Below are 56,974 nucleotides of genomic sequence, written 5' to 3' on the forward strand. Positions count from 1 at the left end.
TTTGAACCCCTCTGCCCCGGTCCTCGCCCTTGCCTGCTCCTTCCACTTTTTCGTTCCTCGCCTCTGGGCCTTCTGGTCCCGCCGCCCCAGGCCTGCTCGCGCGGGTGGGCGCCGCGGAGGCCGCCCGGTCGCGCTGGGCGTCGCTCGAGATGCTCAGCATGCTGAGTACCGCCATGCTGGGTCCCATGCAGACCACCAGCACGGCCGCCGCAGCCCCTGTGACGTCCCGGGACCGGGTCCGCCAGGTCACCGTCCTGGTCGGTGCCGCCGTCGCCATCGCGGGCGCCGCCCTCGGCTCCGGCGCGTTCGGCGGGCAGCCGATCGCCGAGGCCGCGGGCGGGGCGCTCTCCGCGACGGCGACGCCGCTCGCGCCAGACACCCCGGCGTTCTCCATCTGGTCGGTCATCTACACCGGCCTCGCGCTCTTCGCGGTCGTCCAGGCGCTCCCCCGCCAGGCCGCCGACCCCCGCCTGCGCGCCGTCTCGTGGTGGGTCCTCGCGTCGATGCTGCTCAACGCGCTGTGGATCGGCGTGGTGCAGGCCGGGTCGGTCCTGGCCAGCGTCGTCGTCATCCTGACGCTGCTCGCGGTGCTCGCCGTCATCCTCGTGCGGCTCGTCCGGATCCCGCACACGGGGACCGCGACGTCCTGGGTCACGGACGTCACCGCCGGGCTCTACCTCGGCTGGGTCAGCGTCGCGTCGCTCGCGAACATCGCCGCGATCCTCGCCGACGCCGGGGTCGGGGAGCTCGGCCTCGGTGCGACGGCGTGGTCCGTGGTGGTGCTCGCCGCCGCGGCGGCGCTCGCGGTCGCGTACGCGGTCGTCGGACGCACCCGCCCGAGCGTCGTGGTCCCGGCCGGGCTCGCCATGGCCTGGGGCCTGGCGTGGATCGGGCTCGGCCGCACGAACGGCCCGGTGGTCGACGAGACCGTCGCGACGGCGGCGTTCGTCGCCTCGGCGGTCGCGCTGCTCGCGCCCGTGGTCACGACCCTCGCGGCCCGCCGCCAGGCGTGACGCTCGCCGGCGGGGTCCGGTCCGCACCCGCGACACGCACCGGGACGGTGCGGGATGCTCGCACGATGGAGCTCGAGTTCAGCGGCGAGATCATCTACTGGCGCGGCCCCGCGCCGTACCACTACGTCCCCGTGCCCGGCTCGGAGAGCGCCGCCATCGGGGCCGTGGCGTCCCAGGTCACGTACGGGTGGGGCGTCATCCCGGTGCTCGCGCGGGTCGGCGGCACCGCGTGGGAGACGTCGCTGTTCCCGCGCGACGGCCGCTACCTCGTCCCCGTCAAGGTGGCGGTCCGCCGGGCGGAAGGGCTCGAGCTGGGTGACACGGTCACGGTGCGGCTCGTCGTGGGGCCCGCCCGCTGACCGTCCCGGTCGGCGAGGTCCCGCCCGGCGCCCCGTGCCGTCGCACGCTGCCCGGCTTGGCCACCCCCAGCCCGGCAACCCGCCGGCCCGCGAACCCCGCGTCCACACGGGCGGCCCGCCGCTCCCCCGCGTGGCTATCGTCGGTCCATGCCCCTCGCGCAGCCCACCACGTTCCCCGCCGAGCCTGGCGCCTGGCCGGCCTACCTCGCGAGCACCGTCGACGCGTCGCTCGACGACGCGCGCGCACTGCTCGCCCGCCTCAAGGACGGCACCGCGCGCACCGCCGTCGAGGTCCTCGACCTGTGGAACGACGCCGACGTCGCGATCGCGACCGCGTCGTCCGCCGCGCACCTGCTCGCCGAGGTGCACCCCGATCCCGACCTGCGCGCCGCCGCCGAGGAGCGTGCGCAGGCCGCGGAGGACCTCGTCACCCGGCGCGGGCTCGACCACGAGCTGTGGCAGGTCCTCGCCGCGACCGACCCCGAGGGTCTCGACGCGGGGGCCGCCCGGGTGCGCGAGCACGTGCTGCGCGACTTCCGCCGCGCGGGCGTCGACCGCTCGCCCGAGGACCGCGAGCGCCTGCGCGCGCTCGCCCAGAGGTGCACCGAGCTCGGCCTGGAGTTCGCGCGCAACATCCGGGACGACGTCCGCACCGTGCGCGTGCGCCCCGAGCAGCTCGCGGGACTGCCCGAGGACTTCCTCGCCGAGCACCCGGCCGACGACGAGGGCCTCGTGACGCTCACCACCGAGTACCCCGACCTGCTGCCGGTCCGCACCTACGCGTCCGACCCCGAGGTCCGCCTGGCGCTGACCCGCGAGCACCAGCGCATCGGCTGGCCGGCGAACGAGGCGGTCCTGGCCGAGCTGCTGCGGCTCCGCGCCGAGCGTGCCGTGCTGCTCGGCTACCCGGACTGGCCGACGTACGACGCCGAGGTCAAGATGATCGGCTCCGGGCAGGCGATCGCCGACCTCGTCGAGCGGCTCGACGCCCTCACGGCGACGGCGGCGGCGCACGACGTCGACGTCATGCTCGCCCGGTACCGGCAGGACGTCCCCGGCGCGACGGCGCTGACCCCGGCGGACAACCTGTTCTACGAGCAGGTCGTCAAGAACGAGCAGTACGACGTCGACGCCCGCGCCGTGCGCGAGTACTTCCGGTACGAGGCCGTGAAGCCGGGCGTGCTCGGCGTGATGGAGCGCCTGTTCGGCATCGCCCTCGAGCGCGTGGACGCCCCGACGTGGCACGAGGACGTCGAGGTCTACGACGTGACCGACGGCGGCCGTCCGGTCGGCCGCGTCTACCTCGACATGCACCCGCGCGCCGGCAAGTTCAACCACGCCGCGCAGTTCCCGCTGCGGCCCGGCATCGCCGGCCGGTCGCTGCCCGAGGGCGCGCTCGTGTGCAACTTCCCGACGGGACTGCTGGAGCACGACGACGTCCTGACGTTCTTCCACGAGCTCGGGCACCTGGTCCACGAGGTCCTCGGCGGGCACCAGCCGTGGGCCATGTTCTCCGGGGTCGCGACCGAGTGGGACTTCGTCGAGGCGCCGAGCCAGCTGCTCGAGGAGTGGGGCTGGGACGCCGGCGTGCTCGCGTCGTTCGCGACGGACGCCGCCGGTGAGCCCATCCCCGCGGCGCTCGTCGAGCGCATGCGGCGGGCGGACGCCTTCGCCCGTGGGGCGTGGACCCGACGGCAGCTCAACTTCACGGCGCTCTCCTACGGCCTGCACGCCGACCCGCCCGCGGACCTCGCGGCGTTCACCGCGGACGTCGACGCGCGGTTCGGCCCGTACACCCCGGTCGCCGACAGCCACCAGTACGCGGGGTTCGGGCACCTCGACGAGTACGGCTCCGCCTACTACACGTACCTCTGGAGCCTGGTCATCGCGAAGGACCTGCGCACGGCGTTCACGGACGGGCTCATGGACCCCGTGGTCGGCCGCCGCTACCGCGAGGCGATCCTCGCGCCCGGCGGGTCGGCGGACGCCGCGGAGCTCGTCGAGCGGTTCCTCGGGCGGCCGTCGTCGTTCGTGGCGTTCGAGGCGTGGCTCGCGGAGGGCACGGGGGTCTGACGGGCGGGGTGTCACAGCCGGGCTGCGGCCGGTGTCTTCATGTCGACGGAGTTCCCGCCCGACGACCCAGGAGCAGCCATGACCACCCAGACGCGCATCCCCCCGACCGAGGTCACCGGCGCCTACGGGACGCTCGTGAAGCTCGCAGCCCGCAGGATGCTCGGCCGGGTGCCCGACTCCGTGGGTGTGCTGTGGCACCACCCGACGGTCATGAAGGACGCGATGGGCCTCGGCCGCAAGGTCGAGCGCTGGGACGCTCTCGACCCGGACCTCGCGTCGTACGCGGCGATGGCGGCGGCCGCGACGGTCGGCTGCGGCTTCTGCCTCGACCTGCAGTACTTCGTGGCCCACAACCACGGGCTCGACGAGGCGAAGGTCCGCGAGGTGCCGCGCTGGCGGGACTCGACGGTCTTCAGCCTGCGTGAGCGCCGGGTCATGGAGTACGCGGAGGCCGCGAGCCAGACCCCGCCGGCCGTCACCGACGCCCTGTCGGACGCGCTCCTGGCCGACCTCGGGCCGGCGGCGCTCGTCGAGCTCGCCGCGAGGGTCGCGTTCATGAACATGTCGGCGCGGATGAACCTCGCGCTCGGGATCCGCTCCGAGCACCTGGCCGACTCGTGCGGGCTCCCGCCGCTCGCAGCGGCGGCCGGCCGGGCGGGCGCGGCCGGGGGGATCGCGTCGGCCCGCGTGCCCGGCTCGACGAGCGTGACCGGCGTCGTCAGCTCGACGGGCGCGACCGGCGTGACCGGCCCGACCGGCTCGACGGACGCAGCCGACGTGCTCGGCCCGGCGGGCCCGGCCGGCGTGCTCGGCCCGGCGGGCCCGGCCGGCGTGCTCGGCCCGGCGGGCCCGGCCGGCGTGCTCGGCACGACCCGTGCTGCGGACGGCCGGTAGGGGCGGACCGGTGACCCACGTCGCACCCTCGCAGGACGACCCGTTCGTCGCGCATCGCCGGCTGCTGTTCACCGTCGCGTACGAGATGCTCGGCTCGGCCGGCGACGCGGAGGACGTGCTGCAGGAGTCGTGGCTCCGGTGGGCGTCCGTCGACCGCTCGGAGGTCCGGGACCCGCGCGCCTACCTGGTCCGGGTCGTCACGCGGCAGGCGCTCAACCACCTGCGGACCGTGTCGCGGCGCCGGGAGGAGTACGTCGGCGAGTGGCTGCCGGAGCCGCTGCTCACCGGACCCGACGTGGCGGACGACGTCGAGCTCGCGGAGAGCGTCTCCCTCGCGATGCTCACCGTGCTCGAGACGCTCGGGCCCGCCGAGCGCGTCGTGTTCGTCCTGCGGCAGGTGTTCGACGTGCCGTACGACGAGATCGCCGCGGCCGTCGGGAAGACCCCCGCAGCGGTGCGGCAGATCGCGCACCGGGCGCAGGCCCACGTCGCCGCACGGCGCCCGCGGGTCCGGGTCGTCGCCGCCGAGCACGAGCAGGTCGTGACCCGGCTCGTCGCGGCGCTCGACACCGGCGACCTCGACGCGCTCCTCGCCGTCCTCGCGCCCGACGTCGTCGCGGTGGCCGACGGCGGCGGGAGGGTCCGCGGCGCGGCACGGCGGCCGATCGTCGGGGCCGAGCGGCTGGCGCGCTACCTCGTCGGCGGCATGGCGAAGGCCGAGGGGACCCTGGTCGCCACGGTGGCCCGGGTCAACGGCGAGGCGGGACTGCGGATGGAGCTCGACGGGCACCTCGTCGCGGTCGTGGCGTTCACCGTCGCCGACGGGCGCGTGACGCACGTGTGGTCGGTCGCGAACCCCGACAAGCTCGGGTGGCTCGGGGAGGAGGTGGATCTGAGCCGGTGACCCGGGCGGCCGGGCGCGCGCGGCCGGCCGGCCGCGCCGTTGACAGGCTTGAGAGAATCGGCTCGGACCCCGACCGCACGAGGAGGCCACGTGGTGAACCCGGGCCGGCCTGGGAAGGAGCTGACCGTGTCGCGGCTGACGCTCGGCAACGTCGTCAAGGTGGCGGCCGTCCTCGTCTTCCTGCCCCTGCTCGCGTACCTGGTGCTCGTCATCGGCGCGGTGCGGAAGGACCTCAGGACGGCCCTGGAGGGCCTGCTCTACGCCGGGGCCTTCTCCGTGGCGGTGTTCGTGCTCGACCTCTGGGGACCGCCCGCCCTGCTCGCGGTCGCCGCCATGGGTGCCTCGGGCGTCCGCTCCTGGCACCTGCGAGACCTGTGGCTCCCGGCGCGTAACCGGTGGTGGAAGCGGGTCCCGGCCGCCGTGTCCACCGTCGTCGAGGCGGCCCGCACGCGGCGCGCCGCCGCCGGCGCGGGGTCGGAGCACCTGCCCGCGGCGGTCGCACGGGTCCGCGTGCACGCGGACCGGAACCGGAACCGCCTGCCGGGGAACGCTCACGGGACCGTCCTGCACATCTGCCAGGTGCTGGACGCCGTGATCGCAGCCGAGCAGCGTGAGCCCACCGGGGACGCGCGGTTCGAGTACGAGCTGGAGGCGGTGACCCGCGAGTACCTGCCCGCCGTCCTCACGAGCTACCTGGCGATCCCGCCGAGCAGGCGGCAGGAGCGCCAGCCCGACGGGCGCACCCCCGACGAGGAGCTCACCGAGCAGCTGCGGATCCTCGCCGGCCAGGCCGACGCGCTCGACGCGAGCCGCCGCCGTCGCCTGACGGCGGAGCTCAGCACCACCGGCAACTTCCTCCGGGACAAGTACGGTCGCCGGCAGCCCGACGCCTTCGACTTCCGCGTCCCGTGAGCTCCGCCCGGCCGACCCCGCCAGGCCCGCGGCCGGGCCCACGGCGGGGTGATCCCCTTCGACGGCGCGCCGCTCGCGCCGAGTCCGCTCGGCCCGTCGCGAGGCGCCGACCGGCGCGCCAGGCCCGCGGCCGGACATGACAGAACCCCCCGCGAGACGCCCGTCCGGGCCCTCGCGAGGGGTTCTGCCACTTCACGGGCCTGAACGCATCAGAACCCAGAGCGGTAGCGGTGGGATTTGAACCCACGGTGGACTTTCACCCACACACGCTTTCGAGGCGTGCTCCTTAGGCCGCTCGGACACGCTACCTCGCCGAGAAGGGTACCCGGTCGGAGGCCGTGGTCCGTAATCGGAGGATCGACGGGTCGTCGCGACGGCCTGACGCACCCGGTTCGCGTCGGCCCAGCGGCCCGGCCACCGGTCGAGCGGGCGGCGTCGCGTCCCCGACCGCCGCGCCCGCCACCGCTCGCCACCGCTCGCCGCGAGCGCCGGCGCACCCCGTCGTACCGTGGAGCGGTGCCCACCCCGCCGAGCCCGCTCACGACCGGGTCACCGTCGTCCCCGGCGACCGCGGCCCCGCCGTCCGCCCCCGCGCCGCCCACCGGCACGGCCGCCGACGCCGCCGCGCTGCTGGCCGGCAGGCGCGTGACCGTCCTCACGGGCGCGGGCCTCTCGACGGACTCGGGCATCCCCGACTACCGCGGCCCGGACTCCCCGCCGCGCAACCCGATGACCTTCCAGCAGTTCGTGGGCGACCCGGCGTTCCGGCGGCACTACTGGGCGCGCAACCACGTGGGCTGGCAGCACATGCGCCGGACCGAGCCGAACGCCGGGCACCGGGCGCTCGCGGAGCTCGAGGCGCGCGGGGTGCTCGTCGGAGTCATCACGCAGAACGTCGACCTGCTGCACGAGGAGGCGGGCAGCATCGACGTCATCGACCTGCACGGCCGGTACGACCGCGTGATCTGCCTGAGCTGTGGGCACGTCGTCCCGCGGGCGTCGCTCGACCGGCGGCTCGACGAGCTCAACCCGGGGTTCGTCGAGTCGGTCGGCGCGGCGGTCGGGGACATCGAGATCGCGCCCGACGCCGACGCGGTCATCGAGACGACCGCGCACTTCCATGTCGCGGACTGCGAGCGCTGCGGCGGGATGCTCAAGCCCGAGATCGTGTACTTCGGCGAGAACGTGCCCAAGGAGCGGGTCGCCCGGGCGTTCGCCATGGTCGACGCCGCGGACGCGCTGCTCGTCGCGGGGTCCTCGCTCACCGTCATGTCGGGGCTGCGGTTCGTGCGGCACGCCGCGAAGGCCGGCATGCCGGTCGTCATCGTCAACCGCGGCGCGACGCGCGGCGACCCGCTCGCCACGCTGAAGGTGGACGCGGGCACCTCCGAGGTGCTCACCGAGCTCGCCCGGTCGCTGCCCCCGGTCTGACTCCGCCGTTCAGCCGGTCCGGTGCCCCGCGAAGAAGTCGCGCAGCACCGCGCCGCACTCGTCCTCGCGGACCCCGCCGACGACCTCGACCCGGTGGTTGAGCCGCCGGTCGCGCACGACGTCCCACTGCGACCCGCACGCCCCCGCCTTGGGGTCCCACGCGCCGAGCACGAGCCGCGGGACGCGCGCCAGGACGGTCGCCCCCGCGCACATGAGGCACGGCTCGAGCGTCACCACGAGGGTGCAGTCGTCGAGCCGCCACCGCCCGAGCGCAGCCGACGCGGCACGCAGCGCGAGGACCTCCGCGTGCGCGGTCGGGTCGCCCGCCGCCTCGCGCGCGTTGCGGCCGGTCCCGACGACCGCGCCGTCCGGCCCGACGACGACCGCGCCGACGGGCACATCCCCGGTCGCGAGCGCCGCCCGCGCCTCGTCGAGCGCGAGCCCCATGTGCCGCGCCTCGTCGAGCGCGAGCCCCATGTGCCGCGCGTCGTCGGCCGTCCCGGTCATGCGCCCCATCCTCGCGCAGACCCGCAGACCCGCAGACCCGCAGACCCGCAGACCCGCCGGCCAGCAGGCCCGCCGGCCCCACGCCGCACGTCCCGCGGATCCGCCCTGCGCCGGTCCGGGCCGCCCGGAGCGGGAGGCTCCGCCCGGCCCGCACCACCCCCGGCCGTCCCCCGGCCGTTTCCGGCCCGCACCGCCCCCGGCCGTCCCCGGCCGTCTCCGGCCCGAACCGCCCCCGGCGTCCCCCGGCCGTCCCGCAGTGTGGACGGACGGTAGGTTGGCCCCATGCGCCTGCACGTCGCCGACCACCCGCTCGTCGCCCACAAGCTGACGGTGCTGCGGGACAAGGACACGGCCTCCCCCACGTTCCGCCTCCTCGTCGACGAGCTCGTGACCCTCCTGGCCTACGAGGCCACGCGCGAGGTGCACGTCGAGCCGCACGAGATCGAGACCCCGGTCGCCCGGACGACGGGCACCAAGCTCGCCGACCCGCGCCCGCTCGTCGTGCCGATCCTGCGCGCCGGGCTGGGGATGCTCGAGGGCATGACCCGCCTGCTCCCGACGGCCGAGGTCGGCTTCCTCGGCATGCAGCGCGACGAGACGACGCTCGAGGCGATCACCTACGCGAACCGCCTGCCCGACGACCTGTCCGGTCGCCAGTGCTTCCTGCTCGACCCGATGCTCGCGACCGGCGGGACGCTCGTCGCGGCGATCGACTACCTGTTCGCGCTGGGCGCCCGGGACGTCACCGCGGTGTGCCTGCTCGCCGCGCCCGAGGGCCTGAAGGTCCTCGAGCAGGCCATCGGCGACCGGGTCGACGTGAAGGTCGTCGTCGCGGCCGTCGACGAGCGGCTCAACGAGAAGGCGTACATCGTCCCCGGGCTCGGCGACGCCGGCGACCGGCTGTACGGCGTCGTCTGACCGCACGCATCCCCGCCCGGCCCGCCGCCGCCCCGCGCGGACCGAGCGACCGGACGTCCCGGCCTCCTTCCGGCCCGGCACCCGCCTCGGCGCGGGGCCGGGCCGGACGTCTGCCTGGACCGTCTCCGCGGTCCTCATCCGCTTCTCACCCGCTGAGACCATCCCGCATAACGGTTGGCCGGGCCGCGTCGTGCGTGTGAGGCTTCGACCGTGATCTCCCCGCACCGCGCCGACCGCACCTGTCCGGTGCGCCGCGCGACGTATGCGGTCGAGGCAGCGACGTGTCGCTGGTCCTGACCACCCGGACCGCCCGACCCCGCCGCCTCGGCGCCCCCGCACGCTGCTGCCACGCACCCCGGAGACACCCCATGAGCCTGTCCGCCGACCTCCCGCCGTCGTTGAGACGCGCGCGCCCCGCGCCCGACCCCGGCGCACCGCTCGCGGGGCGCGCCGGCCTCATCCTCTACGTCGGGCTCGCGTCCGAGGAGGACACCACGGCCGCGACGGCGACACGTCCGGAGGACATCGCCGCCGCCGCCGAGATGCTGCGCGACCTCGCACGCGAGCTGCTGCCGGCCGCCGAGACGTTCACCGCGCTGTCGCTCGTCCCGACCCCGGCGCAGCCGGACGACGTGCGGACCGTGCGCGACCGGGTCACGCGCCTGCAGCTGCTCGACGCCTCCCCCGACGTCCTCGGCGGCTCGGGGGACGCCCGCTGAGGACCCGCGCCGCTGGTCGACCGAGGTCGGGGGACCACGTCGACCGGCGGCGCGACCCACGTGACGAGGCCCCCGGTGCAGGTGCACCGGGGGCCTCGTCGTGGTGTGGTACCTGTCAGAACGCCGGCAGGACCTCGCCGTTCGGCCACCGCTCCTCGATGAACGCCTTCACGTCCGCCGAGTGGAGCAGCTCGTCGAGCGTCGCGAGGGCCTCCGAGTCCTTGTCCTCGGAGCGGAACGCCAGGAAGTTCGCGTACGGGTTGTCCTCGCCGGACTCCAGCACGAGCGAGTCCTCGGCGGGGTTCAGGTCCGCCTCGAGAGCGAAGTTGCCGTTGATGATCGCGAGGTCGACGTCCGGCAGCGCACGGACGAGCTGCTCGGGCGCCGTCTCGATGAGCTCGAGGTTCTTCGGGTTCTCCGCGACGTCGAGCAGCGTCGGCAGCGCGTCGCCGGTGTCCTCGAGGGTGATGAGGTCGTTCGCCTCGAGCAGGTCGAGGGCACGCGCCTGGTTGCCGGGGTCGTTCGTGATGCCGACGGTGCCGCCGTCCGGCACGTCGTCGAGCGACTCGAGCTTCTCCGAGTAGATCCCGAGCGGCTCGATGTGGACGCCCTCGAAGTGGTCGAACTCGTAGCCCTGCTCCTCGACCTGCGACTCGAAGTACGGCAGGTGCTGGAAGTAGTTGGCGTCGAGCTCGCCCTCGGCGAGCGCCGTGTTCGGCAGCACGTAGTCGTCGAACGTCACGATGTCGAGGTCGAGGCCCGCCTCCTCGGCGAGCTCCTCGTCGACGAACTCGAGGATCTCGGCGTGCGGCACCGGGCTGGCGCCGACCTTGAGGGTGGTGATGCCGCCGGTCTCGGAGGCGTCGTCGGCTGCAGGGGTCTCCTCGGAGCCCGAGCCGCACGACGCGAGCACCAGGGCTGCGGCGGCGGTGAGCGCGAGGGTGCTCAGGGTCTTCCTCATGTGTCCTCCTCGGACGTGGGCCCTCGTGGGGCGGGTGGGGTAGGGGGGTGGGTGGGGTTCAGCGGTGGTCGAGGCGGCGCGCCACGGCGTCGCCCACGGCCTGGACGACGACGACGATGAGCACGATCACGACCACGCACGCGACCATCACGGGCGGGTCGAAGCGCTGGTAGCCGTACGAGATGGCGAGTGCGCCGAGGCCGCCGCCGCCGATCACCCCGGCCATCGCGGAGTACCCGACGAGCGCGATGACCGTGACCGTGAGGCTCGCGACGAGCGCCGGGAGCGCCTCGCGGACGAGCACCTGCACGACGATCCCGGAGCGGGTCGCGCCGATGACGCGCGCGGCCTCGACCTTGCCGGGGCTGACCTCGCGCACGGAGGTCTCGACGAGCCGCGCGAAGAACGGCACCGCGCCGATGGTCAGCGGCACGACCGCCGCCTCCCAGCCGAGCGAGGTCCCGACCACCAGGCGCGTGAACGGGATGACCGCGATCATGAGGATGAGGAACGGCACCGACCGCACGACGTTGGCGACGAAGCCCACGACGCCGTTGACCAGGGCGTTCGACGTGATCCCACCGCGCGCGGTCGCGGCGAGCAGCAGCCCGAGCGGCAGGCCCAGCACGGCGGTGAGCAGCGAGGACACACCGACCATCGCCAGCGTCTCGAACGTCGCCTCCGGGAGCTTCTCCTGGATCACGGGGCTCGTCACGAGGTCGTCGAGGAAGCTCATCGGGTCACCCCCGCACCGGTCGCGCGGGCGGCGCCGCCGGCGCCCGGATCCCCGTCGGCGCTGACGACGGCGTGCAGGCCGACGGCGTGCAGCCGGTCGAGCGCCGCCGGCACGTCGGCCGCGGGCACGTCGAGCTGGAGGCGCCCGACCCGCCGACCTGCGAGCGTCTCGATCGTGCCCGCCGCGACCTCGACCCCCGTGCCGAGGGCCGCCACGGCCGCGAGCACGTCCGCGGTCGGGACGTCGTCGGTCGAGTAGGCGACCTCGACGAGCTGGCGCTCCTCGCCGAGCGGCAGGTCGGGCACCGGGATGAGCTCGCGCGCGAGCCGCGACCCGTACGCCGCGACGACGTCCGCGACCGCCCCCTGCTCGGCCACGCGCCCGTGGTCGAGCAGCGTCACGGAGTCGCAGATCTCCCGGACCACGGCCATCTCGTGCGTGATGATCAGCACCGTGATGCCCAGGCGGTCCCGCAGGTCGCGGATCAGGCCGAGGATCTGCCGGGTCGTCGCGGAGTCGAGCGCCGACGTCGGCTCGTCGCACAGCAGCACGGCGGGCTCCGTCGCGAGCGCCCGGGCGATGCCGACCCGCTGGCGCTGGCCGCCCGAGAGCTGCGCGGGGTAGGCGCCCGCGCGGTTCCCGAGCCCGACGAGGTCCAGGAGCTCCTGCACGCGCGCCGCCCGCTGCGCGCGGGGCACCCCGGCGACCTCGAGCGGGTAGGCGACGTTCTGCGCGATGGTCCGCGAGTCGAGCAGGTTGACGTGCTGGAACACCATCCCGATGCGGCGCCGGGCCTCCCGCAGCCGCGCCTCGGGCAGCGCCGAGAGCTCCTCGCCGTCGATCACCACGGCGCCGGACGTCGGGCGCTCGAGCACCGTCAGGCACCGGATCAGCGTCGACTTCCCGGCGCCCGAGCGGCCGACGATGCCGTGGATGCGCCCGCGCTCGACCGCCAGGTCGATCCCGTCGAGCGCGACGACCTCGGCGGTGGCGCCCGCGCCCGGGTAGACCTTGCGCAGCGCCGTCAGGCGGATGTGGGGTTCGGTGCTCACGAGGTCCTCGGAGGTCGTGCCGGACGGCGGCGGGCCGACGCGCGGCGGCCGCTGTGCCAGGGAAGGGTCCGTGCTGGTGCGTGCCCGTCCGTGGGAGGACGGTCGGAGCGCAGGGCTCCACGGGCGCCGGCGGGCGGCGCGACGGGGCGGGAGTCAGCTCAGAGGCTGCGACACGCCCCGGGACAGCACATTCGACACGCGACGCGCGCAGGCGTCGGGCTGTCGGTGCTCGTCCCGGTCACAGGACCTATTGGACCACAGCGGGTGAGCGACGCAGAAACCGGCTCGCACCGGGCGACCCGCGGACGCCGCGCGGCGGAGCGCACGGGTCGAGCGCGCCGCGAGGGTCAGCGGCCGGCCGGACGCGTCTCGACCGTGACCACGCCGAGCACGTAGTCGTCGTGGTCCGGGGCGGCGGACGTCGGCCGGAGCACGGCGGTCGAGCCGGTCGTCGGGACGCGCGCGAAGCCCTTGGCGTCAACCATCAGGGAGTTCGGGGACGCGTAGCCCGTCGCGGTCCCGTCGAACGCGTTGTCGGGGCTGCCGACACTCGACCCGGCGCGCTTCGGCGTGAGCGCCGAGCCGTCGAGGAGGAGGCGGTCGCCGCGCAGGCCGCGGTCGCCCTCCCAGGCGACGACGCCGATCCGCGCGCTCCCGCCGGCCTCGGTCGCGACCGTCAGGGTCGGCGTGCTCGCGTCCCGCGCCCGCAGCGGAGTGTCGTGCACCGCCACCTGGCCCCCCTCCGGGTCCGCGTAGACCACGACCAGGGCCCAGCCCGCGTAGGCGTCGACGAGCGAACCGTCCCGCAGGTCGGCGATGTCCGCGACGGACCACGCGCCCGCCCCGTGCTGGGACACCAGTGCGGTGACGTCGGCGAAGGCCTGGAACTCGCTCGGCCGGCCCGAGCCGTGCTCGGCGAGCACGGTGACCTTGCCCGTGACGGGCGTGTACCCGACGGTCCCGGGCGGGCGGACCGAGATCCGCTCGACCGCGGGGAGCGGGTTCGCCCGCGTGTGGACGCTGTTCGACGCCCAATACAGCCCGGCCCAGGCGACCTCGCGGCCGGCCGGGAGGTCCAGCGTCGCGGACGACGAGACCGTGCGCCCGCCCGCCGCGTTGAGCGGGACGAGGGTCAGGTCGTCGCTGCCGGACGTCCCTGCGAGCGCCGGCGTGCACGCGTCACGCGGGCCGCGGGCCGTGCACGTCAGGAGCGGCGCACCGATCTCGGTGACGGTGTGCCCGGAGCCCGGCGAGACGTAGCGCGGGGTCGCCACGGGTGCCGTCGGGCTCCCCGACGGGGTCGGGGTCGGCGTCACGCTGGGCGTGGGCGTCGGCGTGACCGTGGGGGTCGGCGTCGGCGTGACCGTGGGGGTCGGCGTCGGCGTGACCGTCGGGGTGACCGTCGGCGTCGGCGTCGCGCTCGGCGTCGGCGAGACCGTCGGCGTCGCGCTCGGTGTCGGGCTGACCGACGGCGTGGGCGTCGCGCTCGGCGTCGGCGTGACCGACGGCGTGGGCGTGGGCGTCGGGTCGGGGCCGTACGGGAGCGCCCGGACCAGGACGCGCGCCGCGGGGAAAGGTCCGGCGACGCCGGGCGTCTCGACCGCGATCTCCGCGGTGCCGAGCGTCCCGTGCTCCGACATCCCGTTCTTCACGAGCCGCGCACCGACCTGGACCGCGGCACCGGCAGCCAGGGGCGCGCCCGTGCACACGACGGTGTCCCCGCCTGCCCCCGGCTCGTACGGCGACTGCGGCGGGCTGCAGGCCCACCCGAGGGTCGTCACGGGGTCCGCGGCCCAGCGCGCCCCGTCGGGGGCGGTGAGCCGCAGCGTCGGGACGTCGACCGTGCGCCCGCCCACGTTCGTCACCGTCACGGGGACGTCCACCTGGGCGTCCGGCCCGGCGAGCTCGACGGCGCCCGCGGCGGACGTCACCTGCAGGTACCCGTCGACGCCGAGCGCGAGGCGCTGGTCCTGGCTGCGTCCTGGCGCGTCCGGCTGCAGCGAGTACACGAGCGCGGTGTCGAGGGCACGCGCCGCGGAGCCGTCGGCGTAGAGGCCGAGCGTGAGGTCGACGGCCGTGCTGCGCCCGGGCAGCGAGTGCCCGCTCGCGAGGCCGCACGTGACGACGTCACCGGTCCCCGCCGACGCGGCGGTGCACGCCCACAGGTCTCCCGCGGGCGGCGGGACGGCGTGCACGCCGGCCGGGAGCCGCAGCGTGATCCCGGCGGCGCTGGTCGCGCTCTGCCCCGCGTTCAGGAGGTCGAGCGTGAAGGGGCGCGCGTGGCGGGCGTCGCCCGAGGGGACGACGAGCGGCACGGAGGTCGCCGAGCCGCCGTGCGCGAGGCGCGGGGCGGACGCGGCGATCGGGGTCCGCAGGGAGATCGGCCTGGTCTGCGTCGCGAGTCCCGTCCCGCGGACCGCGATCGTGACCTCGGCGGCGGGGTCGGCGTCCACCGTCTCGTCCGCGACGACCTGCAGGACGAGGCGCGCGGACGCGTTCGGCGGCAGCGTGTCGAGCGTGCACTCGGCCACCGAGCGCCCGGCCCCGGCGGTCCGCGCCGGGCCGCACACCCACGTCGTCGACTCGGGCGCCACGGCGAACCGGCCCGCGGCGCCGCCCGCGAGCGCGATGGGCGCGAGCTCGGTGCGGACCTCGTCGATGTTCACGCCGCTCGGCAGCGTCACCGTGGCGACCAGGTCCGTCGCCGCCAGGCCGCCGCTGTTGACGAGCTCGACGCTCAGCCGGTTGGACGCGCCCGCGGTCAGGACGACGTCGGCCTGGGTCGCCGCGACGCCGATCGTCGCGGGGGCCGGCGGGGGCGTCGTCTCGTCGGGGTCCGGCTCCGGCTCGAGCGTCACGTCGGGGTCCGGCTCGGCGTCGGGATCGACGCCCGTCCCCGCCCGCGGTGCCGTCGTCGGGCTCGTGCGCGGGCCTGCCACGCCCGTACCCGTGGCGTCCTCGTCGGACGGCGTGGTGGTGTCGAGCTCGTCGTCGGGCTCCGCCTCGAGCGTCGGCAGGTCCGTGGGGGCGATGGTCGGTAGGACGGTCGGCGTCGGCGACGCGGACGGGCGCAGGGTCGACGTGGGTGTCGGCGACGCGGAGGCGAGCGGCCCGTCGGCCTCGCTGGTGGGTGCGGCGTCGCCCGAGAACACGCCGAGGACCCCGCCGACGGCCACCGCGGCACCCACGGCCACCGTCGCCGCGACAGCCCCGAGCACCCCGACGGGCAGCGCACCCACGAGCGCCGCCAGTCCCGTGGCGCCCGCGGCACCCGCGGCCGCAGCCGCCGAGCCCGCCGCGGCCCCCGTGGTCGCCCCGACCGCGCCGGCACCGACCGCGACGCTCGCCGCACCGGTGCCCGCCGCCGCGCCCGCGCCCGTGCCGGCCGCTCCCGCACCGGCCCCGGCCGAGGCACCCGCCCCGGCTCCGGCACCGGCGCCCGCACCCGCGGTCCCCGCCGTGCCGGCCTCCCCCAGGGCTGCGAAGCCCGACGCGATGCCGCCGCCGATCGGCAGGCCGTGCGACAGCGCGCCGAGCCCGAGCACGCCGAGCACGAGCGGCGCGACGACGACGCGCATGCCGTGGTTGACGTCGCCGAGCTCGAGCAGCAGCGCCCGGCAGTCCCCGCACGTCTCGACGTGCGCGTCGACCTGCGCGGTCTCTCGCTTGGCGAGCCCGCCGCGCACGTACGAGCCGAGCTTGCCGGAGACGCCACGGCAGCCCTCGGTGAGCGGCTCCTGCAGGTGCTCCTGCAGGTAGGCCTGGCGCAGGCCCTCCCGGGCGCGGTAGGCGAGGGCGGCGACGCCGTTCGCGCTGAGCCCGAGCAGCGGCGCGATCTGGGCCGGGCTCATCGCCTCGACCTCGGTGTACCAGAGCACGGCCTGCCAGCGCTCGGGCAGCGTGCGGTAGGCGCGCGACACGACGCCGCGCTCGAAGCCCTCGAGCGCGGGGTCCTCGGTCGACGCGGCCGGGCCGACGGCGGACTCGAACGTCGTGACGTCGTCGGTGGGCTCGACGCGGCGCCCGCCCTGGACGCGGAGCATGCCGAGGCGCCGGACGACCGTGAACAGGTACGCGCGGAAGGCGACGTCCGGGCCGCCGCCGGTCTGGATGATCGAGTAGACCTTCGTGAACGCGTCGGCGACGACGTCCTCGGCGTCGGCGGCGGAGTTCGTGTACTGGCGCGCGACGGCCCACGCGGCGCCGGCGTGGCGCTCGTACAGGTGGCCGAACGCGTCCGAGTCGCCGGTCCGGGCAGCAGTGATCAGCTCGGCGTCGCTGAGGACCGTGTCCTCGACCCCGGCGCTGCTCATCCGCACCGCTCCTCGCTCGTCGTCCTGCGCGCGGCCGCTCCCCCAGGGCCGTGCGTCAGTCCCGGGCGACCTGCAGCGCTGCTGTCCACGGCCCCCCGGGACGACTAGGGTCGCACATCCGCGGGTTCTCCAGGATCTGTCTCGAAAAACTTCGCCCGAAACCGCGTCATAGGAGCGGGGAAGCGCACTCTCATCCGGTGTGACGACCACAGGACCGGACAGCAGCCAGGCAGTTCCGCCGGCTCTCCGCGAGCGTTGGCGGAGCCAGAGCGCCGAGTCGGTGTGGCTCCGGCCAGCCGACTGGTACCACCCCGCGGTCGACGCGGTGGTGGAGGCTGTGCTCGCCGGACGCGACCCGTCCGCGCCGGCGGAGCGGCTCGGCGAGGTGCGCGGCGGCGCCGGGGTCGGGATCTCCGAGGCGATCGACGACCTCGCGTGCCTCTACCGCTCGACGGGTGCGGTCGAGCCGCCCCTCGCGGTCGTGCGGGCGCTGTGCGAGGGCTGGTCCGCCGCGCAGGGCGGCGCGCTGCTCATGGGCTCGTGCCTCGACCCCGAGTCGGGCCTGCCGACGCGCGACTACCTCGTGACGCGGCTCGGTGAGACGTACGGCGAGGCCGAGCGGGACGACACGTTCGCCCAGCTCACGCACTGCCTCGTGCTCGTCGACGTGGCCGCCGCCGAGGTGTCGCCGTGGACGCGCATGGCGCGCTCGGCCGCCGTCGGCGCCGCGCTCCGCAACGCCTACGGTCCCGGTCACCCGATGGCGACGCTCGGGGGCGGGCTGTTCGCGGTGCTCGCCGAGCGGGACCCGGAGCTCGGCCCCGGCATCTCCGTCGCTCGCCTCGAGATCACGCACCAGGCGGAGGCGCTCGAGGTCCGGGACCTCGTGCGGCAGCCGCCGCGCATCTGGACCGAGCAGCTCCCGCGCACGCACGAGCGCGCCGTGCAGCTCCTCGCGGAGATCTCCCGCTGACACGGGACCCAGCTCCGCCGGGACTGCTGGATCCCCTCGCCGTCCCGGCGTGAACGCTTCTCCGGCCGTGACGTCGGTTGGGCACGGGGGGCTCAGCCGACGTCACGGCCCGAGGACCGCCCGCGCGCCGGTCAGCGGTGCGTGTACGTCAGGCAGTCCGCGAGGTCGCGGCCCGCACCGACCCGGACGGCCGGGGCACCGCACTCCAGGTGGTCGTTGTGCGCGCAGTCCACGCGCTGGCACGCGCCCACGTGCGATACGACGCGGTCGAGGCCGCCCCTGACGTCGAGCGGGATGAAGGTCGCGCACGCCGCGTCGGCGCCGCTCCCCCCGATCGTCACCGCCTCGGCGTGGCAGCCGTGGTGGTGGTCGTTGTAGGAGCACTGGTCGACCGAACACTCGCTGACGGCGGGCATGTCCGTGAGGGCGCTCATCCTGACCTCCGAGTGGGTGTCGTACGGATCGTGCTGACCCGTTCGACCGTAGACCCGCAGGGCTGGCCGTGCCCAGGGGACGGGTCGACCGGTGCGCGCGCCGTCGTCGCTCCGGCCTCCCCGTGCACCACCGACCACGCCCGGGCGCCCGCCTGCACCCGCCCGTGATGCGGCGTCGCGACCGGATCGTCCCGACCACTTGCGGGACGGCCCCGACAGCCGATGGGGCGGGTGAGGAAGCACTGACCCGAGAGGTTGCTCGTGATCGCTGTCGCCCGGCCCGGATCGTCCCGCGCCACCACCCCGCCCCGCTCGACCCGCCCGTGGACCGCGCGCCTCGCGCTCGCCGCCGGCGCGCTCGCGCTCCTCACGGCGGGACTGGTCGTGCCGTCGGCGGTCGTCGAGCCCGCCGCGGCGGCCACCGCACCCGCGGAGTCGCTCTACCAGCCCGTGACGCCGCGCCGGGTGATGAGCTTCGCGCCGATGGGACCGGGGTCGACCCGCACGCTGCGCATCCCGGGGGTCCCCGCCGGTGCGACCGCGGTGGCCCTCAACCTCACGGCGACGCAGGTCCGCGGGACCGCCTCGACGGCGGTCTCGGCGTGCGCGGCGGGGACGCCGATCGACACCTGCCGCGCGACGTCGGCCTTCAACCCGGCCGGCGGGGAGGACACGCCGTCGGCCGCGCTCGTCGGGCTCGGTGGCCTGAACAAGGACGAGGTCACGTTCGTCAACGGCTCGGGCTCGCTCCTGCTCATCGCGGACCTGCACGGCTTCTACGTGTCCGCGGCGACCGGTACCGGCGCCGGGTACGCGCCCGTGACCCCGCACCGGGTGCTGTCGTTCCAGGCGATGGGCCCGGGCCAGGCGCACACCCTCACGCTGCCCGACGCCCCGCCGGGTGCGACGGCCGTCGCGGTCAACCTCACGTCGACCGCCGCGAGCGCCCCGTCGTTCGTCTCGGCGTGCCCCGCGGGCCAGCCGATCGGCGAGTGCTCGGCGTCCTCCGCGCTCAACCCGTTCCCCGGGCGTGACCTCGCGAACTTCGCGGTCGTCAGGCTCGGCGGTCCGGCGGGGAACCAGATCACGCTCTACAACAACGCCGGGAACGTGCGGCTCATCGCGGACGTCACCGGCTACTTCACGACGGCCGCCGCGACGCCGGGCGCGGGGCGCTACCTGCCGGTGCCGCCCGCCCGCGTGATGTCGTTCGCACCGTTCGGGACCCGTCAGGCCACCGTCCTGACGCTGCCCGGGGTTCCCACGGGTGCGACGGCCGTCGTCATGAACGTGACCGCGTCGCGCACGTCCGAGCCGACGTTCGTCTCGACGTGCCCGACCGGCACGCCGCTGTCCACCTGCACCCTGACCTCGTCGCTCAACCCGCGACCCGGGATCGACGGGGCCAACAACGTCGTGCTCCAGCTCGGCGGGCCCAACCGGAACCAGGTGACCCTGTACAACAACGCCGGCAGCACCCAGCTCATCGCTGACGTGCAGGGCTACTTCGTCGGGGGCTCGCCCGCCCCGTCGCCGACGACCCCGGCGCCGACGTCGTCCCCCACGCCGACGCCTGCACCGACCACGCCCGCCCCGACGGCCGTACCCACCACGCCGGCGCCCGTCCCCGGCTCCCCGGCACCAGGGAGCCCCGAGGCCTACATCGTGGGCCGCGTCAACCAGGTGCGCGCCGAGAACGGGCTCGCGCCGCTGCAGTACCGCGCGCGCCTCGGTGAGGTCGCCGAGGCCTGGACGGTCGAGATGGCGCGCACGAGGGTGCTGTCGCACAACCCGCAGGTCGGGGCGCAGATCGAGCCCGGCTGGTCGTCGTGGGGCGAGAACGTCGGCTACGCGGGCGGCTACGGCGACAACGCGGAGCGCATCTTCACGGGCTGGATGAACTCCGCGGGTCACCGGGCGAACATCCTCGACCCGCGCTTCACGTCGATCGGCGTCGGGGCCGCGCTGGACTCGCGCGGCTACCTGTGGTCGACGCAGAACTTCGCGACGTACCGCTGACCCGACGGATCCCCGGTACCCAGTCCGGCCCGGCCCGGCCCGGCCCGCTGCACGCGCGGCCGTGGCCGGGGTGCGGCGGGCGCACGGCGCACCGTGCGGCAAGCGCGCACCGCACTCGCCTCATGGAATCGTCAAGGACGGGCGACAACGGGCGTGAACAGGTCTAACGTCGGTCTATGAATCCCGCGCAGCTCGCTCCGCACGACGACGCCCCCGGGCCGCTCCTGACCTCGGGTCGCGACGCCGACGTGTACGCGCTCGACGACGACCGGGTGCTGCGCCGCAACCGGCACGGCGAGAGCGTGCTGCGCGAGGCCGCGGTCGTCCGGCACGTCTGGGCGCACGGCTTCCCCGCAGCGCAGGTGTTCCGGGCCGAGGGCGCCGACCTCGAGATGGAGCGCCTGCACGGCCCGACGCTGCTCCAGGCGCTCGCCGCCGAGGAGGTTCCGCTGCGCGAGGGCGCGGTCGTGCTCGCCGAGCTGCTCAACCGGCTGCACCGCCTCCCGGCGCCGGAGGACGACCTGCTCACGGTCGGGGCGCCGGGCGACGTCGTCGTGCACCTCGACCTGCACCCCGGGAACGTGGTCCTCACCGAGTCGCACGGGCCTGCGGTCGTCGACTGGTCGGCCGCTCGGCTCGGCAGCGCGGCGCTCGACGTCGCGACGACGGCCCTGCTGCTCGCCGAGGTCGCGGCCGACGAGGGCGGCGACTACTCGAACGCCGCGCAGGTGCTCCTCGTCGCGTTCCTCGCGGCCGTCGACCACGACCCGCTCCCCGCGCTCGACGAGGCCGTGCGGCTGCGCACCCGGGACACCCACCTGGTCCCTGGGGAGCGCGAGCTCGTTCCGGCCGCCGCCGCGCTCGTCACCAGGTACGCGCACGGCTCGCACTCCTGACCCCGGTCCCGCCGGCGACGCGCTCGACGTCCGCGGCGAGCCCGAGTACCACCGGACACTCCCCCGCCGTGGCGGCGTCTCAGGGGGACGGCGACGTCAGCGCCACAGCGTCCGGGGCCTCGCCGGCGCGCAGGGCCACGCGGATCTCGGCGTGCCGGAGCAGGAACTGGCGCTCGTCGAGCCGCTTGCGCCGCAGCCACGCCGTGACCTCGGTGTTGCACTTGCTCGCGTTGCACGAGCGGCACGCGGGGACCACGTTGTCCCAGGTGTACCGGCCCCCGCGCGAGATCGGCAGGACGCAGTCGCGCTGCAGCGGGTCCACGCCGGCGGGCGCCCCGCAGTAGGCGCAGCCGCCCCACGCCGCCTGGAGCTCCGCCCACTGGGCCGCGTCGAGGTCGTGCTCGACCGCGCCCATCCGCCGCTTCCGCCGGTTCGCGGCGCGGGCCCGGCGGCTCGTGCTTGCCATTGGGCGAGCATACGGAGGCCCGGCCCTCCTCTGACGGTGCCGCGCGGTGCCGCCCGGCCGTGCTGCGGGCAGACCCGACGACGCGCGGCCGCCGCCTCCGGGGAGACGACGGCCGCGCGGTGGTACCGGGGTCAGGACGTCAGAAGTCCCAGTCCTCGTCCTCGGTGTTCACGGCCTTGCCGATGACGTACGACGAGCCGGACCCCGAGAAGAAGTCGTGGTTCTCGTCCGCGTTCGGCGACAGCGCCGAGAGGATCGCCGGGTTCACGTCCGTCTCGTCGCGCGGGAACAGCGCCTCGTAGCCGAGGTTCATCAGCGCCTTGTTGGCGTTGTAGCGCAGGAACTTCTTGACGTCCTCGGTCAGGCCGACTCCGTCGTAGAGGTCCTGCGTGTACTCGACCTCGTTGTCGTACAGCTCGAAGAGCAGCTCGAACGTGTAGTCCTTGAGCTCCGCGCGCTCGGCCTCCGAGAGCTTCTCGAGGCCCTTCTGGTACTTGTAGCCGATGTAGTACCCGTGCACGGCCTCGTCACGGATGATGAGGCGGATCAGGTCGGCCGTGTTCGTGAGCTTCGCCCGGCTCGACCAGTACATGGGCAGGTAGAAGCCCGAGTAGAAGAGGAACGACTCGAGCAGCGTGCTCGCGACCTTGCGCTTGAGCGGGGAGTCGCCGCGGTAGTAGTCCATGACGATCTCGGCCTTGCGCTGGAGGTTGGGGTTCTCCTCCGACCAGCGGAACGCGTCGTCGATCTCCCGCGTCGAGCACAGCGTCGAGAAGATCGACGAGTACGACTTGGCGTGCACCGACTCCATGAACGCGATGTTCGTGTAGACGGCCTCCTCGTGCGGCGTGATCGCGTCGGGGATCAGGCTCACCGCGCCGACCGTGCCCTGGATCGTGTCCAGGAGCGTCAGGCCGGTGAAGACCCGCATCGTGAGCTCCTGCTCCTGCGGGGTCAGGGTCGCCCACGACTGGATGTCGTTGGAGACCGGCACCTTCTCGGGGAGCCAGAAGTTCCCGACGAGGCGGTCCCACACCTCGGCGTCCTTGTCGTCGTCCAGGCGGTTCCAGTTGATCGCCGAGACGCGGCTGACCAGCTTCAGCTTCTCACTCATGTGACTGCACATCTCCCGTTGTCGAGCTGTCGATGGTAGAGGCGGCCGGCGCCGCCTCGGAGCAGAAGCGACAGCGAAGGCTGACCACGCCCTTGTTCGTGTGGTACCTCGTATGGGCACTGCGCGCACTGGACGGCTTCGGGACGCCCTTCTGAGCTGCGGAGCGCTTCGCCCGCGTCTCCGCGCTCGCCGACCTTCCGTAGTTCGGGTTCCCGGGACCTGTGCGCGCTTCGGAAAGTGCTCGTCGCGCCTCGTCCGACATCGTGTGGCCGTACGAGGGATGGGCCGGCCCGAACAGCCCGTAGTTCGCGTTGTCCGGGCCGACGTTCGTTCCCCGCCGGGTCTCCGACCAACGTCGACGCTGCGCTTCGCTGTGTCGACCCCCGTAGAACGGGTTGAGCGCTCCGGGTCGGCTGGCACCCTTCCGACCGAGCGACCGCAGCCGCGCGGCCTCCCGTTGCGCCGGGGTCCAGACAACGCCCGTCGGCCCCAGCCCACCCTCGGAGACGTTCAGCAGCCGGTGCCCCGCAGACCGAGCGAGGGAGATCCAGACGATCTCTGCCTCGCCCAGCGCATGCAGGTCTGTGCGCACGGTCTCGAGCACCTCCCACACCACGTCGTCGTGCTCGTGCTTGCGCAGCCAGTCGTAGAACGGCGTCCGAATACCATTCCGCGCCTTCGTCACATGTTGCCCGAACCGACGGCGCGCACCCGCTGTCGTGATCCCGACGTAGCGAAACTCGGGCGTGCTGGCCAGCCGGACGCCATAGACGACGCCCACGGGCACAACGTCCCAAGGCCCCACGACTCAGCCGTGTTGCCTGGTCACAGCATGCAGCTGACGCAATTTTCCACCTCGGTCCCCTCGAGGGCCATCTGGCGCAGGCGGATGTAGTAGAGCGTCTTGATGCCCTTGCGCCACGCGTAGATCTGCGCGCGGTTGATGTCACGCGTCGTCGCGGTGTCCTTGAAGAACAGCGTGAGCGACAGCCCCTGGTCGACGTGCTGCGTCGCCTCGGCGTACGTGTCGATGATCTTCTCGTAGCCGATCTCGTACGCGTCGTCGTAGTACTCGAGGTTGTCGTTCGTCAGGAAGGGCGCCGGGTAGTAGACACGCCCGATCTTGCCCTCCTTGCGGATCTCGATCTTCGACGCGACCGGGTGGATCGACGACGTCGAGTGGTTGATGTAGGAGATCGAGCCCGTCGGCGGGACGGCCTGGAGGTTCTGGTTGTACAGGCCGTGCTCCCGCACGGAGGCCGCCAGCTCGCGCCAGTCGTCCTGCGTCGGGATGTGCACGCCGGCCGTCGCGAACAGCTCGCGCACCCGCGCGGTCCTCGGCTCCCACGCCCGCTCGACGTACTTCTCGAAGTACTCGCCGGTCGCGTACGTGGAGTCCTCGAACCCGTCGAACTTCTGGCTGCGCTCGATCGCGAGGCGGTTCGACGCCCGGATCGCGTGGTACGCCACCGTGTAGAAGTAGATGTTCGTGAAGTCCAGGCCCTCCTCGGACCCGTAGTGCACCCGCTCGCGCGCCAGGTACCCGTGCAGGTTCATCTGCCCGAGGCCGATCGCGTGGCCGCCGGCGTTGGCGCGGCGGATCGACGGGACCGAGTCGATCGTCGTCTGGTCGGAGACCGCGGTGAGCGCGCGGATCGCCGTCTCGACGGTCGTGCCGAAGTCCGGCGAGTCCATCGCGAGCGCGATGTTCATCGAGCCGAGGTTGCACGAGATGTCGCGGCCGACGTGCTCGTAGGACAGGTCGTCGTTGTACGTCGACGGCGTCGAGACCTGGAGGATCTCCGAGCACAGGTTCGAGTGCGTGATCTTGCCCTTGATGGGGTTCGCGCGGTTGACCGTGTCCTCGAACATCACGTACGGGTAGCCGGACTCGAACTGCAGCTCGGCGAGCGTCTGGAAGAACTCGCGCGCGTTGATCTTCGTCTTGCGGATGCGCGCGTCGTCGACCATCTCGTAGTACTTCTCGCTCACCGAGATGTCGGCGAACGGCACGCCGTAGACGCGCTCGACGTCGTACGGCGAGAACAGGTACATGTCCTCGTTCTTCTTCGCGAGCTCGAACGTGATGTCCGGGATCACGACACCGAGCGAGAGCGTCTTGATGCGGATCTTCTCGTCGGCGTTCTCGCGCTTGGTGTCGAGGAACCGGTAGATGTCCGGGTGGTGCGCGTGCAGGTACACGGCGCCGGCGCCCTGGCGCGCGCCGAGCTGGTTGGCGTAGGAGAAGGAGTCCTCGAGGAGCTTCATCACGGGGATGACGCCCGAGGACTGGTTCTCGATGTGCTTGATCGGCGCGCCGTGCTCACGGATGTTGCTGAGCAGCAGGGCCACGCCGCCGCCGCGCTTGGAGAGCTGCAGCGCGGAGTTGATGCCGCGCGCGATGGACTCCATGTTGTCCTCGATGCGCAGCAGGAAGCACGAGACGGCCTCGCCGCGCTGCGCCTTGCCCGAGTTGAGGAAGGTCGGCGTCGCGGGCTGGAACCGGCCGGCGATGATCTCGTCGACCATCGACAGCGCGAAGTCCTCGTTGCCGTCGGCCAGCGTCAGGGCGACCATGCACACGCGGTCCTCGAAGCGCTCGAGGTAGCGCTTCCCGTCGAACGTCTTGAGCGTGTACGACGTGTAGTACTTGAACGCGCCGAGGAACGTCTGGAAGCGGAACTTCTTCGAGTACGCGTACTCGAAGAGCGTCTTGACGAACGCGGCGTCGTACTTCGCGAGCACGTCGGGCTCGTAGTACTTGTTCTCGACGAGGTAGTCGAGCTTCTCCTTGAGGTCGTGGAAGAAGACCGTGTTCTGGTTGACGTGCTGGAGGAAGTACTGGCGTGCCGCCTCGCGGTCCTTGTCGAACTGGATCTTGCCGTCGGGACCGTACAGGTTGAGCATCGCGTTGAGGGAGTGGTAATCCATCTCCGTCGCTACGCCGGTATCCGTGACTGTCGCTGCCAAAATGTCCTCAATCCCTCGCGGACGCGGGTGACGTCCTCGTTCGTTCCCAGGAGCTCGAAGCCGTACAGGTACGGCACGTCGCACTTCGCGGCGATGATGTCGCCGGCGATGCAGTAGGCCTCGCCGAAGTTGGTGTTCCCCGCCGCGACGACCCCGCGCAGGAGCGCGCGGTTGGCCTCGTCGTTGAGGAACCGGACGACCTGCCGTGGCACCGCGCCGCCCTCGTTGCCGCCCCCGTACGTGGGGACGACGAGGACGTAGGGCTCGTCGACGTGGAGGAACGGCTCCTTGGGCGTCAGCGGGATGCGCTGCGCGGGGAGACCGAGCTTCTCGACGAAGCGGTGCGTGTTCTCCGAGGCGCTGGAGAAGTAGACCAGCGAGCCCATGCTGTGCTCCCTCGTCGGCGGACCTCGGTGGACCCGGGGCTGGTCCTGGCGCGTTCCTGCGGCGGTGCTCACGCCCGGCTGGTCGGCCGGGCGCGCGCACCGCGGGTGGTTCGACGCCGCGTGGTGCGTGCTGAGCGGCGGTGCGGCGGCCTCGTGGGCCGCCGGCGCTCAGGCGACCGCGTCGGCCATGCGCTCGGCGAGCGCCTTGATCTGGTCCGGGCGGTAACCCGACCAGTGGTGCCCGCCGGCGACGACGACAGGGGCCTGCAGGTGCCCGAGCGACATGACGTAGTCACGCGCGTCGGCGTCCTGGCTGATGTCGACGACCTCGTACTCGAAGCCCAGCTTGTCGAGCGCGCGGTACGTCGCGTTGCACTGCACGCAGGACGGCTTCGTGTAGACGGTGATCGACATTCTGGCTCCCGTGACGCTTGCTGTGGGTCGTGCTGCCGCAGCCCTCACTGCGATGACTCGACACTACACCTAGTGGTCCGGCTTGGCAGTGACCACAACCACTTGTGCTTACATCCGTGTCGTTTCTCACCCGCTGTGGACAAGTCCACGCTACGCCGGGGGTCTGACACCGCCCCGACCTGCGGGTTCGTCACCCTCCACAGCGGCCCCACAGTGCTCTCCACAGGTGCCTCCACAGGGCCGCGCCCGATTCGTCCCGCGTGCCGCCCGGGCGACACACCGCGGGAACGCCCGGTGACCTCGGCGTGTCGCCGGTGCGACGCGCGCGGGCCGGCCGCCCAGGTCACCCGAACGGGCGTCACCCGGTGCCGCCGCCCCTGCTTCATCCACCGGCACGCGTCACACCGGGGGGCGGACGCCCGATGGGCGTGACGAACCCCTCTCGTCGCACCAAGGAGCCCGCACCGTGAGCAGCACCGCCCCTGACCCGTCCCCGGCGACCGCAGGGGGCCGACGCTGGAGCTGGACCATCGGCCGTCGCCTCGTCGCCGGCTACGCGGTCGCCCTCGTCCTGATGGTCGTCATCGGCGTCGTCTCGTTCACCAACACGCAGAAGCTCGTCGAGAACAGCGACTGGGTCGCCCACACGCACGAGGTCCTGAACGAGACCGACGCGATCCTGTCCTCGCTCAAGGACGCCGAGACCGGCCAGCGCGGCTACCTCATCACCGGGGTCGACGGCTACCTCGCGCCCTACACCGCGGCGCAGACGAGCGTGACGGAGCACATCGACGCCGTCCGCGGGCTCACCAGCGACAACGCCGAGCAGCAGGGCCGCCTCGACGACCTCGAGCCGCTCGTCGCGGCGAAGTTCGAGGAGATGCAGCAGACGATCGACGTCCGCGACGACGAGGGCTTCGAGGCCGCCCAGGAGATCGTCCTCTCGGACGCCGGCAAGGCCGTGATGGACCAGATCCGCGGGGTGCTCGACGACATCCGCTCCGACGAGGCACAGCTCCTCGCCGAGCGCGACGCCGCCGCGAGCGCGACCGCCACGACCACCAAGTCGGTCGTCCTCGGCGGCACGGCCGTCGCGGTCCTCGTCGTGCTGGTCCTCGCGACCTTCCTGACGCGCAGCATCACCCGCCCCGTCAACGCGCTCACGAGCCGCCTCCGCGAGATCGCGGACGGCGACGGGGACCTCACGCAGCGCGTCGACGAGTCGGCCGCCGACGAGATCGGCGCGCTCGCGACGGTGTTCAACCGGTTCGTCGGCAACATCGCCACGCTCGTGCGGCAGATCGGCGAGACGGCCTCGACGTCCTCGGCCGCCGCCCAGGAGCTCTCCGTCATCACCGCCGAGATGACCCGCCAGTCGTCCGACGCCGCGCAGCAGGCCACGACAGCGGCCGCCGCCGCCGAGCAGGTCTCCTCGAACGTGCAGACCGTCGCCGCCGCGAGCGAGCAGATGGGCGCCTCGATCCACGAGATCGCCCGCAGCGCGTCCGAGGCGAGCAACGCCGGGCGCACCGCCGTGACCCGCACCGACGAGGCGAACACCACCATCAGCCGGCTCGGGGAGTCCTCGGCCGCGATCGGCGGCGTGGTCGCGCTCATCAACACCATCGCGCAGCAGACCAACCTGCTCGCCCTCAACGCGACCATCGAGGCCGCGCGCGCCGGGGAGGCCGGCAAGGGCTTCGCGGTCGTCGCCGGTGAGGTCAAGGAGCTCGCGCAGCAGACCGCGAAGGCGACCGAGGAGATCACCGCACGCATCTCGCAGATCCAGGGCGACGTCGACGTCGCGGTGTCGGCGATCTCGTCGACGACCCAGGTCATCGGTCAGGTCAACGACCACCAGAGCAGCATCGCGGGAGCGGTCGAGGAGCAGAGCGCCACGACCAGCGCGATGTCCTCGAACGTCGCGGAGGCCGCCGTCGGCGCCACGACGATCGCCGACAACGTCCGCTCGATCGCGGAGAACGCGCAGTACACGGTCGGCAACATCGACCAGATCCGCTCGTCCGCCGACGAGCTCGCGCGCAACTCCCAGCACCTCGACGAGCTCGTCGGGCGCTTCCGGGTCTGACCCTTCGCGGCGGGTCGCGCGTGCCGTGACGGCCGTGCGGCGCGCCACCGTGGCGACGCCGGTGGTGCACCGCACGGCCGTGCACCCGGGCGCCGGCTACGCCGCGGGCGGGCGGCGGGCCAGGCACGGGACGGGCACCGGCAGCGCCGCGCGACGCTCACGCCCTCGGCGCCCGGCGGGCCACCGCTGCGCGATGCTGTCCCCGTGCAGATCACGACGCTCGGGACGCTCGCCGTCGACGGCCGACCCGTCCGCGGCGCGCGGCTCGTCGCCCTCGTGCGCGCGCTCGTCGACGCGCGCGGCCGCAGCGTGAGCGTCGGCGCGCTCACCGAGGCGGTGTGGGACGGCGAGCCGCCCGACGACGCGGCCGGTGCGCTGCAGGCCCTCGTGTCGCGCGCGCGGCGCACCGGGCTGCGGGTCACGGCGAGCCCGGCCGGGTACGCGCTCGCGCACGACCCCACGGACATCGACGCGGTCCGCGCGGCCGCCACGCTGCGCCGGGGCCGCGCAGCGCTCGGCGCGGGCGAGACCGACGACGCCGCCCGGTGCGCCGCCGACACGCTCGCCCTCGTCGGCGGCGCCGTCCCGCCCAGCACCATCGCCACGTACGACGACCCGGCGCACCTGCGGCTGCTCGCGGACGCGGTCGCGCTGCGCGTCGAGGCCGCGCTCACGGGCGGCACCGACCCGGGCCCGCTCGACGCGCTGCGCGCCCTGGCGCTGCGCACCCCGCCCGACGAGCCGCTCGTCGCGCTGCTGGTCCGGGCGCTCGCCGCGGAGGGCCGCGACGCGGAGGCGCTCGACGTGCTCGATGGCGTCCGGGCCGGGCTCGCCGAGCGGTTCGGCACCGACCCCTCGGGGGTCGTCGCGCAGGTGCACGTCGCGCTGCTGCGCGGCGAGCTGGCTCCTCGCGCCGCCACGAGCGCGGTCGCGCCGCCGGAGCCGGTCGGCGCAGCGCCGCCCACCGACACCGCCGGGGCGGTACCGGCGGCGCCCGAGCCCTCGGCGTCCGGGTGGCGCCGCGCCGTGACCGGCCTCGTGGGCCGGGAGGGCGACGTCGCCGCGACCGAGCGTGCGCTCGCCGACGGGCCGCTCGTGACGCTCGTCGGGCTCGGGGGCGCCGGCAAGACCCGGCTCGCGCTCGAGGTCGCGCGCCGGGCGGCCGGGCGTGGCGTCACGGTGCACGCCGTCGAGCTCGCGAGCCTGCGCGAGCCGTCCGAGGTCCTCCCCGCGCTGCTCACGGCCGTCGGGGTGGCTGAGTCCGTCCTCGACCCGGACCGCCCCCAGGGCCGCCGTGTCCTGACGACCGACGAGCGGCTGCGGCGCGTCGCGGACGTGTGCGGGCTGCTCGTGCTCGACAACTGCGAGCACCTGCTCGACGCCGCTGCCGACGTCACCGCCCGGGTGCTCGCGCAGGCCGGTCCCGTGCTGCGCGTGCTCGCGACCAGCCGCGCCCCGCTCGCGGTTCCCGGGGAGACGGTGCAGCCCGTGCTGTCGCTGCCCGACGAGGACGCCGTCCGGCTGCTCGAGACGCGTGCCCACGCCGCGCGCCCGGACCTCGCCTGGGACCCGGACGTCGCCGCGGCGCTGTGCCGGCGCCTCGACAACCTGCCGCTCGCGCTCGAGCTCGCCGCCGCGCGCGTGCGCTCGATGCCGCTCGCCGACGTGCTCGCCGGGCTCGACGACCGGTTCGCGCTGCTCGACCACGCGCTGCGCGGGATGCCCGAGCGGCACGTCGGGCTGCGCGCGATGGTCGACTGGTCGTGGAGCCTGCTGACCGACGACGAGCGCGCGGTGCTCGCGCACGTGGCCGTCGTCCCGGCCCCGTTCACGGCGGACGCTGCGGTGCAGCTGCTCGGCCCGGACGCGGCCGGCTCGGGAACGGTCCTGAGCGCACCCCGGGTCCGGCGGGCCCTCGGTGCGCTCGTCGAGCAGTCGCTGCTCGTGCTCGAGGAGGCCCGCCCGGACGCGACCGGGACCGACCTCGGCCGGGGCCCGGCGCGCTACCGCATGCTCGAGACCGTGCGGGAGTACGGCGAGCGCCGGCTCGACGAGGCCCCCGGCGCGGACGGTGTGCGCGGCCTCGACCAGGCCCGCGACCGGCTCGTGCGGTGGGCGGTCGGGGAGGCCCACACCGTCGCGCGCATGCTCGCCGAGCGCGCGCACACGGCGGGCATCCGCCGCACCGGCGAGGAGCAGGACACGCTCCTCGCGGCCCTGCGCCGCGCGCTCGAGCGGGGCAGCGAGCGCGACGCGACGGCGATCGGGGCCGCGCTGACCACGCTGTGGACCGTGCGCGGGATGCACGCCGAGGTCGACACCTGGGCGGCCGTGCTGCTCGGGGCCGACGACCCCGCGGTGCGGACCCGGTCCTGGGCCCTGGCCGGACCGCGGGCGGACGCCCCGGCACCGGACGCGGAGGACGTGGCCACGGTCGCGCTGCACGCCGTCGTGAACAGCGGGATCGTCGGGAACAACCGCCACGGCGCCGTCGCCCGGCGCGCAGCCCGCCGCTCCCTGGCCGGCGCCGCGGCGCAGGGCTGCGGCGTGGTGACCCACCGGACGGCCGCACTCCTGCGCGCGATGGACGCGCTGTCCTCGCCCCGCACCGCCGACCATCTCGCGGCCGCCGACGTGCTCGTCGCCGAGGAGGACCCGTCCCTCTCCGGGCTGGGCCTGTTCCTGCGGAGCGCGCTGCGCGAGAACCTCGGCGACGTCGAGCACTCGGTGCGCGACGCCCGCGCGGCCTACGACCTGTTCGCGTCGGTCGGCGACGTGTGGGGCATGGGCATGGCCGCGCAGGGCATCGGGCAGTGGGAGGGCGGGCGAGGCGGGGCCGACTCCGACGTGTGGCTCGCGCGCGCCGAGCAGCACCTGACGGCCGTCGGCGCCCTCTCCGACGCGCGCGCGATCGTCGTGGTCCGGCACGTGCACCGCGCGCTGCGGGGCGACCAGCAGGCACGCGCGGCGCTCGAGGAGGTCGTGGCGGCCCGCACGTCCGGCGAGGCGTCGCGAGCGCACGCGTCCGTCGGGCTCGCGTGCCTCGCCGCGATCGAGGGCCGGTGGGACGACGCCATCCGGTGCGCGGACGAGGCCCTCGCCGTCGCGCAGGCCGACCCGGACGCGTTCGTCCAGGCCCGCGTGGTCTACACGGTGTGCGCCGCGGTCATCCGGCTGCGGGCCGGCCGGGACAGCGAGGCGCTGCTGCGCGCCGCCGTGCCCGACGCGGTCTCCGCCAAGGACGCCCCGGTGCTCGGCTCGCTCGCGCTCGGGTTCGCCGAGCTGGCCGCGAGCCGGGGTGACCGCGAGCGCGCACGCACGCTGTGGGCGCTCGGCACCCGGCTCGGCGCGAGCATCGCCCTGGTCTTCGGGCCGGTGTTCGAGTCGCTGCTGCACGCGCACGTCGGGGACCCGGACGAGCGGGCCGCGCTGCTGGCCGACGTGCACGAGCTGACGAGCAGCGCGGCGGTCAGCCGCATCGTCGCGCTCCTCGGCTGATCGTCCGTGCGGGCCGGGCACGGGACCGCGGGGGTGGCGGCTCGCGTCGGCGGCACCCCCGCGTCCGCGCTCAGACCTTGCGGCGGTACGCGCGCAGCGCGAGCGGCATGAACACCGCGACGAGCCCGACGCACCACACGAGCGTCCACAGGACGTGCGCGCCCGTCGGCCCGCCGAGGAACAGCCCGCGCACCGCGCCGACGAGGTGCGTCAGCGGGTTGACGTCGACGAACGTCTGGAGCCAGGACGGCAGCGACTCGGCGGGCACGAACACGTTCGACGCGAAGCTCAGCGGCATGACGACCAGGAACATGATCCCCTGCACGGCTCCCGAGGTCCGGACCATCATCCCGACCCACACCGAGACCCAGCTCAGGCACAGCGCGAACAGCACCGCGAGCGCACAGCCCGCCAGCATGCTGACCGGGTCGGTCATGATCCGGAACCCCATCGCGTAGCCGATCGCGAGCGTCGACACGGTGACGATCGCGTACCGCACGACGTCGCCGAGCACCGCGCCGACGAGCGGCGCCGAGCGCGGGATCGGCAGCGACCGGAACCGGTCGAAGATCCCCTTCTCGAGGTCGGTGTTGAGGTTGACGCCGATCGCGATCGCCCCCGTCGCGATCGTCTGGGCGAGGATCCCGGGCAGCAGGAACTGCAGGTACTCCCCCGTCGACCCGGCGACGGCGCCGCCGAAGATGTAGACGAAGATCACGAGGAACAGCGCGGGCTGGAGCGTCACGTCGAGGAGCGCCTCGGGGGTGCGCCACGTCTTGATGAGGCTCCGCCGCGCGAGGCTCGCGGAGTGACGCACGTACGCGAACGGGCGGGGCTCCGCCGCGACGCCCGCGGGAGCGCGGCCCGCCAGCGGGGACGACGTGGTGGTGGGGTTGGTCGTGCTGGGTGCCGTGGTCATCACGCGGCCTCCCTCGGGCTCGGGAGGGAGCCGTCGCCGGCCCGCTCGGCATCGGGTGCGCCGGTCAGCGCGAAGAACACCTCGTCGAGGCTCGGCAGGTGCAGCGAGAGCTCGGTGACCCCGACCCGCGCCGCGGCGAGCCGGGCGACCGTCGCCGTCAGCGCCGCGTCGTCCGCGACGGGGACGGCGAGGACGCCCTTGCGGACCTCCTCGGCGCGGCCCGCCGTGGAGACGGCGCCGAGGATCGACGCCGTCTCGTCGAGGCGGGCGGTGTCCGACGGCCGCACCGTGAGCGTCTGCCCGCCGACGCGCCGCTTGAGACCGTCGGGGGTGTCGTGCGCGATGACGCGGCCGTGGTCGATCACCGTGATCTCGTCCGCGAGCGCGTCGGCCTCCTCGAGGTACTGCGTCGTGAGCAGCACCGTCGCGCCGTCGGCGACGAGCGAGCGGACGACGTCCCACATGTCCTCGCGCTTGGCGGGGTCGAGGCCCGTCGTCGGCTCGTCGAGGAAGATGATCTCGGGGCGCCCGACGAGGCTGGCCGCGAGGTCGAGCCGGCGCCGCATGCCGCCCGAGTAGGTCTTCGCGGGGCGCCCGGCCGCGTCCGTCAGGTCGAACCACGCGAGCAGCTCGGTCGCCCGGGCCCGCGCCGCCGGTGCGCGCAGGTCGAGCAGCGCGCCGATGAGCTCGAGGTTCTGCCGGCCCGAGAGGTCCTCGTCGACCGACGCGTACTGCCCGGTCAGACCGATCGCCCGCCGTACGCGGTCGGGGTCGCGGTCGACGTCGTGCCCGCCGACCCGGGCGGTGCCGGCATCGGCGCGCAGGAGCGTCGCGAGGATGCGGACCGCCGTCGTCTTGCCCGCGCCGTTGGGCCCGAGCACGCCGAGGACGGTGCCGCGTGCGACGGCCAGGTCGATGCCCTGCAGGGCCCTCGTCCGGCCGAAGTGCTTGACGAGGCCGTGCGCCTCGATCACCAGGTCGTCTGCTGTCATGCCCCCACGGTGCTGCGCCGCTCTGACGGGGCGCTGACACCGCGGGGCCGCGCGCCGACACCGCGCTGACACGGCGCCGACACGCTCCGACCCTGCACGGCGACGGCGGGCAGGTGTCCGTTCTGGACGGTTTCGGCCCGTGATGTCCTCGCGGCCCTAGGTTCCGACCCGGTGGGCACGGCCGGACGGTCCGGCGCGGCGGCCCGCCGACGGAGGACCCCCCGCATGACTGCATCGACCCTCTGGTCCGTCCCGCCGGAGCTCGGCGACCGACGCGTCCTGCACCCCGGACGGCTCCGCTGGCTGCGCGCGCTGGCGTGGATCCCGGCGCTCGTGTTCGGCATGACGCTCGTGTTCGGTCCGGCGTCGGACGCCCTCGCGGGCGTGCTGCCCGACGACGCGCCCGTTGCGTTCCTCGTGAGCGTCGTGGGCGCCGCCCTGGCGCTCGCGGCGTACGCGCTGCTGGTCCGGCTCGGCGAGGACCGCGCACCCAGCGAGCTCGCGCTGCGTCCCGCGCTGCCGTCCCTGGCCGTCGGCCTCCTCCTGGGCGTGCTGATGATGGCCGCGGTGATGGGGCTGCTGTCCCTCGCCGGTCTCTACGAGATCACCTGGACCGGGCCGGTCGCCGCCTGGGCGGCCGCCGGCACCGCCGTGCAGGCCGGTGTCGTCGAGGAGCTCATCCTGCGGGCCGTCGTCCTGCGGCTCGTGTGGCGGGCGTTCGGCCCGTGGTCCGCGTTCGCCGTCTCCGCGGTGATCTTCGGGGCGAGCCACCTCGCCAACCCCGGCGCCACGGTGTTCGCGGCCCTCTGCATCGCCGTCGAAGCGGGCATCATGCTCGCCGCGTTCTACGCCCTCACCGGGCGGCTGTGGGTGTCCATCGGCATCCACATCGCCTGGAACCTGACCCAGGGGTACGTCTTCGGGGCTGCGGTGTCGGGCGGCGACATCGGCGACTCGCTGTCCCGCAGCGTCGCCGACCCGAGCGCACCGCTGTGGCTCACGGGCGGGGAGTTCGGGCCGGAGGCGTCGTTGGCGGCGGTCGTGGTCTGCACCGCGGTCGGGGTGCTCGCCCTGGTCCTGGCGCACCGCGCCGGGCGGTTCACGCGGCCGGCCGCACAGGTGCCGGACGACGAGACCGACGGCGCGCTCGTCTCGGCGTGACACCGGCGAACGCGCGCGTCGCCGTGCCGAGCGGGCGCGCGCGTGGCGGGTGCCGAGCGGACGCGCGCGTCGCGGTGCCGAGCCGGCGCGGACGTCCGCCGGCCCGCGCGGGTGCTCAGCGCGGCGTCGGCTGCCAGAGCACGAGGGCGCCGGGCGTCGCGGTGAGCTCGCCGCGCACGGTGCGCGTGCCCGGCGGCCGCTGCCCCGGGCGGACCGCGACGACGTCGCCCGACGGCGCGGCGGTGAACACCCGGCGGCCCGGCTCCGTGAACGCGCGCAGGTACTCGACCTGCCGCTGGAGCCGGTCGACCTGCTGCTCGAGCTCCAGGATGCGCTTGATGCCGGCGAGGTTGACGCCCTCGTCCTGCGAGAGCCGCTGCACCTCGCGGAGCGTCGCGATGTCCCGCAGCGAGTACCGCCGCCCGCGCCCGCGCGTGCGCCCGGGCGAGACGAGGCCGAGCCGGTCGTACTGGCGGAGCGTCTGCGGGTGCATGCCCGCGAGCTCGGCCGCGACCGAGATCACGTAGACCTGCGCGTCCTCGGAGACCATCGGCCTCACTCCCGGGCGCGCGCCAGCAGGTCGGCGCGCGGGTTCTCGCCCGACGTCGCGACGCCGAACGCCATGACGGCCTCGCGTGCCGCGCCGGTGAGCCGCTGGGGGACGACGACCTGGACGGTCACGAGCAGGTCGCCCGTGCCGGACGGCGTCGTGACGCCCTTGCCCTTGACGCGCAGGGTGCGCCCCGACGGCGTGCCCTCGGGGACCTTGACCCGCACGGTGCTGCCGTCGAGCGTCGGGACGTCGACCTGCGCGCCGAGCGCGGCCTCGTCGAACGCGACCGGGACGGTCACGCGCACGTTGCTGCCCTCGAGCGCGAACACGGGGTGCGGGGTCACGCGCACGGTGACGACGAGGTCGCCCGCCGGTCCGCCCTGCTCCCCCGGCCGGCCCTTGCCGCGCAGCCGGATCTTCTGCCCGTCCTTGACGCCCGCGGGGATGCGCGCGTTGACGACACGGCCCTCGACGTCGAGCGAGACCGTCGAGCCGGTCGCCGCCTGGCGGAAGGGCAGCGTCGTGACCGCCGAGAGGTCGGCGCCCTGACGTGGCCCGCGCGACGGCGAGAACCCGCCGCCGCCCCCGGCCCCACCACCGAAGAGCCCGCCGAGCAGGTCCTCGAAGTTCGTGCCGCCCGCACCGCCCGGAGCGCCGCCGGTCTGCTGGAAGCGCACGCGCTGGCCCTGCGTCGCACCGCCGAACATCCCGCCGAACAGGTCCTCGAACCCGGCGGAGCCGCCGGCGCCCGGCGCGAACCGGGCGCCGCCGGCCATCGCGCGCAGCTGGTCGTACTGCGCGCGCTGCTCGGTGTCGGAGAGGACGGCGTACGCCTCCCCGACCTCCTTGAACTTCGCCTCCGCACGCGCGTCACCCGGGTTGTGGTCCGGGTGCATGCTGCGTGCGAGCTTGCGGTACGCCTTCTTGATCGTCGGGGCGTCCGCGTCCTTGGGGACGCCGAGCACGGCGTAGAAGTCCTTCTCGAGCCAGTCCTGGCCGGTCACGGCGCCTCCCTTCCTCGTCTGCGGACGCTCAGGCGTCCGGGTCGATCACGGCGACGCGGACGGGCCGGAGCACGCGCTCGCCGATGCGGTACCCCGGCTGGAGCACCGTGCCGACCGTCGGCTCGGTGACGTCCGCGGAGTGCGAGTGCATGAGCGCCTCGTGCACCGTCGGGTCGAACACCTCACCCTCGGCACCGAACCGCTCGATCTTGAACCGCGCGAGGGTCGACTCGAGCTTCTCGGCGATCGACAGGAACGGGCCCTGCAGGTCGCCGTGCTGCCGGGCGAGCGCGATGTCGTCGAGGACCCCGATGAGGGCCTCCGCGACGTCGGCGACGCCCTGCTCGCGTGCGACGAGGGCCTCGGCCTTCGAGCGCTTCACGTAGCCCGAGTACTGCTGCTCGAGGTTGTAGTAGGCCGCGTTGCGCCGCTGGAGCTCGTCGAGCCGCTCCGCCGCGAGGGCCTCGGCCGCCGCGACGGCGCCCGTGTCGGGCGTCTCGAAGTCGAGGTGCGCGACGGGGTCGTCGGCGCCTGCGTCGGCAGCAGCCTCCGCCTCCTCGGCCGGGGTCGGCTCCCGCAGCAGGCCCGTCTCCGGGTCGATGCGGCGCTTGTCGGTGAACCGGGGGGCGCCCTCCGCGGGGTCGGGCTCGCCCGACCCCGCGTGGCGTGCGTTCTCGTTCGTCACTTGCGCTCGTCCTCGTCCACGATCTCGGCGTCGACGACGTCCTCGTCCGCCGGGGCGTCGCCCGCGGGGGCGGCACCCTCGGCCGGGGCGCCCTGGGCGTCCGCGGCGGCGTTCGAGGCGTAGATCGCCTCGCCGATCTTCTGGCTGACGGTCGCGAGGTTGGCCTGCTTGGCCTTGACCTCGTCGAGATCGGTCCCCTCGAGCGCGGTCCGCAGCTCCGCGATCGCGGCCTTGACCTCGGTCGAGACGTCCTCGGAGACCTTGTCCGCGTTGTCGGCGAGCACCTTCTCGGTCGAGTAGACGAGCTGCTCGGCGGAGTTGCGGGTCTCGGCCTCCTCGCGGCGGGCCTTGTCCTCGGCGGCGTGCGCCTCGGCCTCCTTGACCATGCGGTCGATCTCGTCCTTCGGCAGCGCCGAGCCGCCCGTGATCGTCATCGACTGCTCCTTGTTCGTGCCGCGGTCCTTCGCGGACACGTGCACGATGCCGTTCGCGTCGATGTCGAACGTGACCTCGATCTGCGGGACGCCGCGCGGCGCCGGCGCGATGCCGGTCAGCTCGAACGTGCCGAGCGGCTTGTTGTCCCGCGCGAACTCGCGCTCGCCCTGGAACACCTGGATCAGCACGGACGGCTGGTTGTCGTCGGCCGTCGAGAAGATCTCGCTGCGCTTGGTCGGGATGGCCGTGTTGCGCTCGATGAGCTTGGTCATCACCCCGCCCTTGGTCTCGATCCCGAGGCTCAGGGGCGTGACGTCGATGAGCAGGACGTCCTTGCGCTCACCCTTGATGACACCGGCCTGCAGCGCGGCGCCGACGGCGACGACCTCGTCCGGGTTGACGCCCTTGTTGGGCTCCTTGCCGCCCGTGAGCTCACGGACGACGTCCGCCACGGCGGGCATGCGGGTCGAGCCGCCGACGAGGACCACGTGGTCGATGTCGGAGAGCTTGATGCCGGCGTCGCGGATGACGGCCTGGAACGGCGCCTTGGTCCGCTCGAGCAGGTCCGCCGTCATCTGCTGGAACTGCGCGCGCGTCAGCTTCTCGTCGAGGTGGATCGGGCCGTTCTCGCTCATCGACAGGTACTGCATCGAGATGTTGGTGCTCGTCGCGGACGAGAGCTCCTTCTTCGCCTGCTCGGCGGCCTCGCGCAGACGCTGCAGCGCGATCTTGTCCTTCGACAGGTCGACGCCCGAGGAGTTCTTCACCTGCTTGATGAGGTGCTCGACGATGCGGTTGTCCCAGTCGTCGCCACCGAGGCGGTTGTCGCCGGACGTCGCGCGGACCTCGATCGTCGAGAAGTCGTCGTCCTTGCCCACCTCGAGGAGGGACACGTCGAACGTGCCGCCACCGAGGTCGAAGACGAGGATGAGCTCGTCCTCCTTGCCCTTGTCGAGCCCGTAGGCGAGGGCCGCGGCCGTCGGCTCGTTGACGATGCGCAGGACGTTGAGGCCCGCGATCTGGCCGGCGTCCTTGGTCGCCTGGCGCTCGGCGTCGTTGAAGTACGCGGGGACCGTGATGACCGCGTCGGTCACCGGCTCGCCCAGGTACTCCTCGGCGTCGCGCTTGAGCTTGCCGAGCACGCGCGCGGAGATCTCCTGCGCGGAGTACTTCTTGTCGTCGATGCCGACCGACCAGTCCGTGCCGACGTGGCGCTTCACGGAGCTGATCGTGCGGTCGACGTTGGTGACGGCCTGGCGCTTGGCGACCTCGCCGACCAGCACCTCGCCCGTCTTGGAGAACGCGACCACCGACGGCGTCGTGCGCGCACCCTCGGAGTTCGCGATGACGGTGGGCTCGCCACCCTCGAGGACGGACACCACCGAGTTCGTGGTGCCCAGGTCGATCCCGACTGCTCGTGCCATGTGCGTGTGCCTCTTCCTTCGGTGGTCCTGCTGCGTGCGGTGCGTGTCGGGCTCGCGGCGGGTGTCGCCGCCCTGCGCTGCGCCGGGGTGGGCGCGGGTGGGTGGCGGGCCGTCTTGAGCCTGCTGCGCTCAAGTCTGCGTCGCGGCGGGGTGCTGCGCAAGTCCGCGGACGTGGAGTTGAGCCTGCCTGACTCAACTTCAGGCGCGGCGGGGTTGTTCCCGGGCCGCCGCGCACTCGCCGTGCTCATGGTGCTGTTGTGTAGGAAGTCATCTGACCTGTCGTCATGTCATCGTTCTGTCATCGCGATGTCGCGTTGTCTCCGACGTGTCACCCTGGTTCGCAGCAGCGCGGCCCCGGATCACGCCGGGCATACCTGCCGGCCGCCAGCCGGGCGCCAGCCGGGCGACGACGTCGCCGAGCTCACCGTCCTCGCGCTCGTCGTGCCACCCGTCCGGCGGGTCGCCTTCGAGCGGAGCCGGACGACGTAGGTCGTGCACGCCGAGGGCAAGGCCCTGGAGACGGTGCCGGCTCCGCCGTCCGCTCCGCGTGGGCGTGCGGCCGACGGGTGTCGCACGTCTCATAGCCTCGTCCGAGCTGCAGGCGACATGCTGACCCGATGAGCGCACCCGAGACGTCGGACGGTCTCGCTGAGCAGCTGGCCAGATTGTTCGTCAGGTATGACCCGCTGGAGCCGTGGTGGACCGAGAGCCACTACGACGACTCCTACTGGGACAAGGAAGCGCTCATGCTCGCGGACCGCCTCGCCGGCGCCAGGTCCGTCAGTGATGTGCGAGCCGCCATCCTCGCGGTGCTCGCCGTGCCCTTCCCGAGCGCGCGCGTCGATGACGGGATGCTGCGTGGCGACAACATCGGCGCTCTTGCCGAGGCGACATGGCACCTCCTCTGTTTCCGCTGCAGACGCTCCGCGGCGACGTCCTGAGGATTCGGACAAGAACGTGAGATGCGTCGCGTCTCGCCACCTTGTCCACTCGCAGGCCAGACACTCGCACCCTGCACAGGTCGCGTGAGTTCCTACAGTGCGCGTGGGATCTCATCTGAGCAGTCCCAATCTCAGGCACGTATCCCAGGAGGATGCTCGAAGGCGTGGCTCATGCCCCGTACATGACCGCAGCGGGGAGCGAGTTCGAGATCGCCTTCTCGGAGGTCGACCGGCGTCAGGTCGCGTTCGGCTCGCTGTTCCGGATCCCGCCGTCGTACGCAGGTCAAGCAGCTGCCCCGGGGCGGGGTCACAGCAGGTCCGCGAGCAACCTCTCGGGTCGGTGCAGGACGTCGTACGTGCACCCGGCGTCCACGCCGACAGTGAGGGTGGCCGAGGACCGGTCGGTCACGACCGTGCCGCCGCGCGCCGCGACGTTCTCCGCGACGAGGGTCGCCACGTCGGTCCGCGTCGCTCGTCGCGCGACGAGCGCGCGCGTGAGCCCGCCGACGAGCGCGCCCTCGCGCTCCACGCGGGCGTGCGGGCTGCCGGGCAGCCGCAGATCGAGGTGCACGATCTCGCGGGCACGCACATCGACGAGGAACGGCACGACGGTGCGTAGGCCGCCGGTGATCGGGAACGCGCCGGCCACGGCCGCGGGGTCGAACGCGGCGCGGGACCGGTCGGCACGGTCCCGCAGCATCCAGCCCGCCCACGCCTCCTCGAGGTCGTCGAAGCGCGGCCCGGAGTACCGGAAGACCGCCGGCGCGAGGTAGCGCCACCGCTCGACCTGGGGACGTCGGGCGGGCGCCGCCCGCACGACCGCGCGGCGCCACCACGGTCGGCGCGCCCCCGCCGGATCGCCCTCCGGCTCGCTGGGAGGCGCGGAGCCGGCCTCGGCGAGCGCCACCAGGTCCACGTCGAGGAACTCCTCGGCTCCCGCGGGCGCCGAGGTGACGTCACCGGAGTGCACCATCACGCCGGAGCGCAGGCGCGTCCAGCTCACGTGGTCGACCACGGTGAAGTCCTCGTCGAGCGCGAGGCACGAGAGGTCGAGGTCGCTGGCCGGGTGCCTCCAGTGGACGAACAGCCGCAGGACGGCCGCGTCACCGAGGGGCAGGACGCTCCCGCGCTCGACCTGGACGAGCCCCGCGGCCGTGGAGCGCAGCGCGTCCGGCACGAGCACCCGGTCGAGCCCGTCGGCCACGTGCACGCGCTCGCCGGCCCACGAGCCGCGGCCCGCCAGCTGCGTGCGGACCGCGGTGGTGAGCGCCTCGAGCAGTCGAGTCCGCAGCTCGTCGGGCAGCGCGAGGTGCCCCGGGGCGCGGGACACCGGCAGCGCCGACCCCGACGGCGTGACGGCGACCCTCGGGTACGTGCGCCCGTCGTCGTCGACGCTCGCGCGTGCGGTCAGGAGCACCCGCACCGGAGCGCTCGCCGCGCTGTCGGCGAGCGCACGCACGAGCGCGTCCTCGTGACCGGGCGTCCCCGCGGCGAGCGCCGCCAGCCGGCGCAGCGAGCGGATAAGCGCGCCTGGGGACTCGCGTGCCAGGAGCGCCACCGCGGCCGGGTAGTCCTCGACGAGCAGGCGCTCAACGCGCGAGGCGAGCGACGTCGGATCGTGCCGGCTCGCGCGCAGCCGCGCGACGACCTCGCGGGTGCGGGGCGCGTCGTGCTCGTTCACGTGCAGTCCACGCGCGATCGCGAGCCAGAGCCCGCGCCGCCGGAACACGTCGCCAAGCCGGTCGGAGCGCTCGAGGCACGCGACGACGATCCGCCGGTCGCCGCGGGAGAACCGGGGGTGGCGCACACCCCGACGGAGCGCGACGTCGGTGCCGGTGAGGTCGGCGAACAGCCGCAGGAGGTCGTCGGGCGTGAGCCCGAGCGTCGGCAGCGCCGCGCGGTCGGTCTCCCACGCGAGGCGCGTCAGCAGCGTCCGAGTTTCACGGAAGCGGATGGTCGCCGGATCGACGTGCGCGACCCCGAGGAGCCGGGTGAGCGCGGCGAGGTCGGCGCGGACGTCCTCGCGCAGCGAGGCCGCGGCGGCGAACGCCTCGCGCATCCACGTCCGGAGGGCGTCCTCGGCCTCCGCCGGGTCGACGACGCGGACGGTCGACCACTCGACGTGGCCGTCCGCGGGCAGCACGTCCTGGCGTACGCGCGCGAGCACCGCCGCGGGGACGTCCTGGGGAACCGACGACGCCGGCCACCAGCCGAGCGAGGAGAAGTCGAACGCGGCGAGCACTTGCTCGGCCGTCGGGTCGGCGACGCCCGCAAGGCGAGCCCAGCCGAGCACCGCCCGCACCGCAACGTGGTCGGCCGCGGGCAGCGCGTCCGGGAAGCCGTCGAACAGCGGCGCGTAGGCGCCGCTCTGGCCGCGCCGCTCGCGCACGTGCCGCACGACGTCGGGCACCCGGGCGACGGCAGCGTCGGTGAGCGCCTCGGGGTTCGCGACCGCCACACCGACGCGTGCGAGCTCGCCGAGCGCGACGGCGACGACCTCGGGCGCCGCGCCACCTGCCGGCGTCGTGGGCGCCGCCAGCAGTCCGAGGCGGTCCAGCGCGATGCGCTCGACGTCGTGCACGGCGTGACCCTCCTGGTGGCGGACCCCACCGGGGGCCGGGACGACGATGGCCGGCGCCCGGGTCGGGCGCCGGCCGGTGAGGAGATCGCCCGGGCGGGGACTTTGACAGAGTGGCGAAGTATGCCCGGGCCAGGCCTCAGCACTCATCGTGCCCGAGCGACGACGTGATTTCCTCGGTTTTCCGTGGCAGCGCCGCTCGGACAGCAGGCCCGCCCGGGCTGACACCGGGACGATCCGCGTCCACTGACCGGTGCGGAAGCGGCTCGAAGACGAGCGCACCAGAGGTGGCGATCGCCCCGTCGCTGCTGCGATCCTCCGACCGTGACGAACGAGCCGTGGTTCCAGGATGCGTCGTGGGTCCGCGCGGCGTTCCCGGTGGGGCTGCGCCCAGACGCCGCCGAGGTCGCACAGGCACTCCCGCCGCCCGACAATCCCTGGGGCGCCAGCACCTACACCGCCACCCCCGACACCGTCCCTGTCGTGCTCGACGGGGAGGTGCTCGCTTTCCCGTCCCGCATCTACCACGGCGTCCTGCCCGCGGACACATCGTTCGTCATGTCCCTGTCGCCGGCCGTCACCGCGTGCGCGTACACGCGCCACCACGACGGCCACGTGCGGCAGCGAGCACTGCGCACGCTGCTGGACGGACCATGGGCGCTCCAGCCGTGGGTCGTCCCGTACGTCGTCAAGCTCGTGGACGAGTACGTCGTGGAGATCGTCGACGATGTCGCCGCGTTCCTGACGGAGGTCGACGTCGAGGTTTCGCCGCAGCAGCGCGGCCTACGGGCGGGTGCTGGCGCAGAACCCCGAGATGCTGCGCCTGCTGCGGGCGCGGGCGGCCAGCTACTGGGACTGCTACTACCGCCGGCGCCACCGCCGCCTTGAGGAGTACCCGGGGCACCGCCTCGCCCTGGCCTTGTCCCGTGCCGCGGCGTTCGAGGGGGCACCGTGGCCGCCCCCTCGGCCGTAGGCACGCCCGCGGCGTGAGGCGGAGCGATCTGAGGATTCGGACAGATCGGTGAGACGAGTCGCGTCTCAGCCACCTGTCCTTCAGCAGGGCAGGCGAATCGCGCGTCGGACAACCCTCGCGCTCCTACAGTTGGGTTCGAGTGGCTGATCGACGCCGGACCTGAACGGTCCCGACGAGCCGCGACGACCGGGCGCGTTGCGCGCTTCGGCGACCAGATCGTGGCACGCCGCGGCTGCGGCCGGTCAGGTGGACGTCGCGGGTGCAGGACGCGCGACGACGCCAGACTGGCGTGGTGCCGAGCCGCCGTCGCATCCGTGTCCTGCTGATCGTCCTGACGGGGACGATCGTCGTCGTCGCGCTCGGGGCCGCGCTCGTCGAGCGCGGCCTGGTGTGGCCGAACCGTCTGTTCGCGGCGCGCTACGACGTGCGGGGGGTCGACGTCTCGGCGTGGCAGGGAACCGTCGACTGGCCGGCGATCGCCCGGCAGGACGTCGACTTCGCGTACGTGAAGGCCACCGAGGGCTCGTCGTTCGTCGACCAGGAGTTCGAGGCGAACCTGCGCGGGGCGCGTGAGGCCGGGCTGCTGGTCGGTGCGTACCACTTCTTCAGCTTCGAGAGCAGCGGCAGGGCGCAGGCGGAGCACGTGCTCGCGACGGTGCCGGACGACGAGGACCTGCTGCCCGTCGCGATCGACGTCGAGTACTACGGGACGTTCCACGCCGACCCCCCGGACGCGTCGCAGGTCCGCCCGGAGCTGACCGCGCTCATCGCGACCCTGCGCGACCACGGCATCGAGCCGATCGTCTACGCGACCCGCACCGCGTACGACCGGTACGTCGCCGGCCACTTCCCGGGCACGCCCCTCTGGATCCGGTCGGTGATCGTGCCGCCCACCGTGTCGGACGACCGGGCGTGGACCTTCTGGCAGTACTCGAACCGGGACCGCCTCGACGGGTACGACGGCGAGGAGCCGTTCATCGACATGAACGTCTTCGACGGCGACCTCGACGACCTGCGCGCCCTGCGGTAGGCCGGGCGGAGGCAGGTCACGGAGCGCGCTGCGACTCGGACAGAACCGGCGAGTTCCTCCATGTGAACGCTGACCTCCCGCTGGATCAGTCGAGCTCCACCGACGTGTCCCGCGGGTACTGGCCGCCGGCGAGCTTCACGAGCTGCGCGTGCGCGTACTCGCAGACGAGCGCGTGGCGGTACACCATGCGCGGCACGTCGACGTTCGAGTCCATCCAGAGGCTCATGCCGGCGAGCTTCCAGTGCCGGAAGGTGTCGTCGCCGGTGACGACGGCGAGGATCTCGAGGAAGGAGTCGTCGAACCTCATCGAGTGCACCGCGCGGCGGTACTCGTCCGAGGTGAGCGCCACCGAGAACGGGATGTTCATGAAGCAGAGCGCCGTCTGGATGTCGAGGCGGACCAGTCGCCGGCGGTGCCGCTCGGCGTCCAGCGGCGGGATGTCCAGCTGGCGGAAGTCGAGCGGGTCCCGGGCGACGAGGGGCACGACGTCGAGCGCGATGAGCACGTCGTACACGTTGACGTCGTGCTCGACGACCGCCTGGTCGCCCAGCTCGGACAGCGACTCGGGACGCAGCGTGACGGGCTCGATGCCGACCGGGGTGTTGCGGATGATGAAGTTCACCAGGTTCGTCTCGATGACGAAGTGGCGCAGCAGCAGGTCCACGGCGTCAGGTGACACGCACCGTCGCAGGAACCAGACGCACAGGAAGTCCATCGTCCCCAGCGGCATCCACCGGAAGGGCAGGACGCGCTTCAGGAGACGGATGATCGTGACGAGCACCCGCGAGAGCACCCGCGCGAACGGGTAGAGCCAGCGCCGGGACGGACGTCGCTGGTCGTCGATGATCTGCCGCACCACGGCCCGGTCGAGCGGGACCGAGGGGTCGGCGAAGATCGCCTCCCACATGCTCGGGTCGGAGCGGACGAACTCCGCCACGTCAGCGGTCCAGCTCTTCCAGCTGCAGCGCGTACAGCCGGGCGACGACCTGCGCGCACCGCACGATCTCGTCGGCGGTCGCCTCGTCGATCAGGCCGGACGTCAGGATCGCCTCCATGTCGCCGGTGTGCGCGCCGTCCGCCTCCTGGTGGTACTGCAGGAAGTGGACCTGGTTGTCGGCGAGGCCGAGCACCTCCTGGAACCGGGCCGCCCACTCGGCCGCGCGGCGAGCGCCCAGGCCCTCGATGACGAACATCGCGCCGAGCAGACCCGCGGGGTTCGGCTTGCTGGCGTAGGTGAAGAGGTAGCCCGAGAGGGCCTCCGCGCCGACGTTCTTGCGACCGGCCCGCAGCTCCTCCCGCGAACCGCCCAGCGCGACGTAGTCGCGCTCGAGCAGGAAGTGGTCCCGGTGCTCCTCCTCGGCGTGCTTGATCGCCGCCGCCCGCAGCTCGAAGTGGTCGATGTCGAAGCTGGACGCCGCACGCGAGATCCACGGCGAACCGTCGATCACCTGCTGCCGCAGGTTGAACAGCAGCCGCATGTAGTCCTCGAGCGTGACGGTCCCGTCGTCGAGCCGCTGCAGCACCGGCACCTTCGCCAGGTGGTCCTCGAGCTCGAGCCAGACGTCGGCGAGGCGATCGAGGAGCGAGCCGCTGGCAGGGGCCGACCCGGTGGCCGTCGACGAGTCGGTCGAGGTGGCGGTTGTCATGACGATGCTCCTTGCGGATGGGACGGGGCGACCACGGTGAGCTGGGCGAAGGCGAAGGAGAAGCGGCCGGACTCCGGCACCGCGAGCAGGATGGTCTCCCCCGGCTCGAACCGGCCCGTGCGCCACGCCTCCTCGAGGGCGATGAAGATGCTGGCCGACCCGGTGTTGCCGCGGGTCTCGAGGTTGGAGAACCACCGACCGGTGTCGAGGGAGGGGACGCGACGTCGCAGCGCATCGAACGCGACATCCCGGAAGACGTTGGTGCTGTAGTGGCAGATGACGTGGTCGAGGTGGCGGACGTCGATCAGCCCGATGTCCACGAGCTCCTCGAACTGCGCGATCCCGGCCTCCGCGAGCTCGTCGAGCATGCCGACGTCCTGCCGCAGGACGAACATGCCGGCGGCCTGCGCCTCCGCGACGGCGACGTCCTGCCAGGTGCCGCCGACGTGGGGCTCGTCGCCGCTCATCCCCGCGCGCATGCACACGGCGTGCTCATGCGCGAGCGACACCTGCCGTATCCAGTCGACCCGCAACGAGAGCCTCGTCGGGTGCGGCTGGAACTCGACGACCACGGCCCCCGCCCCGTCGGAGAGCATCCACCGCAGGAAGTGCGCGTCCATGCCGGCGCGGAACCCCTCGTACCGACGCTGCCGCAGGCTGCGGCTCGGCAGCTCGGAGGCCACGACCGCCCCGCGCGGGTGGTCGCCGAGCCGGACCTTGCTGACCACGGCATCGAGCGCCGCCATGCTCGACGCACACACTCCGGACGCGGACAGCAGCTGCATCGGCCCGCCGCCGAGCCGGCCGTGCACCATGCTGGCGAAACCGGGCACGAGCACGTCGCCCATGGTCGTCGCCGTCGCCAGCATCCTCAGGTCCGAGGGTCGGATGCCGCGATCACCGAGCGCCGCGTGGAGCGCCTTGACCGCGAGCTCCTCGTTGAGCTCGGTGGGTTCGCCCTGCTCGTCGAGGGCGTAGTGCCGCTGCCTGATGCCGTTGGACGTGAGGATGCTGCGGCGGATGCGTTCCGTGACGACGTCGTCCCCGCCGAGCCGAGCCGCCATGCCGTCGTTGTCCACCGGAGGGCCGGGCAGGTAGCGACCGAAGCCCGTGAGGTACGCGCGCGCGGTCGTCGTCATGGGGGGAGCCTAGGTCCGACGCGCCGCCCCGCCGGTCTGCCTGCCGGTCTGCCGGTCTGCCGCCGGGGCGAACCCCTGCGTCGGGAGCGAGGCGGTCGAGTGCCAGCCGTCGGGCCGGGTCGCGCCCGCCCTGCACCCACCCGGGTGCATCGTCCGCTCGCACGACCGCGGCGTCGGTGCCCGACCCTAGACTCCGCGCCGTGACCACCCGGACCTTCGCGCACCCCTCCCAAGTGGAGGACGACGGCCTCGTGCTCGGCCTCGCACCCGCGCTCACGCCCGCGGGCGTCGAGGCGGACCCGAGCTTCTGCCACGGGTTCGCCGCCGAGCCGCAGGTGCTGGCACGCGGGCTGGTCACCCTGGCGGACGTGACCGCCACCCGGTACTTCCAGTACGCACCGAGCACCCTGCGTGACCCTGTGCTGACGGCGCACGGCGACCGCCTGCGCGCCGAGTGCTTCTCCGCCTGCAACGGCGTGTACGCGCGGCTCGACCTGCTGCCCGACGCGTTCGACTCCGGCACGATCGGCCACGGCACCACGAACGTCGACATCGGCCCGGGCACCCGGGCGGCGCTGACCCACGTGGGCCGTACCCGGCTGCTGCACCTGGACGTCGGCCGCGGCGGGCTGACGGTGTCGAGCCCCGAGGGCACGGCCGTCGAGCGGCCCGTCGAGATGCCGGACCGCTGGGTCCGGGCGCTCGGGAACGTCGCCGAGATGCACCACGGGCTGCCGCACGCGTTCACGGTCGGTGCCGCCGGTGCCCGCGCGTTCCTCGCCGCGCTGCCCGCGGCGACCGCGGCCGGCCGGTCGGGCTGGCTCGTCGCGGCACGGGACACGGTCCGCGTGTCGCCGCGCCCGAGCGCCGGCGGGGTGCACGTCGCAGGGCTGCACCGGCTGAGCGCCGCCAAGCGTCTGCTCACGCACGTCACGGGGCTGACCGTGCACGGCACCAGCGACGCGGGCCCTGCCGTCGTCGAGCTCGCCCTGCCCGGTGCGCGCCTCGTCCTGGGCCTGACCGACGAGCCGCACCGCGGGCACTCGGGCGAGGGCGCCCTGCTGCCGGCGCTCGCCGGTCCGACGGCCGTCGAGGACGCCGACCTGGTGGCGGCCCTGCTCGCGTTCGAGCCGGTCGTCGACGTGTCGCGCCTCGCCCGCGAGTCCGCGCTCGAGGAGGCCCGGGTCCGCGCGGCCCTGGCGGTGCTCGCCGCCGACGGCCGCATCGGCTGGGACGTGCACGACGCCGCCTGGTTCCACCGCGAGCTGCCGCACGACCCGGCGCGCGTCGACAAGGACAACCCGCGACTCGTCGGCGCGCGCCGCCTCGTCGACGACGGTGCCGTGAGCCCCGCCGGCGACGGGTGGGACGTCCGGCGACGCACCGGCGACGGCCCCGCGTACCGGGTGACCCGGGGCGCCGACGGCGACCGGTGCACGTGCCCGTGGTACCTGCGGCACGGTGCGGGGCGGGGGCCGTGCGCGCACGTCCTGGCCGTGCGGATCCGGACGGGGCAGGGCGGATGAGCAGCCGGGCGGAGCTGGCGGCGGCGGTCCAGGTGTTCCGCGACCTCGGGTGGGCGTCGGTGCGCGTCGAGGACGTCGAGCACCTGCCCGTGGGCACGCCGGAGCAGCAGCGGGTCGCGCGCGCGGGCCTGAGGTCGGGCGCGTGGGGTGAGCACCGCCACGTCGGCACGGGCTACCGGTGGGTGAGCCACACCGGCGTGGACGACAACGTGCTCGTCCTGTTCGCGGTGCGCGTCGGGGTGGATGCACGGCGCTGCGTGCAGGTGCTGACCCGCACCCCTTTCCGCGTCGACCACGCCCTCGCGGCGCGGCTCCTGCAGCAGCGGGGCCCCGGCTTCGCCGCGCGGTTCGTCGAGGCGGCGAGCCGCCCGAACCTGCGTCTCTGGGAGCACGGGCTGTCCGCGCTGGCCGGGGTGACGGTGCGCCTGGTCGACGAGCTCGACCTCGCGGTGCCCGACTCCGTCGAGTACCTCACGGACTGGTGCGTGTACGCGGCGCACCTGCTGGCGGGTCAGGCGGAGGCCGCGGGCGTCGACGCGCCGACGGCGCACGCGTGGATGCGGAGCGCCCTTCCCCCGGGCCACCACCTGGGGGTCGAGCCCGAGCGGGTGCTGCGCCGGGCCGCCGAGCACATCCGGGCGGCCGTCGCCGCCGGTGTCCCCGCGACCGGACCGCTCGCCCTGGTGCTGCCGACGGCCGTGCGGCGGGGCCTGCTGCCGCGCGAGGAAGGGCTGGAGCTCACGGTCGCGGCGCTCGACGCCGCGAGGCGCCCGGGCGACCGCGCGGCCCTCGCCCGTGTCCTCACCGGACCGCTCGCGGTGACCGGCGCCGAGCTCGTGGCGCGCGTCGACGCTCTGGTCCCCGCGCTCGCGCACGGCGAGCCCGCCGTGGTCGAGGCCCTCGCGCCGGCGCTCGTCACGGGCGTCCCGGACGACGCGCTGGCCGAGGTGCTCACCGTCGCCCTGCTGGTCCGCACGCGCAAGGCACAGCGGCTGCTGCTCACGACCGCAGCGGGGCGGGCGCGGCCCGCGGACGACGTGGTCGAGGCGGTGGCGCCGCTGGTGCTGCCGCTCGCGGCGTCGACCGACCGGACGCTCGCCCGTGCCGCCGCCGCCCTGGTCCGCGCGTGGGCGATCCCCGAGGAGCCGGAGCTGCGGGCCACCCCGACGCCGCAAGGTCTGTGGCGGCCGACGCCCGCGCTGTGGCAGGTGCCCCGGTTCGACGTCGGCGAGGTGAGCGCCGACGCGCTCACGGCCGCCGCCGCGACCCTGACGCGACGTCCGGAGAACGACGTCGTCGACATCGAGGTCGAGCGGTTCCTCGCGCTCTCGAACGCCGTCGCGCACGCGGACCCCGCGGCAGCCCGCACCGCCCTGGGCGGGGTCCGCAACCAGTGGGTCGCGGGGCTGCGCTGCGTCCCGTCCTGGCTCGCGGGCGAGACGTCGCCGCTCGCGGACCGGCCGGCAGCGCCGCGCGGCGAGTGGCCGGAGCGCGCGGTCGTGCACGGGCCGCTCGCGGCGCGGGAGGCCGCGGTCGTCGCTCGGCTCGGGGAGGTGCCGGTGCTGCTGTCGACGCCCACGTGGCTGGACCTGCGCATCGACCCGGCGGACCTCGTCGTGCGCCTGCGCGCCTGCGCGGACGCCGGTGCGGCCGTCGCGGAGGGCGACCTCTACCTCGCGCTGACGCGGACCGATGTCGCGCTCGCGACGGACGAGGTGCGCGCCGAGCTCGCGACGCTGGACGTGCCGGTCGTGCTCGGCGGGGCGTCCGCCGGGACCCGCCCCGGCGTGCGGGAGACGATCCGACGGGCGCTGGGCCGGGTGGCCGGCGGTTCGGACCCGGACGTCGCGGCAGGGCCACTCGCCGCGCGCTACCTCCTCGACCCGTTCGTCGACCCGGGCCTGCGGCGCCTCGACGAGAGATGGCGGCACTGGGCGCCCGGCGTGTTCCCGGCGCCGAGCTCCCTGGCGAGCCTGCCGGTACGCGTCGGTCCCGACAACCCCGCAGGTCCGGAGGTGTTCCCGACCTGGGGCGACGCGGCCGGTGTCGACGTCGGCTCGGCGGACGGCGCCGAGGGCGGCCTGCGCCTGCGGCAGGTGGCGCGCCGGGCCACGCCGCTGCCCCCGGGCCTGGCGGTGAACCTCGTCGGGGCGCAGCGCCACCTGCACCCCGTCGCGGCGCCAGACGCTTCGGCGGCCGTGATGGAGGCGTGGGAGCGCGGGCTGCTCGTCCCCGGCGTCGCGGACGTCGGGCTGCTGGGCTGGTCGCACACGCCCGCGGGCCTCGGGTCGTTCGCCGCCGCCGCGCTCGAGCTCGCGGCCGACGGGGTGCTGAGCGTCGTCTGGCCGCTGCTCGACGACGCGCTCGGGGCGTCCACGAGAGCGTCGCGCCTGCTCTCGGGGACGGCCGAGGTCGCCGAGGCCGTGGCGACGCTGCTGCCGGAGGTGCGCGCCGCGGTCACCGCGGGCATCGCGCCGGCGTCGGCGCTGGACCTGCCCGGTGTGCGCGCGCTCGCCGCTCGCAGCGGGTCGTCACGGGCGGTCACCGCAGCGCGGGCCGTCGTCGCGGACCTCCCGCCGCCGGCCGCGCCCACCGCCGCGCCGGAGGTGGTCGTCGCGCCGGCCCGGCCCTTCGACGAGCTGTGGCCACGCGGTGCCGGGACCCGGCCCGCTGTCGCCGACGGTGCGACGCTCACGGTCGTCCCGGGGGTGTGGCGCCGGTCGCTGGCGCTCGACGTGGCGCTGCCGGACGGTGCTGCGTACCGCGTCGACAAGCAGTGGTTCTACGACCTGGAGCACGAGGGCCAGTGCGAGGCGGTCGCGCACCCCGTGACCGCCGTCGCCACGCGTGAGGCAAGGTCGTGGCTGCGATGGGACGCGGCGGCCGGCCGGCTGGTCGTCTCCCCGCACCGCAACTGGCGCGGGGGCGACGACGGGCCGCTGAGCCCGCGCACGCCCACGCCGCCGCTGACGACGTCGATGGTCGCGTCGCTGCTGCTCGCGCTGTGCCAGGACCCTCCGCACACCTACTACGTGCTGGAGGTCGTCGGCCGGGGCCTCGTGGGGTCGGACTCCGTCACGTCCGCGATGCGGGCGCTGCTGCCCTCGCCGCTCGTCAGCCCGGCACGCATCGCGAAGCCGCTCGACGCCGAGCCCACGACGCTGGCGGTCCTGTGGCCCGTCCTCGTCGAGTCGGTCCGGCACGCCGCGACCGTCGACGGCACGCCGCCGCAGTGGCTGCACCGCGTGCTCGACGTCACGCTCCACCACGCCGCCACCCTGCGGGAGGCTGCCGACCGCGGTCTGCTGCCGGGAGACGCCGCGGCGTGGCCGGGCCTGCGCGATCTCGCTGCCACCTCGCGCTCGGCACCCGTGCGCCGCAAGGCTGCGGCGCTGGTCGAGCAGCTCCTCAGAGCGTGAGGAGCGGTCCGCCGCGCGGCGACCACGTCGCTGGTCTCGACCTATCCGAACGTGCCCCGATCTGAGCTGCACGTCCGCGGAGGACACTCGGAACCGAGGACCGTGGACACTCGCTGGACGGCGCGGGCGCTCTGTCGGGAGGTCGCGCCGGTTCCTCAGGACGACACGCCGGTCCCCGGGACGCTGTCGCCCGAGACGCGCGGCGCCCGGAGCAGGACGACGCCGAGACCCAGAAGTCCCAGGTACCAGACGGCGTAGACGGTCGACCCGGCCGCGGCGAGAGGGTCGACCTCGAACCACCCGGCCGGGACGAGCGTGACCGTCCACGCGGCCGCGAGCACGGCGAGCGACCTGCGCAGCCACGCGGGTGCGACGTCGGCGGCGTGCCAGGCGAGCACGGCGATCCCGACGGCCCAGGCCCCCTGGAGCAGCCAGCCGAGGTGCTCGCCGAGCGCGCCGCCCGCGTAGGCGTTGACGAGGTCGTAGGCCGCGGCGGTGGCGTCCTTGGTCGCGGCGGTCGCGGACGCGTCGAGGTAGCGCTCGGCAAGACCGGGGACGACGAGCGGCCAGCGCACCCAGCCGAGGCACTGGACGACGGGCGCGAGGACGCCGAACGCGGTGACGGTCAGCAGCGCCGTGTCGGTCCCGCGGCTTCCGGCGACGATCCGGTGCAGCGCGATCACGCCCGGGACGAGGACGAGGCTCCCGACCATCTGGAGGACGAACAACGCCCGCACGACCGCCTCGTCCTCGGCGAACGCGGGCAGGGCCTCCGTGGCCGGGGCGTCCAGGACGTCGGGCCAGCCGAAGACCACGCTCAGACCGACGCTGGCGGCAGCCGCGATCGCGGCCGAGGCGATGAGCGAGGAGGCGGCGGTGCGGCGGTCGCTGGGCATGGAGGCTCCTCGGACGGCAGTGGCGAGAACACTGTTCTCGTTGACGCACCGAGTCTCCTAGGCCCCTCGCGCGGAGTCAAGAGCGCTGTTCTCGTTACTCTGCGGTCATGGCCCGACCAATCAGCGAGCAGCGACGCCAGGAGATGTCTGCGGCGATCCTGCGGTCCGCACGCGCGCAGCTCGAGACGGCCGGGGTCGAGGGCGTCGCCCTGCGCGAGGTCGCGAGGGACATCGGGATCGCTGTCTCCGCCCTCTACCGGTACGTCGACGACCGCGACGCGCTCATCACCGCCCTGCTCGTCGATGCCTTCACCGACCACGCCGCCGCGGTCGACGCCGCGGTCGACGCCGCCGACCCCGACGACGTCCCCGGCGCGATCGCCGCCGCCTTGCGCGCGTACCGGTCGTGGTCCGTGCGCCATCCTGCGTACTTCGGCCTCGCTTTCGGTGCGCCGGTGCCCGGCTACCGCGCGCCCGCGGACCGCACCGTCGCGGCAGCCGTCCGCCCGGGGAGCCGCATCATGGCCCTCTACGGATGCGCCCACGCTGCCGGCCTCGTCGACCCCGACGTGCTGGCACGCCGCGCCGCGCTCCTCGACGACGGGACCGCGAGCGGATTCGCAGCCCTCGCGCAGCGGCAGTCCTACGACCTCCCGGTCGCAGCCGTCGCGCTCGCCGTCGACGCCTTCGTCCGTGTGCACGGGTTCGTCGTCATGGAGGTCTTCGGGCAGCTCCGGCCGCTCGTCAGCCCGGCGGACGCCTACTTCGACTCGCTCCTGCGCGAGACCATCGCCGCGATGGGCCTCGACAGCAACCGCAGCGACGGTGCGGGCGCGCCCGGCTAGCGTCCGCAGCACCCTCCTGGTCGACCTCGAGCCGCAGCCGGCACGAGCCGCGACATCACTCGCCCGTCACCGGAGACTCAGGCACCGCTCTGTCCGGCCCTCGCGAGTCGCTCGAGGGTTTGTCCCGGGTCGCCGTCCCGTCGCCGCGGCGCGCGGCCGACGACGCCTCGCACCTCATCGTCTGCGCCGATCGCGCCCCCGACGAGCCTCGTGCCAGGGTGAGGCCACCCTCGCCTCGTTAGCGCTCACATCGGCGGAATCTGGGATCCAGGAGGCAGACGAGATGCACCGAATCGCCCGACGGCTGCTGCTCGCCGTCACGCTCTGCGTCGCGCTCGCGGGAGGTGTCACGGCCCCGCCCGCCTCCGCCGAGAGCAACGGGGGCACCCGCGTGATACCCCTGGGCGACTCGATCACGGACGGCGTCGGCTTCCCCGGAGGCGGCGGCTACCGCGTCGGGCTGTGGCAGCGCCTGGCCCAGAACGGCTACACCACGGACTTCGTGGGGTCGGGCTTCAACGGGCCGGGAAGCGGGTGCACCTCGTCGACATGTACCGGGCGCTGACCACCGCCGACCTCGCCGACGGCGTGCACCCCAACGCGACGGGCTACGACACGATGGCGGCCACCTGGTTCGCCGCGCTGCGAGCCGTGCCGGGGAGCATCGGCAACCCGGCCGGGAACCCCGAGAACCCCGGGAACAGCGCCCGGTGGACACCTCGGCCTGGTACATGCTCGTCAACCGCAACAGCGGCAAGGCCATCGACGTGTACAACCTGTCCACCGCCGGCGGCGCCCGCATCACCCAGTGGTCCCGCAACGGCGGGACCCGGCAGCAGTGGCAGTTCGTCAGCACCGGCAACGGCTACGACGAGCTGAGGTCGCGGCTGTCGGGCAAGGTCCTCGACGTGGCCGCGAAGTCGACCGCCGACGGTGCGGCGATCCAGCAGTGGAGCGACAACAACGGCGCCAACCAGCAGTTCAGCATCCAGACGATCGACGGGTACGTCCAGCTGATCAACCGGAACAGCGGCAAGGCCGTCGAGGTGCAGGGTGCCTCCACCGCCGACGGCGGGAACATCGTCCAGTACTCCGACTGGAACGGCTCCAACCAGCAGTGGCAGCCCGTCGAGGTGGGCTGAGCCGGGCGCGTCACTCCGGTTCGACGGCGACGAGCGGCCCCTCGTCGGCGGTCGGGGTCTCGAACCCGTCGAGGTAGCGGCGGGCGAGGTCCGGCGGCACGGCGACATCGTGGGGCCCTGTGCCGGTGCGTGCGGCGAGCCGGCTCAGGACGGTCTCGCGCGGCGTGACCAGGTGGTGGACGACCGCGGTGACGCCGAGCCCCGCGGCGAGCTCGCGGTAGGACTCCCGGGTCGCGCGCGACCAGAACGAGGCGTCGACGACCGCGTCGCGCCGCTGCCCGACGAGCTCGACGAGCCGCGCCCGCAGGTGGGCGTGCACCTCGGCGGCGACCTCCTCGGGCAGGGGGTGCACCCGGTGGCCGGCGCGCCACGCCGCCTCGTCGAACGACAACCGCGCGTAGCCCGCTCGCTCGAGCCGGCGCGCGTGCGTCGACTTCCCGGACCCGGCCGGCCCGCACACGAGCACGACCGACGCGGGCTCGTGGAGCGACCGCGTGTGGTGCCGTAGCCCGTCGGTGGTGTCGTGCGGCGCGCGCGTCGCGTCGACCAGCCGGGGCTCGACGGGCACGAAGCCGGCGTCCCGGGCGACGCGCAGCGAGGGCAGGTTGGTGGCGTCGACCCGCAGCAGCGCCGTGCGCGCGGCACCGAGGCCGGTACCGCCGTCGGCCAGCCACGCGCACACCAGCCGCACCGCGCGCGCTGCGTACCCGCGTCCGCGCCACCGCGGGAACACGGCGTAGGAGAGGTTGACCGACCCGGGTGCCAGCCCGGGGAGCGCCAGGTGCGCCTCGACGGTCCCCGCGAGCTCGCCCGACGCGGCGTCGACCACGCCGAGGTGCCGACGCGGGCCGCCCGTGCGCCACGCCTGCCGGTTCTCGCCGATCCACGCGGCCAGCCGCCCCGGCTCGGACCGGTGGCCCTCATTGAGCCACCGCACCTGGTCGTCGTCCTCGCCCGCAAGCATCGCCGCGGCGTCGGAGGTGCGCAGGCAGCGCAGCGTCACGACGCCGTCCCCGAGGACGACGAACGGTGGGCCGTCGAGGACGCCGTCGCTGCTGCTCACCGGCCCATCGTCCGGGAGCGGCCGCCGCACCACACCCCGATTTCCGCCAGGCACGGATCCCGGGCCGCGACCGCGGCGACGGTTGTGATCGCCGCGGGTGACCGGGTGTTCGAGGGAACCTGGCGTGGAACAGTGGGCGTGACGGCCGACGCGCGCGGCCGCCGTGGCTCCAGGGGGTGGGGAATGGCTCCGCATCGACCTGCACGGGCCGCGCACCCGGACCGCCCCGTCGAGGGTGTGCCGGCTGGGAGCACAGCGCGGACGGCCGACGGCGACGCCCTGCACCGGCTGCAGCGTTCGGCGGGGAACCACGCCGTGACCCAGCTGCTCGCGTCCGAGCGCGCGGGCCGGCTCGACGCTCGGCCCGGCGCACGGCTCGACGCTCCGCCCCGCGGACCCTGGCGACCAGCGCCGACCATCCAGCGCACCGTCCTCCTCCTCGGTGCTCCGATGACGGCCGCTCAGCTGCAGCTGCAGCCGCAGGTCCACGCCTACCTCCTGGCGCGGAGCGCTGCGAGCAGTGCTCGGGCGCTGGACATCCTCTCGACGTGG

General features: G+C 74.2%; 48 protein-coding genes and 1 tRNA gene (1 of these 49 cut by a window edge). 24 read left to right on the forward strand and 25 right to left on the reverse strand.

Annotated features, from left to right (window positions below; all coding sequences use genetic code 11):
• The first annotated feature begins 185 nt into the window (after window positions 1-185).
• The 6 genes from ACWFNE_RS00335 to ACWFNE_RS00360 all read left to right on the forward strand — a co-directional run bounded on the left by ACWFNE_RS00335 (window position 186) and on the right by ACWFNE_RS00360 (window position 6,155).
• Window positions 186-1,013, forward strand: coding sequence for a TspO/MBR family protein (locus ACWFNE_RS00335; protein WP_452120461.1), 828 nt, complete (start codon window positions 186-188; stop codon window positions 1,011-1,013).
• A 65-nt stretch (window positions 1,014-1,078) separates the two neighbouring features.
• Window positions 1,079-1,372, forward strand: coding sequence for a DUF1905 domain-containing protein (locus tag ACWFNE_RS00340; protein ID WP_452120462.1), 294 nt, complete (start codon window positions 1,079-1,081; stop codon window positions 1,370-1,372).
• Window positions 1,373-1,519: 147 nt separating this feature from the next.
• On the forward strand, window positions 1,520-3,445 hold the full coding sequence (locus tag ACWFNE_RS00345; protein ID WP_452120463.1) for a M3 family metallopeptidase: 1,926 nt from the start codon (window positions 1,520-1,522) through the stop codon (window positions 3,443-3,445).
• Between the two features lie 78 nt (window positions 3,446-3,523).
• Window positions 3,524-4,339, forward strand: coding sequence for a carboxymuconolactone decarboxylase family protein (locus ACWFNE_RS00350; protein ID WP_452120464.1), 816 nt, complete (start codon window positions 3,524-3,526; stop codon window positions 4,337-4,339).
• Window positions 4,340-4,349: 10 nt separating this feature from the next.
• On the forward strand, window positions 4,350-5,243 hold the full coding sequence (locus ACWFNE_RS00355) for an RNA polymerase sigma-70 factor (protein ID WP_452120465.1): 894 nt from the start codon (window positions 4,350-4,352) through the stop codon (window positions 5,241-5,243).
• 126 nt (window positions 5,244-5,369) lie between these two features.
• Window positions 5,370-6,155 carry a hypothetical protein gene (locus ACWFNE_RS00360; protein ID WP_452120466.1) on the forward strand — a complete coding sequence of 262 codons (786 nt, stop codon included), beginning with the start codon at window positions 5,370-5,372 and terminating at the stop codon, window positions 6,153-6,155.
• A 222-nt stretch (window positions 6,156-6,377) separates the two neighbouring features.
• Here ACWFNE_RS00360 and ACWFNE_RS00365 read toward each other — a convergent pair.
• Window positions 6,378-6,464, reverse strand: a tRNA-Ser gene (locus tag ACWFNE_RS00365).
• 318 nt (window positions 6,465-6,782) lie between these two features.
• Between ACWFNE_RS00365 and ACWFNE_RS00370 the strand changes: the two genes are divergently transcribed.
• On the forward strand, window positions 6,783-7,586 hold the full coding sequence (locus ACWFNE_RS00370) for an NAD-dependent protein deacetylase (protein ID WP_452121121.1): 804 nt from the start codon (window positions 6,783-6,785) through the stop codon (window positions 7,584-7,586).
• A gap of 9 nt (window positions 7,587-7,595) precedes the next feature.
• On the opposite strand, the gene ACWFNE_RS00375 is transcribed toward ACWFNE_RS00370, so the two are convergent.
• Window positions 7,596-8,093: a nucleoside deaminase gene (locus tag ACWFNE_RS00375; RefSeq protein ID WP_452120467.1), complete on the reverse strand. Its 498-nt coding sequence runs from the start codon at window positions 8,091-8,093 to the stop codon at window positions 7,596-7,598.
• Between the two features lie 282 nt (window positions 8,094-8,375).
• Between ACWFNE_RS00375 and upp the strand changes: the two genes are divergently transcribed.
• Together upp and ACWFNE_RS00385 are read left to right on the forward strand one after the other, a co-directional pair.
• Complete coding sequence (upp, locus tag ACWFNE_RS00380; protein WP_452120468.1) at window positions 8,376-9,011, forward strand: uracil phosphoribosyltransferase; 636 nt, start codon at window positions 8,376-8,378, stop codon at window positions 9,009-9,011.
• 368 nt (window positions 9,012-9,379) lie between these two features.
• Complete coding sequence (locus ACWFNE_RS00385) at window positions 9,380-9,730, forward strand: hypothetical protein (protein ID WP_452120469.1); 351 nt, start codon at window positions 9,380-9,382, stop codon at window positions 9,728-9,730.
• A 115-nt stretch (window positions 9,731-9,845) separates the two neighbouring features.
• Here ACWFNE_RS00385 and ACWFNE_RS00390 read toward each other — a convergent pair whose 3' ends face one another.
• From ACWFNE_RS00390 to ACWFNE_RS00405, 4 genes are all read right to left on the reverse strand, one after another.
• Window positions 9,846-10,691 carry a MetQ/NlpA family ABC transporter substrate-binding protein gene (locus tag ACWFNE_RS00390; protein WP_452120470.1) on the reverse strand — a complete coding sequence of 282 codons (846 nt, stop codon included), beginning with the start codon at window positions 10,689-10,691 and terminating at the stop codon, window positions 9,846-9,848.
• Window positions 10,692-10,749: 58 nt separating this feature from the next.
• A complete protein-coding gene (locus ACWFNE_RS00395; RefSeq protein ID WP_452120471.1) occupies window positions 10,750-11,427 on the reverse strand; it encodes a methionine ABC transporter permease in 678 nt (225 codons plus the stop codon).
• Window positions 11,424-12,479: a methionine ABC transporter ATP-binding protein gene (locus ACWFNE_RS00400; protein WP_452120472.1), complete on the reverse strand. Its 1,056-nt coding sequence runs from the start codon at window positions 12,477-12,479 to the stop codon at window positions 11,424-11,426. Before ACWFNE_RS00400 ends, ACWFNE_RS00395 begins: the two co-directional genes overlap by 4 nt.
• 347 nt (window positions 12,480-12,826) lie before the next feature.
• Complete coding sequence (locus ACWFNE_RS00405; RefSeq protein ID WP_452120473.1) at window positions 12,827-16,792, reverse strand: sigma-70 family RNA polymerase sigma factor; 3,966 nt, start codon at window positions 16,790-16,792, stop codon at window positions 12,827-12,829.
• Between the two features lie 199 nt (window positions 16,793-16,991).
• Between ACWFNE_RS00405 and ACWFNE_RS00410 the strand changes: the two genes are divergently transcribed.
• A complete protein-coding gene (locus ACWFNE_RS00410) occupies window positions 16,992-17,765 on the forward strand; it encodes a hypothetical protein (protein WP_452120474.1) in 774 nt (257 codons plus the stop codon).
• Window positions 17,766-17,896: 131 nt separating this feature from the next.
• Here ACWFNE_RS00410 and ACWFNE_RS00415 read toward each other — a convergent pair whose 3' ends face one another.
• Window positions 17,897-18,199: a DUF1540 domain-containing protein gene (locus tag ACWFNE_RS00415; RefSeq protein WP_452120475.1), complete on the reverse strand. Its 303-nt coding sequence runs from the start codon at window positions 18,197-18,199 to the stop codon at window positions 17,897-17,899.
• A 261-nt stretch (window positions 18,200-18,460) separates the two neighbouring features.
• Here ACWFNE_RS00415 and ACWFNE_RS00420 point away from each other — a divergent pair, with 261 nt between their 5' ends.
• A complete protein-coding gene (locus ACWFNE_RS00420) occupies window positions 18,461-20,218 on the forward strand; it encodes a CAP domain-containing protein (RefSeq protein WP_452120476.1) in 1,758 nt (585 codons plus the stop codon).
• Between the two features lie 176 nt (window positions 20,219-20,394).
• Window positions 20,395-21,114, forward strand: coding sequence for a phosphotransferase (locus ACWFNE_RS00425; protein ID WP_452120477.1), 720 nt, complete (start codon window positions 20,395-20,397; stop codon window positions 21,112-21,114).
• Between the two features lie 79 nt (window positions 21,115-21,193).
• Here the strand turns inward: ACWFNE_RS00425 and ACWFNE_RS00430 are convergent, their stop codons facing one another.
• The 6 genes from ACWFNE_RS00430 to nrdH all read right to left on the reverse strand — a co-directional run bounded on the left by ACWFNE_RS00430 (window position 21,194) and on the right by nrdH (window position 26,464).
• Entirely contained in the window at window positions 21,194-21,580 is a 387-nt protein-coding gene (locus ACWFNE_RS00430; protein WP_452120478.1) for an HNH endonuclease, read from the reverse strand.
• Window positions 21,581-21,719: 139 nt separating this feature from the next.
• The gene (gene nrdF / locus ACWFNE_RS00435; protein WP_452120479.1) at window positions 21,720-22,694 is read right to left on the reverse strand and encodes a class 1b ribonucleoside-diphosphate reductase subunit beta; all 975 of its coding nucleotides are present in this window, start codon (window positions 22,692-22,694) and stop codon (window positions 21,720-21,722) included.
• Window positions 22,687-23,475, reverse strand: coding sequence for an NUMOD3 domain-containing DNA-binding protein (locus ACWFNE_RS00440; protein ID WP_452120480.1), 789 nt, complete (start codon window positions 23,473-23,475; stop codon window positions 22,687-22,689). The genes nrdF and ACWFNE_RS00440 overlap by 8 nt, the downstream gene beginning before the upstream one ends.
• 44 nt (window positions 23,476-23,519) lie before the next feature.
• Entirely contained in the window at window positions 23,520-25,625 is a 2,106-nt protein-coding gene (gene nrdE / locus ACWFNE_RS00445; RefSeq protein ID WP_452120481.1) for a class 1b ribonucleoside-diphosphate reductase subunit alpha, read from the reverse strand.
• Between the two features lie 8 nt (window positions 25,626-25,633).
• Window positions 25,634-26,050, reverse strand: coding sequence for a class Ib ribonucleoside-diphosphate reductase assembly flavoprotein NrdI (nrdI, locus tag ACWFNE_RS00450; RefSeq protein ID WP_452120482.1), 417 nt, complete (start codon window positions 26,048-26,050; stop codon window positions 25,634-25,636).
• Between the two features lie 168 nt (window positions 26,051-26,218).
• Window positions 26,219-26,464 (reverse strand): glutaredoxin-like protein NrdH, encoded by a 246-nt coding sequence (gene nrdH / locus ACWFNE_RS00455; protein WP_452120483.1) that lies wholly within the window; start codon window positions 26,462-26,464, stop codon window positions 26,219-26,221.
• 466 nt (window positions 26,465-26,930) lie between these two features.
• On the opposite strand from nrdH, the gene ACWFNE_RS00460 reads away from it, so the two are divergent.
• On the forward strand, window positions 26,931-28,553 hold the full coding sequence (locus ACWFNE_RS00460; protein WP_452120484.1) for a HAMP domain-containing methyl-accepting chemotaxis protein: 1,623 nt from the start codon (window positions 26,931-26,933) through the stop codon (window positions 28,551-28,553).
• A 204-nt stretch (window positions 28,554-28,757) separates the two neighbouring features.
• Window positions 28,758-32,051: an AfsR/SARP family transcriptional regulator gene (locus tag ACWFNE_RS00465; protein ID WP_452120485.1), complete on the forward strand. Its 3,294-nt coding sequence runs from the start codon at window positions 28,758-28,760 to the stop codon at window positions 32,049-32,051.
• Window positions 32,052-32,121: 70 nt separating this feature from the next.
• On the opposite strand, the gene ACWFNE_RS00470 is transcribed toward ACWFNE_RS00465, so the two are convergent.
• Window positions 32,122-32,970: an ABC transporter permease gene (locus tag ACWFNE_RS00470; protein WP_452120486.1), complete on the reverse strand. Its 849-nt coding sequence runs from the start codon at window positions 32,968-32,970 to the stop codon at window positions 32,122-32,124.
• Window positions 32,970-33,962, reverse strand: coding sequence for an ATP-binding cassette domain-containing protein (locus ACWFNE_RS00475; RefSeq protein WP_452120487.1), 993 nt, complete (start codon window positions 33,960-33,962; stop codon window positions 32,970-32,972). The genes ACWFNE_RS00470 and ACWFNE_RS00475 overlap by 1 nt, the downstream gene beginning before the upstream one ends.
• 225 nt (window positions 33,963-34,187) lie before the next feature.
• Here ACWFNE_RS00475 and ACWFNE_RS00480 point away from each other — a divergent pair, with 225 nt between their 5' ends.
• Window positions 34,188-35,123 carry a CPBP family intramembrane glutamic endopeptidase gene (locus ACWFNE_RS00480; protein ID WP_452120488.1) on the forward strand — a complete coding sequence of 312 codons (936 nt, stop codon included), beginning with the start codon at window positions 34,188-34,190 and terminating at the stop codon, window positions 35,121-35,123.
• 115 nt (window positions 35,124-35,238) lie between these two features.
• On the opposite strand, the gene ACWFNE_RS00485 is transcribed toward ACWFNE_RS00480, so the two are convergent.
• Genes ACWFNE_RS00485 through dnaK form a run of 4 tightly spaced genes read right to left on the reverse strand, consistent with a single transcriptional unit; the run spans window position 35,239 to window position 39,224 of the window.
• Window positions 35,239-35,673, reverse strand: coding sequence for a heat shock protein transcriptional repressor HspR (locus tag ACWFNE_RS00485; RefSeq protein WP_452120489.1), 435 nt, complete (start codon window positions 35,671-35,673; stop codon window positions 35,239-35,241).
• 5 nt (window positions 35,674-35,678) lie between these two features.
• Entirely contained in the window at window positions 35,679-36,680 is a 1,002-nt protein-coding gene (locus ACWFNE_RS00490; protein WP_452120490.1) for a DnaJ C-terminal domain-containing protein, read from the reverse strand.
• 28 nt (window positions 36,681-36,708) lie between these two features.
• Window positions 36,709-37,365: a nucleotide exchange factor GrpE gene (grpE, locus tag ACWFNE_RS00495; RefSeq protein WP_452120491.1), complete on the reverse strand. Its 657-nt coding sequence runs from the start codon at window positions 37,363-37,365 to the stop codon at window positions 36,709-36,711.
• Complete coding sequence (gene dnaK, locus ACWFNE_RS00500) at window positions 37,362-39,224, reverse strand: molecular chaperone DnaK (RefSeq protein ID WP_452120492.1); 1,863 nt, start codon at window positions 39,222-39,224, stop codon at window positions 37,362-37,364. Before dnaK ends, grpE begins: the two co-directional genes overlap by 4 nt.
• A 617-nt stretch (window positions 39,225-39,841) precedes the next feature.
• Here dnaK and ACWFNE_RS00505 point away from each other — a divergent pair.
• Window positions 39,842-40,165 carry a hypothetical protein gene (locus tag ACWFNE_RS00505; RefSeq protein WP_452120493.1) on the forward strand — a complete coding sequence of 108 codons (324 nt, stop codon included), beginning with the start codon at window positions 39,842-39,844 and terminating at the stop codon, window positions 40,163-40,165.
• A gap of 307 nt (window positions 40,166-40,472) precedes the next feature.
• On the opposite strand, the gene ACWFNE_RS00510 is transcribed toward ACWFNE_RS00505, so the two are convergent.
• Complete coding sequence (locus ACWFNE_RS00510) at window positions 40,473-42,746, reverse strand: hypothetical protein (RefSeq protein WP_452120494.1); 2,274 nt, start codon at window positions 42,744-42,746, stop codon at window positions 40,473-40,475.
• A 321-nt stretch (window positions 42,747-43,067) separates the two neighbouring features.
• Here ACWFNE_RS00510 and ACWFNE_RS00515 point away from each other — a divergent pair, with 321 nt between their 5' ends.
• Both ACWFNE_RS00515 and ACWFNE_RS00520 read left to right on the forward strand, forming a co-directional pair.
• On the forward strand, window positions 43,068-43,631 hold the full coding sequence (locus tag ACWFNE_RS00515; RefSeq protein WP_452120495.1) for a hypothetical protein: 564 nt from the start codon (window positions 43,068-43,070) through the stop codon (window positions 43,629-43,631).
• Between the two features lie 377 nt (window positions 43,632-44,008).
• Window positions 44,009-44,746: a GH25 family lysozyme gene (locus ACWFNE_RS00520; RefSeq protein WP_452120496.1), complete on the forward strand. Its 738-nt coding sequence runs from the start codon at window positions 44,009-44,011 to the stop codon at window positions 44,744-44,746.
• Between the two features lie 85 nt (window positions 44,747-44,831).
• Here the strand turns inward: ACWFNE_RS00520 and ACWFNE_RS00525 are convergent, their stop codons facing one another.
• Genes ACWFNE_RS00525 through ACWFNE_RS00535 form a run of 3 tightly spaced genes read right to left on the reverse strand, consistent with a single transcriptional unit; the run spans window position 44,832 to window position 47,531 of the window.
• Window positions 44,832-45,683, reverse strand: a complete 852-nt coding sequence (locus tag ACWFNE_RS00525; RefSeq protein WP_452120497.1) for a DUF6999 family protein — start codon at window positions 45,681-45,683, stop codon at window positions 44,832-44,834.
• Window position 45,684: 1 nt separating this feature from the next.
• Complete coding sequence (locus ACWFNE_RS00530) at window positions 45,685-46,392, reverse strand: iron-containing redox enzyme family protein (RefSeq protein WP_452120498.1); 708 nt, start codon at window positions 46,390-46,392, stop codon at window positions 45,685-45,687.
• Window positions 46,389-47,531: a 3-oxoacyl-[acyl-carrier-protein] synthase III C-terminal domain-containing protein gene (locus ACWFNE_RS00535; protein WP_452120499.1), complete on the reverse strand. Its 1,143-nt coding sequence runs from the start codon at window positions 47,529-47,531 to the stop codon at window positions 46,389-46,391. The genes ACWFNE_RS00530 and ACWFNE_RS00535 overlap by 4 nt, the downstream gene beginning before the upstream one ends.
• Before the next feature lie 200 nt (window positions 47,532-47,731).
• Here ACWFNE_RS00535 and ACWFNE_RS00540 point away from each other — a divergent pair, with 200 nt between their 5' ends.
• A complete protein-coding gene (locus ACWFNE_RS00540) occupies window positions 47,732-49,057 on the forward strand; it encodes an SWIM zinc finger family protein (RefSeq protein WP_452120500.1) in 1,326 nt (441 codons plus the stop codon).
• A complete protein-coding gene (locus tag ACWFNE_RS00545; RefSeq protein ID WP_452120501.1) occupies window positions 49,054-52,476 on the forward strand; it encodes a hypothetical protein in 3,423 nt (1,140 codons plus the stop codon). The genes ACWFNE_RS00540 and ACWFNE_RS00545 overlap by 4 nt, the downstream gene beginning before the upstream one ends.
• A gap of 155 nt (window positions 52,477-52,631) precedes the next feature.
• On the opposite strand, the gene ACWFNE_RS00550 is transcribed toward ACWFNE_RS00545, so the two are convergent.
• Entirely contained in the window at window positions 52,632-53,372 is a 741-nt protein-coding gene (locus tag ACWFNE_RS00550; RefSeq protein ID WP_452120502.1) for a hypothetical protein, read from the reverse strand.
• A 107-nt stretch (window positions 53,373-53,479) separates the two neighbouring features.
• On the opposite strand from ACWFNE_RS00550, the gene ACWFNE_RS00555 reads away from it, so the two are divergent.
• From ACWFNE_RS00555 to ACWFNE_RS00565, 3 genes are all read left to right on the forward strand, one after another.
• Entirely contained in the window at window positions 53,480-54,217 is a 738-nt protein-coding gene (locus ACWFNE_RS00555) for a TetR/AcrR family transcriptional regulator (protein WP_452120503.1), read from the forward strand.
• 283 nt (window positions 54,218-54,500) lie between these two features.
• A complete protein-coding gene (locus ACWFNE_RS00560; protein ID WP_452120504.1) occupies window positions 54,501-54,782 on the forward strand; it encodes a hypothetical protein in 282 nt (93 codons plus the stop codon).
• Window positions 54,783-54,927: 145 nt separating this feature from the next.
• Complete coding sequence (locus ACWFNE_RS00565; protein ID WP_452120505.1) at window positions 54,928-55,359, forward strand: RICIN domain-containing protein; 432 nt, start codon at window positions 54,928-54,930, stop codon at window positions 55,357-55,359.
• Window positions 55,360-55,369: 10 nt separating this feature from the next.
• On the opposite strand, the gene ACWFNE_RS00570 is transcribed toward ACWFNE_RS00565, so the two are convergent.
• Window positions 55,370-56,422, reverse strand: coding sequence for a GNAT family N-acetyltransferase (locus ACWFNE_RS00570; protein ID WP_452120506.1), 1,053 nt, complete (start codon window positions 56,420-56,422; stop codon window positions 55,370-55,372).
• A gap of 450 nt (window positions 56,423-56,872) precedes the next feature.
• On the opposite strand from ACWFNE_RS00570, the gene ACWFNE_RS00575 reads away from it, so the two are divergent.
• A protein-coding gene (locus tag ACWFNE_RS00575) for a hypothetical protein (protein WP_452120507.1) crosses the window boundary here: on the forward strand, window positions 56,873-56,974 show its start. It continues 519 nt past the right edge of the window; 102 of the gene's 621 nt are visible here — the first part of the coding sequence; its start codon is at window positions 56,873-56,875; its stop codon lies beyond the right edge, outside the window.

This window comes from Cellulomonas sp. NPDC055163 (assembly GCF_053607065.1).

Excerpts from the sequence above, each read along its gene's own strand:
- ACWFNE_RS00335 (WP_452120461.1), top strand. The coding sequence starts at position 186 with ATGCAGACCACCAGCACGGCCGCCGCAGCCCCTGTGACGTCCCGGGAC.
- ACWFNE_RS00340 (WP_452120462.1), top strand. The coding sequence starts at position 1,079 with ATGGAGCTCGAGTTCAGCGGCGAGATCATCTACTGGCGCGGCCCCGCG.
- ACWFNE_RS00345 (WP_452120463.1), top strand. The coding sequence starts at position 1,520 with ATGCCCCTCGCGCAGCCCACCACGTTCCCCGCCGAGCCTGGCGCCTGG.
- ACWFNE_RS00350 (WP_452120464.1), top strand. The coding sequence starts at position 3,524 with ATGACCACCCAGACGCGCATCCCCCCGACCGAGGTCACCGGCGCCTAC.
- ACWFNE_RS00375 (WP_452120467.1), bottom strand. The coding sequence starts at position 8,093 with ATGACCGGGACGGCCGACGACGCGCGGCACATGGGGCTCGCGCTCGAC.
- upp (WP_452120468.1), top strand. The coding sequence starts at position 8,376 with ATGCGCCTGCACGTCGCCGACCACCCGCTCGTCGCCCACAAGCTGACG.
- ACWFNE_RS00385 (WP_452120469.1), top strand. The coding sequence starts at position 9,380 with ATGAGCCTGTCCGCCGACCTCCCGCCGTCGTTGAGACGCGCGCGCCCC.
- ACWFNE_RS00390 (WP_452120470.1), bottom strand. The coding sequence starts at position 10,691 with ATGAGGAAGACCCTGAGCACCCTCGCGCTCACCGCCGCCGCAGCCCTG.
- ACWFNE_RS00395 (WP_452120471.1), bottom strand. The coding sequence starts at position 11,427 with ATGAGCTTCCTCGACGACCTCGTGACGAGCCCCGTGATCCAGGAGAAG.
- ACWFNE_RS00405 (WP_452120473.1), bottom strand. The coding sequence starts at position 16,792 with ATGAGCAGCGCCGGGGTCGAGGACACGGTCCTCAGCGACGCCGAGCTG.
- ACWFNE_RS00415 (WP_452120475.1), bottom strand. The coding sequence starts at position 18,199 with ATGAGCGCCCTCACGGACATGCCCGCCGTCAGCGAGTGTTCGGTCGAC.
- ACWFNE_RS00425 (WP_452120477.1), top strand. The coding sequence starts at position 20,395 with ATGAATCCCGCGCAGCTCGCTCCGCACGACGACGCCCCCGGGCCGCTC.
- ACWFNE_RS00430 (WP_452120478.1), bottom strand. The coding sequence starts at position 21,580 with ATGGCAAGCACGAGCCGCCGGGCCCGCGCCGCGAACCGGCGGAAGCGG.
- nrdF (WP_452120479.1), bottom strand. The coding sequence starts at position 22,694 with ATGAGTGAGAAGCTGAAGCTGGTCAGCCGCGTCTCGGCGATCAACTGG.
- nrdE (WP_452120481.1), bottom strand. The coding sequence starts at position 25,625 with ATGGATTACCACTCCCTCAACGCGATGCTCAACCTGTACGGTCCCGAC.
- nrdI (WP_452120482.1), bottom strand. The coding sequence starts at position 26,050 with ATGGGCTCGCTGGTCTACTTCTCCAGCGCCTCGGAGAACACGCACCGC.
- nrdH (WP_452120483.1), bottom strand. The coding sequence starts at position 26,464 with ATGTCGATCACCGTCTACACGAAGCCGTCCTGCGTGCAGTGCAACGCG.
- ACWFNE_RS00470 (WP_452120486.1), bottom strand. The coding sequence starts at position 32,970 with ATGACCACGGCACCCAGCACGACCAACCCCACCACCACGTCGTCCCCG.
- ACWFNE_RS00475 (WP_452120487.1), bottom strand. The coding sequence starts at position 33,962 with ATGACAGCAGACGACCTGGTGATCGAGGCGCACGGCCTCGTCAAGCAC.
- ACWFNE_RS00480 (WP_452120488.1), top strand. The coding sequence starts at position 34,188 with ATGACTGCATCGACCCTCTGGTCCGTCCCGCCGGAGCTCGGCGACCGA.
- ACWFNE_RS00485 (WP_452120489.1), bottom strand. The coding sequence starts at position 35,673 with ATGGTCTCCGAGGACGCGCAGGTCTACGTGATCTCGGTCGCGGCCGAG.
- dnaK (WP_452120492.1), bottom strand. The coding sequence starts at position 39,224 with ATGGCACGAGCAGTCGGGATCGACCTGGGCACCACGAACTCGGTGGTG.
- ACWFNE_RS00505 (WP_452120493.1), top strand. The coding sequence starts at position 39,842 with ATGAGCGCACCCGAGACGTCGGACGGTCTCGCTGAGCAGCTGGCCAGA.
- ACWFNE_RS00530 (WP_452120498.1), bottom strand. The coding sequence starts at position 46,392 with ATGACAACCGCCACCTCGACCGACTCGTCGACGGCCACCGGGTCGGCC.
- ACWFNE_RS00535 (WP_452120499.1), bottom strand. The coding sequence starts at position 47,531 with ATGACGACGACCGCGCGCGCGTACCTCACGGGCTTCGGTCGCTACCTG.
- ACWFNE_RS00545 (WP_452120501.1), top strand. The coding sequence starts at position 49,054 with ATGAGCAGCCGGGCGGAGCTGGCGGCGGCGGTCCAGGTGTTCCGCGAC.
- ACWFNE_RS00550 (WP_452120502.1), bottom strand. The coding sequence starts at position 53,372 with ATGCCCAGCGACCGCCGCACCGCCGCCTCCTCGCTCATCGCCTCGGCC.
- ACWFNE_RS00555 (WP_452120503.1), top strand. The coding sequence starts at position 53,480 with ATGGCCCGACCAATCAGCGAGCAGCGACGCCAGGAGATGTCTGCGGCG.
- ACWFNE_RS00560 (WP_452120504.1), top strand. The coding sequence starts at position 54,501 with ATGCACCGAATCGCCCGACGGCTGCTGCTCGCCGTCACGCTCTGCGTC.